A 55,960-nucleotide genomic window follows, 5' to 3' on the forward strand; every position below is an offset into this window, starting at 1 on the left:
CCCAATAGCGATACAGACGCTGTTCGTTCTTCCTTAAAAGCTCATCCTGAGCTGGAGTTAGAAGAAGTCTTTACATCTGAAACCGAACACGGCTATGTCATCTTGTATCGTTCAGGAGATCGTGTAGCTGTTCAGGAGCTTCTAGAAGACCATGGATTCAAAGAATTGGACTATGAAGAAGAGCAGGTCCCGGCCGCCTACTTGGATCGCCTAGAAGGGGAAATCAAAGAGCAAGAAGCTGTAGTTGCAGCAACCCTAGCCGAGTTACAAAACTCCCAGAAGGAGCTGGACCAGCTCAAGTACCAGATGGATTACTTGCTGAGTTCGGGAGCTCGGGAGGAAGCCAAGTCGCTTCTTGCCAGCACGCAAAGCTTGGTAGCTCTAGAGGGGTGGATTGAAACCTCCCAAGTGGCCTCATTACGAGACTTCTTGAAAGAAGGTTTTGGTTCTCGGGTCTTACTAGAGACACGCGATGTGACGGAAAAAGATTGGGATGACGTTCCGATCCAGTTGCGAAATAATGCCTTGGTAGAGCCCTTTGAATTAGTCACAGAGATGTACGCCCTGCCTAAGTATTACGAGAAAGATCCGACACCAATCGTTTCTCTCTTCTACTTTGTTTTCTTTGGCATGATGGTCGCAGATATCGGTTATGGACTGTTGCTAACCTTGGCGACAGGCTTTGCCCTTAAAGCCTTCAAGCTCAAGCCTGGTACAGCCAAGAACCTTCGTTTCTTCAGTCTCCTCGGAATTTCAGTTGCCCTTTGGGGTGTGGTCTATGGCTCTTTCTTTGGATTTGAGATGCCTTTCGCCCTGATCAGTACGACCAGCAACGCCATGACCATCCTGATCCTCTCAGTGGTCTTTGGTTTTATCACCGTCTTAGTGGGCCTCTTCCTAGGAGGAATGAAAAATGTTCGCCTCAAAGACTACACCGAAGCCTATAATGCTGGCTTTGCTTGGGTCTTGATCCTACTTGGCTTAATGCTTCTAGCAGTAGGCAATATCTTGCCAGGGATGAGCGTTCTAGTTCCGATTGGCAAGTGGCTGGCTATTTTGAATGCCATTGGGATCTTGATTGTTTCCATTGTCAGTGCCAAGAAGCTGTCCGGTTTAGCTTCTGGTCTCTTTAACCTCTACAATGTTAGTGGCTATATCGGAGACTTGGTCAGCTTTACCCGTTTGATGGCCTTGGGCTTGTCTGGAGCTAGTATCGGTTCAGCCTTTAACCTCATTGTCAATCTCTTCCCACCGCTTGGACGGTTTACGGTAGGGCTTCTGCTCTTTATCGTCTTACATGCCATTAATATGTTCCTGTCCTTCTTGTCAGGATATGTGCATGGAGCCCGTCTGATCTTTGTCGAGTTCTTCGGTAAGTTCTACGAAGGAGGAGGTAAGCCATTTCGTCCTCTCAAACCTTCTGAACGCTATATTAAAACAAAAAAATAAGTATTATCTTTAATAAATAGGAGTATATTCATGGAATCTTTAGCATCATATTTTTCAGCCCATGGGGGCGCCTTCTTTGCAGCATTTGGTGTGGCGATTGCCGTTGCACTCAGTGGGATGGGATCTGCCCTTGGGGTTGGTAAAACGGGTCAAGCAGCAGCAGCGCTCTTGAAAGAACAACCTGAAAAATTCGCCCAAGCCTTGATTTTGCAATTGTTGCCAGGTACACAAGGTTTGTACGGTTTCGTTATCGGGATCTTGATCTGGTTGCAAATTAAGCCAGATATGCCACTTGAAACAGGGGTTGCTTACTTCTTTACAGCTCTTCCAGTTGCGATCGTTGGTTATTTCTCAGCCAAACACCAAGGAAATGTTGCGACAGCAGGGATGCAAATCTTGGCCAAACGCCCTGAAGACATGATGAAAGGGGTTATCCTTGCGGCCATGGTTGAAACCTACGCCATCTTGGCCTTCGTTGTGTCCTTCCTATTGACCCTACGCGTCGGCTAAGAGCTAGCTTTGATGGATTCGCCTCGCGAGGCGAAAAACACAAGACGCATGCAATAGGAGAAAAAACGATATGGATGAACAAACCCAATTAAAGGATTCGATCTTGGCCCAAGCCCACGAAAAAGGGCGTAAACTCTTAGAAGAGGCCAAGGAAACCATCCTAAAAGAGGAGACTGCACAAGAAGAGCGTTTGATTCAAGATAAACTCAATCAACGCTCCGAGCAGCTCAAGCGGATTCAACGTCAATTGCAACGTGAAACCCAACAAATCGAAAATAAAAAACGCCAATCAACCCTTGTCACCAAGCAACGAGTCTTAAAGGATCTCTTTGCAGATGCTTATGAAGCGATGGCGGCTTGGCCCCTTGAAAAGGAAATGCAGTTTGTGGATGCAGTCTTAGATCGCTATCAGGGACAAGTTGTGACCCTGACCTTCGGGGCGGTGAGCGCTGCTAAATTTGATTCAGCAGCTCTCGAGAGATTGAAGCAGACGCATCAGAATGTGACAGTTGCAGATGCGACGATCCCAGCTCAAGCAGGCTTTGTCTTGTCAGTTGGGAAGATTGATGACAACTATCTCTACCGTGATTTGGTGGATTCCATTTGGGAGCAAGAAAGCTACCAGATGGCAGCCAGCATTTTCACAGATGAAGAGAACTAGGAGGTTGCAATGAGCGAACGGACCTATTCTCAAGTCAATACAGGAATCAGCGTACGTGAGGCTAGTTTTGTCAGTCCCAGTCAGTTCGAGCAGTTGCTTGCAAGTCCCTCCAGTGAGAGTCGAGAAGGCTTGTTGCAAGGGACGCCTTATGCTTTAGACAGCCACGAGATCAAGGATTTATCAGCCCTTGAAGCCCGCCTGATGGCAGCCTTGTTGGCAGAATACCAATGGGCTTTTGAGGTAAGCCCTCAGTCAGATTTGGTTAGCCTGTTTACCTTGAAATACACCTATCACAATCTCAAGGTTTATCTAAAACACAAGGCGACAGAGCGCAAGTTGGGGCACTTATTGATCCCTATCGGTCCTTATTCTCTCGATGTGCTCGAGCATTTGGTGGCGACCTTTTCTGCAGAGCATTGTCCGGCCTTTATGGCGGAAGAAGTGGCTGCAACCTGGCAAGAATTCCAAGACTATCAGGACTTGCGGGTTCTCGAAATCGGGATGGATTTAGCTTATTTTAAACACCTGAGATACTTAGGGGACAGTCTAGATCATCCGATTCTGAAGCAGTTGGTGGACGTGACCATTGACTTTTACAATGCGATTACAGTTAAGCGGGCCTTGGATCAGCAAAAACCGCATAGCTTTATGCACCAATTGCTCTCAGATGAAGGAAGCCTCAGTGCCCATCAGGTGATCGACCTGTTAGAATCCGGTCAGTGGTTGACCTGGTTTTATCAAGTCAATCCGCTGGAGTACGATCTCGCCTTAGAGACTTATGAAGAAAAGATGCGCACCGGTCAACTAAAGACCGTAGAGTTGGAGTATTTAGAGAGTTTGGTGAAATTCAGTCTTCTAGACGCTGGCCGTTTTGAAGTCGATGGACCACTCCCTCTTGTTCGTTATCTTTACGGAAAAGAGTTAGAGGTGACCAACCTTCGTTTGGTCCTCTCTGGTTTGGACAATGGTTTTCCGTTAGCAGAAATCAAAGAAAGGATGAGACCGATTTATGGACAAACAGACCTATAAGATCGCCGTTGTGGGCAATCGGGACGCCATCCTTCCTTTTCGCCTGATTGGCTTTCAAACCTATCCGGTCACAGAGCCACAAGAAGCGATCAATACCTTGCGAAAACTCAGTCGGGAAAACTTCGGGATTATCTACCTAACAGAGGATATTGCTCAAGCCATTCCAGATACAGTAGCTTTTTACGACCAGCAGCTGACGCCGGCTCTGATTCTTATCCCAACCCATAGAGGGACTACAGGACTGGGCCAACAGCGGATTCGTGATAATGTCGAAAAAGCAGTAGGACAGGATATTTTATGAGAACAAATGAATTTGGCCAAGCGATTGGCGATGCACTGCCGGATTTTACACCAGGGCGCTTGCCAGCTATTGAGCGGATCGAAGGTCGCTATACCGTGATCGAGCGCCTCTCAAAAGAAAAACATGGAGCAGATCTTTATCAGGTCTACGGGCCGAACTCTCCAGCAGCGATGTGGACCTTTCTGTTCAAAGGCCCTGCCCGCAATGAAGAGGAGTGGGACCACCTATTAGATGATCTCATGACAGCCCAAGGTCGCTTTTACTATGCGATTGTAGACAAAGATTCAGGCAAGGCTTTAGGGACTTTCTCTCTCATGCGGATCGATCAAGCCAACCGGGTGATCGAAGTCGGAGCAGTGACCTACTCACCAGCGCTCCAAAAGACACGCATGGCCACGGAAGCCCAGTATCTCTTAGCACGCTACGTGTTTGAAGATTTAGGCTACCGCCGCTATGAGTGGAAATGCGATGCCTTAAACCAAGCATCTCGCAAAGCAGCTGAGCGCTTAGGGTTCACCTATGAAGGCTGTTTCCGTCAGGCTGTTGTTTATAAAGGTCGTACCCGTGATACAGACTGGTTGTCCATCATTGACCAAGAATGGCCAGCTATCAAACAGCGCTTCGAAACCTGGTTGGATCCAAGCAATTTCGATGCCAATGGCCAACAAAAGCAAGCTCTAAGAGAGATAGCGCAAAAGTAAAACAAAGAAACAAAGGATTCCCAGGAGGAATACATGACTCAAGGAAAAATTATTAAAGTTTCCGGTCCCTTGGTGGTCGCATCAGGGATGCAGGAGGCCAATATCCAAGACATTTGCCGGGTTGGCGATCTTGGTTTGATTGGCGAAATTATTGAGATGCGGCGGGACGAAGCCTCTATCCAAGTATATGAAGAAACGTCTGGAGTTGGTCCAGGTGAACCAGTGGTCACAACCGGAGCCCCCCTTTCTGTTGAATTGGGACCAGGCTTGATCTCTCAGATGTTTGACGGGATCCAACGCCCCTTGGAACGCTTCCAAGAAGTGACTGCCAGTGACTTTTTGGTTCGTGGGGTGCAAGTTCCAAATCTAGATCGGGACACCAAATGGACCTTCGAACCAAGCGTGGCAGAAGGAACAGAGGTAGTTGCGGGAGACATCGTCGGTACGGTCCAGGAGACCAATATGGTGGAACACCGCATCATGGTACCCTTTGGTGTCAGTGGACGTGTGACCAAGATCGCAGCAGGTTCTTACACAGTGGAAGAGCCTGTTTATGAGATCGAGCAGGCTGATGGCAGTCTCTTTACTGGTACTTTGATGCAAAAATGGCCAGTTCGTCGAGGCCGTCCCTTTGCACAAAAACTGATTCCAGTAGAGCCTTTGGTCACCGGTCAACGGGTCATCGATACCTTTTTCCCTGTGACTAAAGGTGGAGCTGCAGCTGTTCCTGGTCCTTTCGGAGCTGGGAAAACAGTTGTGCAACACCAGGTGGCCAAGTTTGCCAATGTAGACATCGTAATTTACGTGGGTTGTGGGGAACGTGGAAATGAAATGACGGACGTTCTGAATGAATTTCCAGAATTGATCGATCCAACGACCGGTCAATCCATTATGCAACGGACCGTTCTGATCGCCAACACTTCGAACATGCCGGTAGCTGCGCGGGAAGCTTCCATCTACACAGGGATTACCATTGCCGAATACTTCCGTGATATGGGCTATTCCGTTGCTATCATGGCGGACTCTACTTCGCGCTGGGCAGAAGCTCTCCGTGAAATGTCTGGTCGTCTAGAAGAAATGCCAGGGGATGAAGGCTACCCAGCCTACCTTGGTAGTCGGATTGCCGAATACTACGAACGTGCAGGTCGGGTTAAGACACTTGGAACCACTGCGCGTGAAGGTTCGATTACCGCTATCGGTGCCGTTTCCCCTCCAGGTGGAGATATTTCAGAGCCGGTAACGCAAAATACCTTGCGGATTGTTAAGGTCTTCTGGGGCTTAGATGCTCAATTGGCCCAACGCCGCCACTTTCCAGCCATCAACTGGTTGAGTTCTTATTCTCTTTACCAAGATGAAGTTGGTCGCTATATCGATTTACATGAACAAATCAGCTGGTCTGAAAAAGTGACCCGTGCTATGAATTTGCTTCAAAAGGAAAGTGAATTGCAAGAAATCGTCCGCTTGGTTGGTCTAGATTCCTTGTCTGAAAAAGACCGCTTGACCATGAATGCGGCCAAGATGATCCGTGAAGACTACCTGCAACAAAATGCCTTTGATGAGGTCGATACCTATACCTCTTTCAGCAAGCAGGTGGCCTTGTTGACCAACATTTTGACCTTTGATCAAGAAAGTCAAAAAGCACTGGAATTGGGAGCTTACTTCACAGAAATCATGGAAGGAACCGTGGCTCTTCGAGACCGCATTGCCCGGAGCAAGTTCATCCATGAGGACCAGTTGGCAACCATTCAAGCTTTGAAAGAAGAAATCGTAGAAACCCTACACCAAATCGTCGCAAAAGGAGGAGTAGACAATGAGCGTGATTAAAGAATACCGTACTGTCAGCGAAGTTGTTGGTCCCTTGATGATTGTCGATCGGGTCGAAGGGGTTCACTACAATGAACTGGTAGAAATCAAGCTTCATGATGGAACGACCCGTCAGGGACAAGTCCTCGAAGTCCAAGAAGATAAGGCCATGGTCCAGCTCTTTGAAGGATCTAGCGGGATCAATTTGGAAAAAGCCAAGGTCCGCTTTACCGGACGTCCCCTAGAACTTCCTGTGTCTGAAGACATGGTCGGACGCATCTTTAACGGGATGGGGAAACCCATCGATGGCGGTCCAGAGATTATCCCAGAGAAGTACTTGGACATTGATGGACAAGCCATCAACCCTGTTTCGCGGGACTATCCGGATGAATTTATCCAGACAGGGATCTCAGCCATTGACCATTTGAATACCCTAGTTCGGGGCCAAAAACTCCCAGTATTCTCAGGTTCTGGTCTTCCTCACAAGGAGTTGGCGGCTCAGATTGCTCGTCAAGCGACGGTTCTTAATTCGGAAGAAAACTTCGCCGTGGTCTTTGCGGCTATGGGGATTACCTTTGAAGAAGCCGAGTTCTTTATGAACGACCTTCGGGAGACAGGGGCCATTGACCGCTCTGTCCTCTTCATCAACCTAGCCAATGACCCAGCTATCGAACGGATTGCCACGCCTCGGATCGCATTGACAGCCGCAGAATATTTGGCCTATGAAAAAGATATGCACGTCTTGGTTATCATGACGGATATGACCAACTACTGTGAAGCCCTTCGGGAAGTATCTGCTGCCCGCCGGGAAGTTCCAGGTCGTCGGGGCTATCCAGGTTACCTCTATACTAACCTCTCAACCCTCTACGAACGTGCAGGACGCTTGGTTGGAAAGAAAGGATCTGTGACCCAAATTCCGATCCTCTCCATGCCAGAAGATGACATCACCCACCCCATCCCTGACTTGACAGGCTACATCACCGAAGGTCAGATTATCTTGTCCCGTGATCTCTACAATAGTGGTTACCGCCCACCGATCAATGTTCTTCCATCCCTTTCTCGTTTGAAGGACAAGGGTTCTGGTGAAGGCAAGACTCGGGAAGACCATGCGGCGACCATGAACCAGCTCTTTGCGGCCTATGCCCAAGGAAAACAAGCCAAAGAACTGGCTGTAGTGCTTGGGGAGTCTGCCTTGTCAGATACCGACAAGCTCTATGTTAAATTTACGGACCGCTTTGAGCAGGAATACATCAACCAAGGTTTTACCACCAATCGGACGATTGAGGAAAGTTTGGATCTCGGTTGGGAACTCTTATCCATCCTTCCACGAACAGAGCTTAAACGGATCAAGGATGAGATGATTGACAAGTATCTGCCAAACAAAGAGGATTAGCCTATGGCACGATTAAATGTAAAACCAACTCGGATGGAGCTTAATATTCTCAAAGAGCGCCTCAAGACAGCAACCCGAGGGCACAAGTTGCTCAAGGATAAGCGGGATGAACTCATGCGCCGTTTTATTGAAGCTGTGCGTGAGAATAATCGTCTGCGCCAAAAGGTGGAGGCAGCGCTGGTGGGCAATATGCAAGATTTCGTGATGGCCAAGTCCTTAGAGAGTGACCTCATGGTAGAAGAAATCTTTGCTGTTCCCACTCGAGAAGTGATGCTCCATATCGAGGAAGAAAATGTCATGAGTGTGCGCGTGCCCAAGCTCCATGCCCGTATCGATAATCCATACGGAGAGGATGAAGGGGACGTGGTTTATAGCTACCTCGCCTCCAACAGTCAAATGGATAGCACCATTCAAGAAATGGGGGACCTCCTCCCAGATTTGCTCAAGTTAGCGGAAATCGAAAAAAGCTGCCAACTCATGGCAGATGAAATCGAGAAAACCCGCCGTCGAGTGAACGGACTGGAGTATGCGACTATCCCAGACCTCAAAGAGACCATCTACTATATCGAAATGAAACTCGAAGAAGCCGAACGCGCCAACCTCGTCAGAATCATGAAGGTAAAATAAGATGCATCAAGATACAAAGCCGTAAAAAGCTGTGTTCAATTACTTGAAAAATACAAGAACCTCATCGAGGAACCGCTCCTAGATGAGGTTCTTTTGCGCCCTCGAACTCTTCTTCCACCACCCTCTTTTTATGTTACTAGTTTGTAACAATGTGACAAGAAAGACGAAATGTTACAAGAAAAATACAGTTTTGTTAAATAGCCAAAAAGGCCTTTTATTATTTTTAAATTGTGATAAGATAGTATAGTAGTTAATTTGTCCAAGAAAATCTTGAACAAAAAAACAAAGAAAAAAGAGGATAAAAGATGAAATTAAAAGTTAATACGAAAGCCTTGATCGCTTCAACAGTAGCTCTTGCAGTGATTCCATTTACAAAAGCCACTGCAGAAACACTTGAAGATTGGGTAGCTCGCTCAGTAGATGAAATCAAACATGATATCCAACAAAGCGGTGAAAACCAACAAACTTATACCATCAAATATGGTGATACATTGAGTTCGATCGCAGAAGCGCTTGGAATCGATGTTCATGTGTTGGCAAACTTGAACAACATTAGCAACATGGATTTGATCTACCCAGGTACTGTTTTGAAAACAACAGTAAATGATCAAAAAGAAGTAACTTCAGTTGAAATCCAAACTCCTCAAGCAGGTGCGACAGATGCAACCGTTGCAAGTGCTGACTTGACAACAAACCAAGTGACAGTTGATGACCAAACAGTCGCTGTCAACGATTTGTCAAAACCAGTAAACGAAGATAACAAAGCTGTTCCAGTTGCTCCAGCAGCGGAAACTCAAGAAGCCCCAGCGGAAGCTCCAGTGGTTGAAGTACCAGCAGCAGAAACACCAGCACAACCAGCTGTTCCAGAAACACCAAACTATGGTGCTCCAGCTGTCAATGTTGAAGTTCAAAATCAAGAAGTAGCGCCAGCTGCTCCTCAATCTGCTCCAGCAGCGGAAGCAGCTCCAGCGGAAGCTCCTGCTGAAACACCAGCTTCTGCTCCTGAAGCTCCAGCAGCACAACCAGCAGTAGAAACTGCTGCAGCACCTGAAGTGCAACCAGTAGCATCAACTCCAACAAGCGGAAATACTATTCCAACTGATCCAAATCTTCAACCTCAAGCGGAAGCTTTCCGTCAAGAAATTGCAGCGAAATTCGGTATCACAAACATCGGTGGTTACCGTGAAGGGGATCCAGAAGACCATGGTAAAGGACTTGCAGTAGACGTGATGGTTCCAACAAATTCAGAGCTTGGAGATCAAGTTGCACAGTATGCGATTGATAACATGGATCGTGCAGGTATCTCATATATTATCTGGAAACAACAATTCTACATGCCAGTAAATAACATTTACGGACCAGCTAATACATGGAACCAAATGCCGGACCGTGGTGGAGATACAGCAAACCACAACGACCACGTACATATCTCATTTAACGGATAATAAAACTTCGAACTAGGACAAGTGCCTAGTTCTTTTTTTGTATGCACAAAAAAGGCCGGAAGACGAATCTTTCAGCCGGACAATGGTTATAAAATATGATCGACTTTTTCCACCTGATAAAGGGCAATCGCCATGATGATGGTTAAGACCAGTAGCATGAGGATAGCTGGTGTCCAAGAGTGGAAGAGGGATTTGCTGTAGCCGAAGAGGATGGGACCAAAGGCTGCAAAGACGTAACCTCCTGTTTGGGCAAGACCGGAAAGTTGAGCTGTTTTTTCAGGTGTGCTGGATTTCATAGAGAAAGCGACCATGAGGTAAGGGAAAAGCGAACTAACAGAACTGCCAATTAGGGCATTTAATACCAACCAGTAGAAGAAGTTGCTGGTCGGGATTAAGAGCATGGCTACCCCCAGAATCCCTGCTCCGACAACAATCGTAAGCATCAAGCGCCGATTGCGATCGGATAACCGTGTGCTTAAACTTGGGATTGTCAAGGAGAATGGGAGACTGATCAGGGTGAACACGGAGGCCAGTAGTCCAGACTCAACCTTTGAAAGGCCAGCTTGAACAGCCATGGTCGGAAGCCAGGTCATACTTGTGTAGAAAAGCAGTGACTGCAAACCTCCAAAAATCATGATAGCCCAGACATATTTATTGGTATACCACTTGCTACTAGATTCCGTAGTAGCAGCCTTTTTGAGTCGGTGGTTGTAGCGAAGGTTAGGAATCCAGATGACCAAAGCAAGAGCGCACAAGGCTGTCAAGATGTTGACCAAACCTTGCCAAGAAGTGGCTTTGGTGATCGGAACAGCGACAGAAGAGGCGATCGCTGTGGACATCCCCATAGAAGTGATGTACAAAGTGGTCAGAATGCCTAGTTGGCGGGGTCTGTTCGCCTGAATCAGGCTTGGAAGCAGCACATTGAGAAAGGCGATACCAGCTCCAATCAAGATGGTTCCCAGATAGAGGAAGGGGAGGTTGATAATCCGAATGGCAGATCCGATCGTAATCGCAATCAAAACTAGGAAAAAGAGGCGCTCAATCCCCAACTTTTTAGCAAATTGAATCGCAAAAGGAGAGAAAATGGCAAAGGTGAGAAGTGGCAAGCTAGTCAATAGTCCCAGAGAGCTCACATCAACCCCCAAACCAGCTGCGATGTCAGACAAGACCGTCGGAAGCGTAGTAAATGGTGTTCGTAAAACAATCCCAAGCATAATGATGCCCGGGATGAATAGCATAGAATGTGTTTTTTTCATAAATCCTCCTCAGACAAAAATTCTCTTCATTATAACATAGATGGAGCATAAATTGGAGTATTAGTACAAATGAAGGGTAAGGACCGTAGTTCTCACTAGCGTTCGAACTGCATCAACGTACCTAAACTTCGCTGATGCTCGCTAAAGGAATAAGGACCGTAGTTCTCACTAGCGTTCGAACTGCATCAACGTACCTAAGCTCACTAACGTTCACTAAGGTACGTAGAGAAAAAGCCACCGGTTTTGGTGGCTCTTATAGGGAGATTATTATGAAAAAGTTTAGGATTTTCTATCAAACAAAGTTAGGAGGTCTTTATTTGATGGTTTTATTATAAGGCGGTTTGCTTAAAGAAATCTTAAGAAAAGGTTGTGTTTAAAAAATAGGTCTTAAGTCTGACAAAATGCATTAATCATCATTCCAAACAGTAAAATTACTTATTCCATTCTAAGGAACGTAGTTCTCACTGCCGTTCGAACTGCATCCATGTACCTAAGTTCGCTAACGTTTGCTAAAGGACTAAGGAACGTAGTTTTCGCTTCGCTCAAACTGCATCAATATCTCTAAATTCGGTTGAACTCTCTGAGTTCACCTCATTAAGTTTTCTAAAGATCGTAGTTCTCACTGTCGTTCGAACTGCGTCAACGTACCTAAACTCGCTGATGCTCGTAAAGGTACGTAGAAAAAGCCACCGGTTTTGGTGGCTCTTATAGGGAGATTATTATGAAAAAGTTTAGGATTTTCTATCAAACAAAGTTAGGAGGTCTTTATTTGATGGTTTTATTATAAGGTTGATTTCTTAAAGAAAACTTAAGAAAAGACGCTGTTTATAAGAATCGGTCTTAGGTCTGATAAATTTTTACAACAGAAACTATTTAGATTTTTTTCTAAATAGAGTTGACAAACCCATCCGAAAGTACTAGAATCTATTTAGAAAGATTTCTAAATAGATTAGAGGAGACAGAGAATGAATTTTGCGCAAACATTTAAAGCTTTATCGAATCCGATAAGAAGAAGTATCTTAGAACTGCTAAAGGCGGGGAAATTATCCGCGGGCGATATCGCTGGCCACTTTGATGTAGCAGGAGCGACCATTTCCCATCATTTAAGCCTCCTCAAGCAGGCAGATTTAATTCGAGAGGAAAAAGAGAAGAATTTTATCTACTATGAACTCAATACTTCTGTCTTGGAGGATTTAATGGTCTGGCTCGTTGATTTGAAAGGAGACTCTACTGATGAAAACGAATAAAAAACTATTGCTATTAACTTCTATGGTGATCCTTTTCCCCATGCTTTGGGGGCTGATGATTTGGTCGCAATTGCCTAACCAAATCCCGATTCACTTCAATTTTGCTGGCCAGGCCAATAACTTCCAATCGAAACCCCTGGTTGTGTTTGGTCTTCCTATTTTCGATCTCATGGTGCATCTGTTTGTGATCTTTATGATCGGTCGCGATTCTAAGAATAGCGCTATGAATGAAAAAATGATCAGAGCGATTTACTGGTTGACCCCAATCGTTTCCTTAAGTACCTCCTATCTCATCTATAGCAAGGCGCTAGGATCTACTACCAATCCATCAGTTTTTGTTTCGGTTCTGCTGGGTCTCATCTTTGTAATCATGGGCAATTACATGCCTAAGCTAAAAGTGAATCACACGGTTGGAATCCGTCTGCCTTGGACCTTGCAGAGTGAAGATAACTGGCACAAAACCCATCGCTTGGCAGGGAAGTTGTGGGTGCTTGGTGGCTTGATCCTTCTTCTTGAAGCAGGCCTTCAATTCGCTCTTTCTTATGTATTGGTGCTGGTCATCCTCGCCATTGTGTTTATCCCTGTGATGTACTCTTATCAATTAAGTCGGAAAAATCGTTAGTATAAAAAACAACCAGAGAAGAAACCAGTCGGGAACGGTTTCTTTTCCGGTTGTTTTTGCTTATTCATCGTTTCAAATTTAAAACTTTCAGGAAAATATGAATTTTTCGGAAAGCTTATAGTATATTCTTTACACTTTGCTACTATATTCCATTTTAAGATAGAATAGTATCTTTCTGGATAGTTGACTCAGTTTTCTTCCATTATATACTATTATTGAAGGAAAGCCATTGATAAATTATAATTGTAAATTAAATATTTAAAGTAATTCCCCTATTTCGCTTAAACTTATTCAAATTTTATGAAATTAATCAGTAGATATTGTTCTGAAAAGCCTTGTTATTACGCTGTTTTTAGTCCAACTGAAACCCATACTTTCCAAACCAGGTCTTAAGAAAGCTCGTAAAGCATCACAATTATCAAAACGTTAATCAACACGCTTATATCAACGTTTACAGACATTTAAGAAATTTCTCTTGGATGTCTTTTTTTGTCTAGCTAAATTTTACAAATTGGGCAATTTAGGTTACTCAATAATATAAAAAAGATAAAAATTTAAAGTTCGAATTTTAATTTTAAAAAAAGTAATTATTATTGAATATCTGTTCAAACATTTTTTCTTTTCTAAGGTTAATATAAGTATATATACTTTAAAAAAGGAAGTCAAACATCTTGCTCATAGATTTTTGCATTTTTAAAAAATACATTTTGTCATATAATAATGTGGAAAATTGACGGATTCCTTAAATAATCATACAATATGAATATGTAAACCCTTACATACTATTCTACTTATACTTGATAAAATGCAAGTTCTTGAGGATCTATAAATATATAGACACTCTTCTATTTATAAAGTGAAATAAAGAATCACGGAGAAAGTTTATGGATATTAAAGAGACATTCAACCAGCTAGACAATACAAAATTTAATGATTTCAATAATCGCCTTGAAGGTTTTGAGAAACTTTTTAAAGACAAATATTATTTTACCCATCCCGAAGATTTTAGCTCAATCTTTAGCATTTTGGTAAAGTATGGAAAAAGTACAAGTAAATATATTTTATCGAAAGGAGAGATATATGAGTGAAATAGTTATTAATGCTCAGAATTTATCTAAAAATTTTTATAATTTTGATTCAAGACTCCCATTTATCAAGAGATTTTTGAAACGTAATCAAATAACGATTCGAGCTGTTCAAGATATTAGTTTTACGATTAAGAGAGGGAGTATAGTTGGCTTTATTGGGAGTAATGGAGCTGGTAAATCCACAACGATTAAAATGTTGACTGGGACTCTTTATCCTAGTTCCGGAAAATTAGAAGTGAATGGAGAAATTCCATTTAAAAGAAGTATAAATTTTAGAAAAAAAATTTCAATAGTAGTAGGAAATAAATTACAGTTATTTCAAGATGTTTCGGCTATGGATTATTTTCAATTGATTGGTACTTTATATGAGGTAGAACCGGCGATTTTACAAGAACGAATTCAGGAATTAAGCAATTTGTTGAATGTAAAAGATCAGCTTTACCAGCAGGTCCGGACCCTCTCTCTTGGACAAAAAATGAAAATGGAGTTTATCGCGGCATCTTTAACAAGTCCGGAAATATTATTTTTAGACGAGCCTACTATAGGGTTAGATATACAGTCTAAAAAAGATATCAGAACATTTTTAAAGAAAATGAATGAAGAATGTCATACTACTATTATTTTAACGAGTCATGATATGGATGATATTTCGTCTGTTTGTGACGAATTAATCGTCATTGACAAAGGAAAAATTATTTTGCAGGAGTCAATGGATGTTATTTTATCTAAATTTTCTGATTTTAAATATTTAAAGATAAAAATGACATTAGATTTGGTACCAGAGTTATGCTCTGTTAAAGGAGTAGTAGTCATTTCTCAAACAAAATCGGAATGTATACTAAAAATACCTAGAGATTTTGTCTTTGAGACATTAGAATCAATCAATAAGCTTGTAGATATAGAAGATTTTGAAATATCAAATCTTTCTTTAGAAGAAATTATTTTACAAAACTATTTTACAAAAAAGGAGCACAATTGAAAAAAGAAATGTCTATTATTCTGATATCATTTCGATCTATTTTGAACTATAAATCAAGTGTACTATTGTTAATGTTACAGGCAAGTATACAAATTATGATATCAGTATTTTTATGGACGTATATATATCAGAGTAACCAGATAAATATAGCAGGATATGATTTTACCTCAATGGTTCAATACTATTTGGGGACTATAATTTTTTCATATTTTGTTTTTTATCCAGTTGATTGGGAAATCAATGACGATGTTCATTCAGGAAATTTTTTTAGCATATTAATAAAACCTGTTACTTTTTATAAGTATTATTTTTGTAAAATGCTTGGAGATAGGCTTGCTCATTTATTATTTATCATCATTCCTGTCATTTTATTCTCCAGTGTTTATTACAAGAATGAGTTATTAACCATTGAAATTCTTATTTTAGGAAGTATTGCAATTATTCTATCTATGGTTCTATGGTTTTTAATATCATGTTGTGTAGGTATGCTTTCTTTTTGGTTAGAAAATATATTTTTTGTCCTTACTGTTAAAGAAATAGTAATTCAGTTTTTATCAGGAATATTATTGCCTTTAAGTTTTTTTTCAAATAATTTTCGTCTGTTTTTAGATGTATTACCTTTTAAATACTTAGTATATGAACCGCTTCAGATGTTTAGTAATGATACATATAAATTAATAGACTATTTGAGAATTATTTGTATTCAATTGATTTGGTGCATCATTTTTTATATTATATCAAGATTCATATTGAGAAAAGGAGTGGAGCACTTCTCAAATGTGGGAGGATAAAATGTTTAGAATAAAAGTAATTTTTAGGCTACTTCATTTTGGTTTTAAATCTGATATGAATTTTCATTTTGACTTCTTTTGTGGTCTATTTTCGTCGATACTGTGGATTGGTTTACCTATTGTATTTTTTAGATTGATTTTCTTAAACATAGACTCTTTTAATGGTTGGGACTATTATCAAATTTTATTTTTGGTAGGTTCCTACACTATTGTAGATGGAGTTATGATGGGATTGTTAATTAGAAGTATGGGAATTTTAGAATCAGATATTTTGAGTGGTAACTTGGATCAAATTTTATTGAGGCCGTTTGATACTCAGTTGTTCTATATTTTTAGATCATTTAATTTAGTTCAATTCGTGAATACTTTTTTTGGTCTTGCGATCATTTTTATAAGTTATGGAAATTTAAATGTACATTTAAATTCATTAAAAATATTATTTTATATCCTTTCTTTAATGTGTGGTTGTATTATATATTATTCAATTTGGTTTCTAATAACGATTAGTTCATTTTGGTTCCCAACTAAATTTTCAAAAGTAGATGTATTTTTGAATTATATTGGAATTTCTAAGTATCCATATAATATTTTTACAGGTATTAACAGATTGATCACTATGTTATTTGTTCCCAATTTATTAATTGCCAATCCTGCAGTATTAATATTTTTAGGGAAAGATACATTGAACCTATTTTTCTATCAAATAGTTTTTACAGTTTTTTTGATTATTATCAGTCGTACAATTTTTAGAAAAGGATTGAAAAAATATGAAAGTGCAGGAAGATAAACAATGTTGTTCAGTTATATGTTTGACTAAAGGAAGTGATTCGCTGTACTTTGTTTTGTGGTCATTGAAACATCAGATAATTATAAACTATAATTTAAAGAATAGTATTATTAACTTATAGGTGCTAAGAAAAAATTTAAAGAAATTCCCTCATTCAATCAAACTTATTCATATTTTTTAAAATAAGAAAATAGTTGGATTTTGATGATGGTTGATATAAAGCTAAACTGAAAGTACCTGAAATCCAACTGTGTCAAACCAGGTCATACGATCTGTGAGAAAAAGAACACATAACAAAAAGAGGAGCTTCACAATAAAGTTCCTCTTCTTTTATATATCCGAATCATTATTCTTATTTCAAAAAAGGTAGTGAAAAAGGTAGTGATTCGGTTGATTTATATTGCAATGTAGTGAAATTTAGAATTTCAAGAATCGCTTAAAATCAAGGTTTCTAACATCTATTGACGTGTAGTGAACCCCTATTTCACCTCTGTAAACACAACGTGTTTGCGAAGTTTTGGTGAGTATTTCTTCAATTGAAGACGGTCTGGAGTGTTACGTTTGTTTTTAGAAGTAAGGTACAAGCGTTCACCAGATTCTTTGTGTTCAAGTGTAATATTTACGCGCATGGTATCTCCCTTCTATTATTCAGCTGATGCAGCTTTAGCGATCTTACGTCCTTTGTAGTATCCTTTAAGTGATACACGGTGTGAACGTGAGTAATCTCCAGTTGCTTCGTCAAAGTTTACAGATGGAGCTGTAACTTTGTAGTGCGTACGACGTTTGTTTTTCTTCGCTTTTGATGTGCGACGTGCAGGTACTGCCATTTCGTTTTTCTCCTTTTAAGATATAAATTCAATTAGGTTTGATTTTCATCAACTGTAACAGTATAACAAAACTTTTTTGTAAAGTAAAGTTACTTGACAAAAAAATTGAAATTTTTGGGAAAAGTTTCTTCTCCCTAGTTGATCTCAAAGTTTGGATCTGTCTTTGGGCCTTCTTTTATGCTATAATGGTAAAAAATGGAACGAGAGGAATGACATGACAGAATTAGACAAACGCCATCGTAGTAGTGTCTACGATAGCATGGTAAAATCTCCCAACCGTGCCATGCTTCGCGCGACGGGAATGACCGATGAAAGCTTTGAGAAACCGATTGTCGGAGTGATTTCGACATGGGCGGAAAATACCCCTTGTAACATCCACCTCCACGATTTTGGAAAATTGGCCAAAGAAGGTGTGAAAGATGCAGGTGCTTGGCCGGTCCAATTTGGCACCATTACGGTTGCGGACGGGATCGCTATGGGGACGCCTGGGATGCGCTTCTCCCTGACGTCACGTGATATCATTGCGGATTCTATCGAAGCGGCTATGGGCGGTCACAACGTGGATGCCTTTGTGGCCATCGGGGGCTGTGATAAGAACATGCCTGGTTCGATGATTGCCATTGCCAATATGGATATCCCAGCGATCTTTGCTTATGGTGGGACCATTGCTCCAGGGAATCTCGATGGAAAAGATATCGACTTGGTTTCTGTTTTCGAAGGAATCGGGAAATGGAACCACGGTGATATGACCGCTGAAGAAGTGAAGCAACTAGAATGTAACGCCTGCCCTGGCCCTGGTGGCTGTGGTGGGATGTATACGGCCAACACCATGGCGACAGCGATTGAGGTCCTTGGGATGAGTCTTCCTGGTTCCTCTTCTCACCCTGCTGAATCGGCTGATAAAAAAGCCGATATCGAAGAAGCAGGTCGTGCAGTTGTGAAGATGCTGGAGATGGGACTGAAACCATCTGACATCTTGACCCGTGAAGCCTTTGAAGATGCCATTACGGTGACTATGGCGCTGGGTGGTTCAACCAACGCGACCCTTCACTTGCTCGCGATCGCTCACGCAGCCAATGTGGACTTGACCCTTGAAGACTTCAATGATTTCCAAGAGCGCGTGCCTCACTTGGCAGACTTGAAACCTTCAGGGAAATACGTTTTCCAAGACCTTTACAATGTCGGTGGTGTGCCAGCTGTCATGAAATACCTTCTGAAGAATGGTTTCCTTCACGGGGATCGCATCACATGTACCGGTAAAACGGTGGCTGAGAACTTAGAAGCCTTCGCTGACTTGACACCAGGTCAAAAAGTCATCATGCCACTTGAAAATCCAAAACGTGCGGATGGTCCATTGATCATCTTGAAAGGGAACTTGGCTCCTGAAGGAGCGGTTGCCAAAGTATCAGGGGTGAAGGTTCGCAACATCACGGGTCCTGCTAAGGTCTTTGACTCGGAAGAAGCTGCCATTGAAGCCGTTCTTTCAGACGAAATCGTGGATGGCGACGTTGTTGTTGTTCGTTTTGTGGGTCCTAAGGGTGGTCCTGGTATGCCGGAAATGCTGTCCTTGTCATCTATGATCGTTGGGAAAGGCCAAGGAGATAAGGTGGCCCTCTTGACAGACGGACGCTTCTCTGGTGGTACTTACGGTCTTGTTGTTGGACATATCGCGCCTGAAGCTCAGGTCGGCGGTCCAATCGCCTACCTTCACACAGGGGACATGGTGACAGTTGACCAAGATACCAAAGAAATCACCATGCACGTTTCAGACGAAGAGTTAGCGAAACGTAAAGCTGAAACAACCTTGCCACCACTGTATAGCCGTGGGGTTTTGGGTAAATACGCCCACATCGTTTCTTCTGCATCTCGTGGTGCCGTGACCGACTTCTGGAATATGGAACAGTCTGGTAAACAATAATTGCAAGGACGACTTTGTCCAAAGAGAGAGTGGGACAGAAATCGGTCATTCGTTAGAATTCGATTTCGTCGTCCCACCTCCGCACAGTTGAGTAGGGCTGTAAAAACTGATGAAATCAGCGTAGTAGAGCCCACTCAACCACTGCGTCTTGCTCGACAATCCAAAAATAATTGAGAGGCTAGGACTTTTGTCCCAGCCTCTTTTTTGGCTCAAAGTAGCTATTTTCAACCCTGTCGCGGAATCGTATGAATATTACTTTTTTGGGGATTTGGGTGTATCATCTGTCATTTTTCTTGTAAATCAGTCTATAATTTGCTATAATTGTGACTAATCGAATCAATCCTTTAATACTGTCCAGAGAGGCAGGCAAGGAGCTATGGAAATGAAAGGCCTGGGAAGACCAGCCTATATTTTGTGTATCTCCTTGTTGTGGGGGATTTTTTTGTATAGTTGAAAAGTGGTTTGATAAAAAAGAAATCGCCGATGATGGAGCATGAAGCGCTCGCTTACAATTTGCTCATCGAAGGTAGATGTTTTTGTTCAGCCATAGCTTGTCGCATCTTAATTTTAGGAGGTTTTTACGATCGTGAATGACGTTAAATATGATGTGAATGATATGCCAAAACCTGGTTTATTGGTTGGTTTATCTTTCCAGCATTTGTTTGCCATGTTTGGGGCGACAGTGCTGGTGCCGATTTTGGTTGGGATTGATCCTGCCATTGCTCTGTTCTCATCTGGTTTGGGGACCTTGGCTCACTTAACCGTGACCAAGTATAAGATTCCTGCTTATATGGGGTCTAGTTTTGCTTATATTGCTGCTATGCAGATGTTGATGAAGACAGATGGAATCGCAGCAGTTGCCCAGGGTGCCATGGCGGGTGGTTTGGTCTACTTGTTTGTAGCTCTGATTGTTAAGCATGCGGGTAAAGACTGGATTAATAAGGTCCTTCCACCAATCGTGGTTGGTCCCATTATCATGGTAATTGGTTTGAGTCTTGCGAAGAATGCCGTCACTGATGCGACAACCTTAAATAATAGCTACAGCGGCTATGCTCTATTGATTTCGATGGTGACCCTCTTTGCGGTTATCCTCTTTAACATGTATGGCAAGAAGATCGTCGGTGTCGTCCCAATTTTACTTGGATTAATTGTGGGCTATATTTTCTCATTGGCTCTTGGTTTGCTGACAGGACATAGTTTTGTCAATTTCTCAGAGGTAAGTGCGGCGCATTGGATTCAAGTTCCAAACTTTGACATTCCATTTGTGGATTATAGCTTTAAGCTCTATCCAAGTGCGATTTTGACCATGGCTCCGATTGCCTTTGTGACCATGACGGAACATTTTGGCCACCTCATGGTTTTAAATAGTTTGACTGAGCGTGATTACTTCAAGGATCCAGGGCTTGACCATACGCTTACTGGTGATGGCTTAGCACAGATTATTGCTGGATTCTTTGGAGCTCCTCCGGTAACTTCTTATGGGGAAAACATTGGGGTTATGGCCCTTAGTAAGGTCTACTCAGTTTACGTTATTTCAGGCGCAGCAGTGATTGCGGTTGTCATGAGCTTTATTGGGAAGCTATCAGCACTCTTGCACTCTATTCCAACTCCTGTATTGGGAGGTTTGTCTATTGCCCTCTTTGGGGTGATCGCTGCTAGCGGTTTGAAAATCTTAGTTGAACATCAGATTGATTTTGATAATAAAAAGAATCTCTTGATTGCAAGTGTTATCTTGGTATCAGGGATCGGTGGTTTGATGATTGACCTTGGTGGTCTTCAAATCACGGGTGTGGCAACGTCAACGATTCTAGGAATTGTGTTGTATCAAATCCTTCCAGAACCAAAAGCTGATGAGGCTTAGTTTGTTCCGGTATTGAAAAAGTTATAATAGGTTCAATCATCATAAAAAACGAGGAACAAACTCTGATGGCAGAGCTGGTGTTCCTCGTTTTTTATTATGGATCGGATTTCCGAAGGAGCATTCCTTCATTAGTTGACTGCGTTTCTTAAATAATCATGATTGTTATCGTGGTGGAAGACCAAGGGCGATGCGCCCGTATCGGCTGATTCGTGTAATTTTCCAAGCGGGTGACCAAGTCACTTCAACCTTGACATCTTCGATCCCCTCGATTTCTTTTAGGCGAGCGACGATTTCGATCGGAAGGCTCTCAGCACAGCTACAAGCCGTATCGGTAAAGGTCATAACCACCTTGCAAGTGCCGGCTTCATCTAGATGGATCTCGTAGATCAGTCCTAGGTTATAGACATCTAACTCAACATCGGTATCAAATACAAGCTCCAATTTTTCGATTAACGACTTCTCTAGTGTCAGGGCGCGGTCATTGATTTTGATATCCTCTCTCATCGCAAGATCCTTTCAGTGTAGTATGGCTTCCATTTTCTCATAATTCGGCCGATAAGGCAAGAAGAGAAAGATGTTTTGAACGTGTGGGACAAAGGAAATGCGGTCCAGCCTCCATTTCTCTTCGAATTTGTGGTAAAATAGAGGCAAAAGTAAGACAAAGGATGAAGGCTATGAAATTACAAAAACCAAAAGGGACCCAGGATATCCTTCCTGGCGATTCAGCGAAATGGCAATATGTAGAAGGCTTTGCACGCAAGGTCTTTGCGCGATACAATTATGATGAAATTCGCACACCGATCTTCGAACATTATGAAGTCATCAGCCGTTCAGTAGGGGATACGACGGATATCGTTACCAAAGAAATGTATGACTTCTATGACAAGGGAGACCGTCATATCACGCTTCGTCCAGAAGGAACAGCTCCTGTTGTCCGATCGTATGTAGAAAATAAACTCTTTGCGCCTGAGGTACAAAAACCAAGTAAGTTCTATTACATAGGCCCAATGTTCCGCTACGAACGTCCTCAAGCAGGTCGTTTGCGTCAATTCCACCAAATTGGGGTAGAATGCTTTGGTTCGAGCAATCCTGCAACGGATGTCGAAACCATTGCCATGGCAGCGCAATTCCTGAAAGAACTAGGAATTGACAATGTGACCTTGCACTTGAACACCTTGGGAAGCCCTGCTAGTCGTCAGGCTTATCGCCAAGCCTTGATTGATTACCTCTTGCCAATGAAGGATCGATTGTCTAAGGACAGCCAACGTCGCTTAGAAGAAAATCCGCTTCGTGTCTTGGATTCAAAAGAAAAAGAAGACAAGGCGGCGGTTGAACAGGCTCCTTCCATCTTAGACTATCTAGATGAAGAAAGCCAGGCGCATTTTGATGCGGTTCGTCGGATGTTGGAAGACTTGGGAGTATCCTATGTCATTGATACCAACATGGTGCGTGGCTTGGATTACTACAACCACACGATTTTTGAGTTCATTACAGAAATTGAAGGCAATGAATTGACAGTCTGTGCAGGTGGTCGCTATGATGGGTTGGTTGAATACTTCGGTGGCCCTGCGACAGCTGGTTTTGGATTTGGGATCGGTGTGGAACGGATCCTTCTCGTTCTTGAAAAGAAAGGCATTGAATTACCGATCGAAACAGGCCTAGATGCCTATATCGCTGTCCTAGGAGATGAAGTCAATGAAGCAGCGCTTAGCTTGGTTCAGGCCCTTCGAATCCAAGGTTTCAAGGCAGAACGTGATTACCTTGGACGCAAGCTCAAGGCACAATTTAAGTCAGCAGATGTCTTTGCGGCCAAAGCCTTGATTACTTTAGGAAGTAGTGAAGTTGAGAGTGGTCAAGTTACTGTGAAAAACAACCAAACTCGTCAAGAAGTAACGGTAGCTCTTGAAAAATTGAAGAAAGACTTCCCATCTGTTTTAGCAGAGTTGGGATTGGCTTGATCAAGTCTTGCAGACACCTGAAAAACAGATTCGCATGGGAGTAGGAGCAAAGTCGTTGCGCCTGCTCTCTTTTATCTAGCTTCTGTTTGCCAACCTTTGCCAAGATTTGGCGAAAAGCCGTTAAATTTTCTGACATTTATGATATAATGAGAAGACTACTAGTAAAGGAATGAAACAGTCATGACATTAGTTTATCAATCAACACGAGATGAAAAAAATACTGTAACAGCTAGTCAAGCCATCCTTCAAGGATTGGCGACAGATGGCGGTTTGTTTACTCCAGTCTCTTATCCTCAAGTAGAGCTGGATTTTGATACCCTCAAAGACGCTTCTTATCAAGAAGTGGCCAAGCTTGTTTTGTCAGCCTTTTTGGACGATTTTACAGCAGAAGAGTTGGACTACTGTATTTCTCATGCTTATGACAGCAAGTTTGATACCCCGGCTATTGCTCCTCTTGTCAAACTCGATGGTCAATACAACTTGGAGCTCTTCCATGGTTCCACCATTGCCTTTAAAGACATGGCTTTGTCGATCTTGCCTTACTTTATGACAACAGCAGCTAAAAAGCACGGTTTGGAAAATAAAATTGTCATCTTGACGGCGACTTCTGGAGATACTGGTAAAGCTGCCATGGCAGGTTTTGCTGATGTTCCAGGGACAGAGATCATTGTCTTTTATCCAAAAGATGGTGTCAGCAAGGTGCAAGAATTGCAAATGACGACTCAAACTGGGGACAATACCCATGTCATCGCCATCGATGGAAACTTTGACGATGCCCAAACCAATGTCAAACACATGTTCAATGATGTGGCGCTTCGTGAAAAATTAGCAGCCAACAAGATGCAATTCTCATCAGCCAACTCTATGAACATTGGTCGTTTGGTGCCTCAGGTTGTCTATTACGTATACGCCTATGCGCAATTGGTGAAGACAGGCCAAATCACAGCGGGAGAAAAAGTCAATTTCACTGTTCCAACAGGAAACTTTGGAAATATCTTGGCAGCTTTCTATGCCAAACAAATCGGTCTTCCAGTTGGAAAATTGATCTGTGCGTCAAATGAAAACAATGTCTTGACAGACTTCTTCAAAACACATGTCTATGATAAGAAACGTGAGTTCAAGGTGACCACTAGCCCATCAATGGATATTTTGGTCTCTTCAAACTTGGAACGCTTGATTTTCCACTTGGTAGGCAATGATGCCACAAAGACCAAAGAGTTGATGGAAAGCCTCGTTGCAACAGGTCAGTACCAGTTGTCCAACTTTGATGCAGACATCTTAGATTTGTTTGCGGCTGCATACGCAGATGAAGCAGAAACTGCTGCAGAGATCAAGCGGGTCTATGAAGCGTCTGATTACATCGAAGACCCTCATACAGCCGTAGCATCAGCCGTTTATCAAAAATACCGGACTCAAACAGGGGATACTGCTAAAACAGTCATTGCCTCTACAGCAAGTCCTTACAAATTCCCTGTTGTAGCAGTAGAAGCGGTGACAGGCGAGACAGGTCTAGGTGATTTCGAAGCCTTGGCTAAATTACACACACTCTCAGGTGTTCCTGTGCCACCGGCTGTAGACAGCCTTGAAACTGCACCGGTTCGCCATCATACAAGCGTGGCAGCCAAAGACATGCAAGCAGCCGTAGAAGACTACTTGGGACTTTAATTTTCTGTATTAGAAAGATCAAAAGAGCCGTTTGGCTCTTTTATATACTCATGAATTCATACAAAAAAATCTTAAATATCGCCCTTCCTGCCATGGGTGAAAATTTCTTACAAATGCTGATGGGCATGGTGGACTCTTATTTAGTGGCTCACCTGGGCTTGATTGCCATTTCAGGTGTTTCCGTCGCAGGGAATATCATCACCATCTATCAAGCCATCTTTTTGGCACTGGGTGCGGCAGTTGCCAGTGTCATGTCCAAAAGCTTGGGTGAAAAAAATCAAGAAAACATTGCCTACCATGCGACAGAGTCACTGAAGGTGACCTTACTGTTGAGTGCTCTCTTAGGAGGAGCATCGCTGTTATTTGGACGCCAGATGATTTCGCTGTTGGGGACTGAAGCTGCAGTAGCCGAAAGCGGGGGGATTTACCTTTCCTTGGTCGGCGGGACCATTGTTCTCTTAGGCTTGATGACGACCTTGGGCTCCTTGGTTCGGGTGGCCAACAATCCACGTATTCCTATGTATGTAAGCTTGTTGACCAATGTTTTAAATGCTCTATTCTCCTCTGTGGCTATTTTCCTTTTTGGTTGGGGCATTGTTGGAGCAGCTTTGGGGACGGTGCTGGCCCGTCTGGTGGGCGTCATCCTCTTGTGGCAAAAGGTCCAGCTACCCTTTGCCCCCCTTGGTTGGGGATTGGATCGTAAGCTCTTGAACTTAGCACTTCCAGCAGCCGGAGAGCGGCTGATGATGCGGGCTGGAGATGTGGTAATCATTGCGATCGTGGTTGCTTTTGGGACCGAGGCAGTCGCAGGAAATGCTATCGGAGAGACCTTGACCCAGTTTAACTACATGCCTGTGTTTGGGGTGGCCACAGCGACGGTCATGCTCGTAGCACGGAGCCTGGGTGAAGGTGATCTTGAGCAGATTGCCCGCCTTCGAAAGCAGTCTTACTGCTTGTCCTTTGTATTAATGTTACCCATTGCCTTGGGAATCTTTTTTGGGGGCACCCTTCTGACCTATCTCTACACACAAGATGTGAAAGCGGTAGAAGCTAGCCTGTCGGTTGTCCTCTTTTCTTTGTTGGGAACGCCGTTTACAGCAGGAACGGTCATCTATACAGCTGTTTGGCAAGGGTTGGGAAATGGGAAACTTCCACTTTATGCAACGACGATTGGCATGTGGGTCATTCGAATTGGAGCCGGTTATCTGCTTGGAGTAACTCTTGGCTTTGGCCTTCCAGGTGTCTGGACGGGGACACTGCTCGACAATGGTTTTCGTTGGCTATTTTTGAGTCAGCTATATAGACGAAAAGTAGGAGAGAAGAAAAAATGACAAAACGAGCCTTTATTTGGGATTTGGACGGAACCTTGCTGGATTCCTATGATGCTATTCTGGCAGGTCTTGAGGAGACTTATGCATCTTATCAGCTTCCGTTTGACCGAGCGAGAATCAAAGACTACATCTTGAAGCATTCGGTTCAAGATCTTTTAGTAGCCGTGGCGGAGGAGTATCATCTGGATGTGACGGACTTGAATCATCGCCGAGCAGAAAGTCTAGCAGAGAAAAATGCCCAGGTCCTTCTGATGGCTGGGGTGCGTGATGTCCTAGTCTGGGGACAAGAAGCTGGAATTGAGCAGTTTGTCTATACCCATAAGGGAGAGAATGCCTTTGTCATCCTGCGGGACTTGGGCTTGGAATCTTTTTTTACAGAGATTTTGACCAGTCAAAGTGGTTTTGCTCGCAAGCCTGACCCAGAAGCTGCCATGTATCTGATGGAGAAGTACGGGTTGGAACCAGAAAAGACCTACTATATTGGGGATCGGAGCCTGGATATTGACTTTGCAAGAAATAGCCAGATTCAGAGTATCAATTTCTTGACGTCTGACTATGAAGGTAATCATCAGATGAACACCTTACTAGATATTCCAGGTATTTTAAACGCTGAAAAGAATCTGTAAAGAATTTGTTTTCATTTTGAAATAAAGTCGTAAGCTTTCTTTAAGAAATGTCCGCTATAATAGAAGCATAAACAAAGACCTCCTAACTTTGTTTAGAAAAATCCTAAAACTTTTCTTTTTCATAATAATCTCCCTAAGAGTCGCCAAATCAGGTGGCTTTTTTTTGTGCGAAAAAACAGTGCAAGCTCTTTTCCTTGCAAGAGGATATAAAATATTTTATAATTGACTAGTCAATTATTGATTTATCAAAAATAAATAGAGGAAGGGACATGGCAGAAATAAATGATTTACTCTACCAACTACGCTTGGCAGATCAATCAACTACACAGTTATTTGAAAAGCGACTAGGGATTAGCTTAACGCGTTACCAAATTTTGCAGGATTTATTAGAACAATCACCTTGCAATCAGATCGCGGTTCAGGAACGTTTGCAAATTGATCCAGCGGCTTTAACCCGGCATTTCAAAATATTGGAAAAGGAAGGATTTGTCCATCGGAGTCGAAATCCAAAAAACCAGCGGGAAATCTTAATTCATTTGACGGATACGGCCTATAATCGTTTGGTCAAACATCCTCCTCGCCATCATGTGGCGGTGAAAGAACAGATGAGTCGGATTTTGACCACTCAAGAACAAGAGCAATTTTCTTACCTGCTGGACAAATTAGTATCTGGCATTGAACAAATAACAGTTGAATAAAAAGGAGAATCTACGATGTCATTACTGACGATTATTTTAGCGAGTCTTGCTGCACTGGAGCATTTATATATTTTTTATTTGGAGAGCATCAGAACCAGATCTGATACCACAAGTCGGGTTTTCAACATGGATAAAGAAGAACTCGCTCGCCCATCAGTGACCTCTTTATTTAAGAATCAAGGGATATACAATGCCTTGATTGGTGTGTTTCTCTTGTATGGATTGTTTGTCTCTAAAAATAGTGAAGTTGTTACGATTTTTGTGCTTTTTATTATTGGAGCTGCGGCCTACGGTGCGATGACAGCCAATAAAAAGATTATCTTGACCCAAGGTGGTCCTGCAATTTTAGCTTTATTGAGTATCCTATGTTTTGGATGAAAAGGACGTGCCGCTAGGAATCTTTGAGCTGATTTTATTAAATTAGTGTAGAAAAAAGTATAAAAAAAGACTAAAAATTTTATTGACTTTCGAAGAAAAAGGGTTATAATGGTAGCAACAGAAAAGTAATGAGTCGGCTATTTTCAGGGAGCTTGTGGGAATTGTGAACAAGCAATAGCGACTGATGAAAATTGGACTGTTATGATCAATGAATTCTAACCCATGTGAATTCGGTTGGCACCCCTTACCGTGCAACTCCTTGATAGAGGAGATAGAGATGTAGGGAAAGACCAGCTATTTTTCCCTATAAAAGAGGTGGCACCGCGGACACTACGCCCTCACACAGTTTTTGTGTGAGGGCTTTTCTATATGCCTTAGCAAGCGAAGCGAGCTTAGGCACATTGATCCCAAAACGAGAATTGAGCGATGGGATACCCTTGATCGCCTTAGCAAGCGAAGTAGGGTACGGTTGAATTCCTTAGAATAAAAGAGTTCTAGAAGAGAGGTTTCTGATATGAAAAAAGTTTTATCTGCTGATGTGTTGAGTCCAATTTTGGCTTATATGCGTTTGGATGCGCCCCATAAAATGATCTTAGAGTCAATTCCTCGTGAAAAAGAGAATGCGCGTTTTTCAATTGTAGCCTATCGGCCAGTCAGTGAAGTCAAGTTTGAAAATGGCGTCCTCTATAACAATGATCAAATTGTTAAAGAAGATCCTTTAGACTTTTTGAATCGCATCACGGTCAAAAGGAAAACTTCAGAGGAACTCCCTTTTAACGGTGGGGCGATTGGATTTGTCGGCTATGACTTGATTGGTCTCTATGAGAACATTGGTTCCATTCCTGAAGATACGATCGGCACACCAGATCTTCACTTTTTCTTATATGAAAGCTATGTGATTTTTGATCACAAAAAGGAAAAGGTCTATGTGGTGGAAGAGAACCTCTATAGTGGACGAGGTGAAGCAGAGCAAGCGTCGAGCTTGGAGCAAGTATTAGCACAGTTGGCAAGACCTGCAAAAGAAGAGTTTCAGGACAAGGACCTGCATGCGCTTCATTTCCACAATCATTTGGAGCAAAAAGAGTTTGAGGAAATGGTGGCCCTAGCGCGGGACTATATTCGAAAAGGAGATATGTTCCAATGCGTGCTTAGTCAACGTTTTTCAGCTGATTTTTCAGGTAAACCATTGGATTATTACCGCAATTTGCGCGTGACCAACCCTTCGAATTATCTCTACTTTTATGATTTTGGGGAGTACCAAATTATCGGTGCCAGTCCAGAAAGTCTGGTGTCAGTCAAGGATCGAGTGGTGACGACCAATCCCATTGCTGGCACACGTCCCAGAGGGATCGATGAAGAGGCTGATCGGCAATTGGCAGCTGATTTGGCAGGGGATCCAAAAGAAGTCGCAGAACACCGGATGTTGGTGGATCTAGGGCGAAACGATATTGGTCGTATCGCTCAAAATGGGTCGGTTGAAGTGACCAAATATATGGAAGTGGAGTTCTTCCGTTATGTGATGCACCTGACGAGTGTGGTCAAGGGTCAATTACTTCCTGGACTAGCCTCTATTGAGGCACTGAAGGCAACTCTTCCAGCTGGGACCGTTTCGGGTGCTCCCAAGATTCGAGCCATGAAGCGAATCTATGAGGCAGAAAAAGAGAAACGAGGAGTCTACGCAGGTGCTATTGGCTATCTCTCTGTGACGGGGGATCTCGATTTTGCTATTGCGATTCGAACCATGATCCTCAAAAATAAGAAGGCTTATGTGCAGGCTGGAGCAGGAATCGTTTATGATTCGATCGCTGAAAATGAATACCAAGAAACCGTCAATAAGGCAAAATCAATGACTAGGATTGGAGAAGAAGGATGATTTTATTAGTCGATAATTACGATTCATTTACCTACAATTTAGCACAGTATATCGGAAAATTTGATGAGGTCCAGGTGCTTCGAAATGATGATCCGGATTTGTACCAAGTTGCCCAAGAAGCAGATGCCTTGGTCTTTTCTCCAGGTCCAGGTTGGCCAAAGGATGCGGGTAAGATGGAGGAGATGATCCGAGATTTCGCGGGGGTCAAACCAATCTTGGGGATTTGCTTGGGGCATCAAGCGATTGCGGAAGTTTTTGGAGGGCGCTTGGGATTGGCGCCACAGGTCATGCATGGAAAACAAAGCCAGATCCAGCTAGAAGCTCCCTCTCCGCTATACGCGGGTGTCGCAAAAGAAGTCCCAGTCATGCGCTACCATTCGCTGACGATTGAAGACATGCCAGAGGATTTTGTCATTACCTCTCGGACGACGGATGATCAAGCGATTATGGGAATTCAACACCGTAGCTTACCAATTTATGGTTTTCAATACCATCCAGAAAGTATCGGGACGCCAGATGGGCTCAAGACCATCGAAAATTTTGTCAAACTAGTCAAGGAGCGGAAGATGAAACAAGTGCTTGCAAAAATAGCGGAAGGAATGGATCTAACCAGTGCAGAGTTAGAAGCTGCTATGGAGGAAGTTGTTGCTGGTCGTGCTTCAGAAGCACAGGTGACGGCCCTTCTTCTAGGTCTCAAAATGAAGGGCGAAACGGTTGAAGAGCGGACGGCTATTGCAAAAGTGATGCAGGCCTATGCAGTCGCTATTCCTACAGAAGTTCAAGGAGCGATGGACAATTGTGGAACGGGGGGCGATCGTTCGTATAGTTTCAATATTTCAACAACAGCTGCCTTCGTCCTTGCTGGTGGTGGCATCAAGATGGCGAAACACGGAAATCGTTCAATCTCTTCTAAATCCGGTTCTGCGGATGTGCTAGAAGCTCTAGGGATTAACCTTGATTTGGGTCCAAAAGACTTGGGACGAGTGTTTGAAAAGGCGGGAATTGTCTTCCTATTTGCCAAAAATCTACATCCTGGCATGCGCTATATTATGCCCGCTCGCTTGGCATTAGGGGTTCCAACGGTGATGAACTTAACTGGTCCTCTTATCAATCCGATTCCTCTAGAAACCCAGCTATTGGGAACCAGTCGTCCTGACATGCTAGAAAGTACGGCAGAGATTCTAAAGAATTTGGGTCGAAAACGCGCAGTGGTGGTGAGTGGCCCACAAGGCTTGGACGAGGCAGGCCTCGATGGGGAAACCCAGCTCGCTATTCTGGAAGATGGACAGGTTACCTTATCCAGCTTTCAACCAGAAGATATAGGAATGGAGCGCATTGAAATTGATCAAGTACGAGGTGGAGACGCCAAACGCAATGCGGAAATATTGCTCAGTGTCTTGAAGAATGAAGCGAGTCCCTTCTTAGAGGTGACGGTCTTAAATGCAGGCCTTGGTTTTTATGCCAACGGCAAGGTAGATTCTATCAAGGAAGGAATTGCCTTGGCACGTGAAGTGATTGCCAGTGGGGCTGCCCTTGAGAAATTGAGATTATTACAGGAGTATCAAAAATGAGTCAAGAATTCTTGCCAAAGATTCTAAAGGAAAAGGCGCGTGAAGTGGCTGCGATGAAAGAAGAGGAACTCCAACCGTTGCGTGAGACCTACCGCTTGTATGATTACCTAAAGAGTCATCCAGAAAAGCTTCAGGTCATTGCGGAAGTGAAAAAGGCTAGCCCGAGTCTGGGAGATATTCATGTCGATGTGGATATCGTCGCGCAGGCTAAGACTTACGAAGAAAATGGGGCCGTGATGATTTCTGTCTTGACTGATGAAGTGTTTTTCAAGGGCAGTATCGAGTATCTCCGGGAAATATCTAGTCAGGTGCGTATCCCCACCCTCAACAAAGATTTCATTGTGGATGAAAAGCAACTGATTCGGGCGCGAAACGCAGGGGCGACCGTGATCTTGTTGATAGTTGCAGCCTTATCAGAGGCTCGTCTGAAAGAACTCTTCGATTTTGCGACCCATCTTGGCCTGGAGGTCTTGGTGGAGACCCATAATCTGACAGAACTAGAGGTCGCTCACCGGATTGGAGCTCAGATCATCGGGATCAATAATCGCAACTTGGTGACCTTTGAGACAGATCTCCATACTAGCCTTGAATTAGCGACAAGCTTTGAACAAGAACCGGTCTATATCTCTGAGTCTGCTATTTTCACAGCAGCAGACGCGCGCATACTGGCTCCTTATTTTAGTGGCATTCTCGTTGGGACAGCCCTCATGAAGGCAGACAATGTGGCTGAAAAAGTAAAGGAGTTACAGATTGACAAAGGTTAAAATTTGCGGACTATCCACTCCGGAAGCTGTCCAGACAGCTGTTGAAGCCGGTACGGACTACATTGGTTTTGTCTTTGCACCAAGCAAACGTCAAGTGACGCTGGAGCAAGCTCGGGAGTTGGCTACAGGGATTCCAAAGGGGGTTCAAAAAGTTGGTGTTTTTGTATCGCCACAAAGAGAAGAAGTGGAGCAAGCTTGCCAAGTTGTGGGCTTGGACCTGATACAAGTGCATGGACCGATAGATGATACCATCTTGCAAGACCTTCCCCAACAGACGATTCGCGCTGTTCAAGTGGGGAAAGATGCAACTCTTCCTGAGACCAGTGCCAATTATCTGCTCTTTGATGCTCCTGTAGCAGGAAGTGGGCAGACCTTTGACTGGCAAAAGCTCGAAAGTCAAAACTTTACAAAGCCCTTCTTTATTGCAGGAGGCTTGACGGAAGACAATGTAGCAGATGCCATTCGCTTCTTTCATCCTTATGCGGTGGATGTATCCAGTGGGGTCGAGACAAATGGAATAAAAGATCAAGAAAAGATAAAACGATTTATAGAAAGGGTCAAGCATGGCATATAAACAACCAGATCAAAACGGATTTTACGGGCGGTTCGGGGGACGATTTGTCCCTGAAACCTTGATGACAGCAGTTTTAGAATTAGAAGAAGCCTATAGAGAAAGTCAAGCAGATCCTTCTTTTCAAGCAGAATTGGATCAGCTTCTGAAACAATATGTCGGTCGGGAAACACCGCTCTATTACGCTAAAAATCTTACCAAGTATGTCGGTGGAGCCAAGATTTTTCTTAAAAGAGAAGACCTCAACCACACAGGGGCTCATAAAATTAATAATGCCCTAGGACAAGTTTTATTGGCACACCGGATGGGCAAAAAGAAGATCATCGCAGAAACAGGAGCTGGTCAGCACGGTGTTGCAACGGCAACGGCTGCTGCTTTATTTGGTATGGAATGCACCATCTACATGGGGGAAGAAGATGTCAAACGCCAAGCCCTCAATGTCTTTCGGATGGAATTGTTGGGCGCCAAGGTTCAATCAGTAACAGATGGGTCACGTGTCCTCAAGGATGCGGTCAATGCTGCCCTCAGAGCCTGGGTAGCAAATGTGGAGGATACCCACTATATCATGGGTTCTGCTCTAGGACCTCACCCATTCCCAGAAATTGTCCGTGATTTTCAAAGTGTCATCGGTCGAGAAGCCAAACGCCAATTTGCAGAGCAAAATGACGGGGCTCTGCCAGATGCAGTCCTAGCCTGTGTAGGAGGCGGATCGAACGCTATTGGCCTCTTTTATCCTTTTGTTGAGGATACGTCTGTCGCCATGTATGGGGCAGAAGCTGCTGGCCTTGGAGTGGATACAGACCAGCATGCAGCAACCTTGACCAAGGGGCGTCCGGGAGTCCTTCACGGTGCCTTGATGGATGTGTTACAGGATGCCCATGGACAGATTTTAGAAGCTTTCTCGATTTCAGCAGGTCTCGATTACCCAGGGATTGGGCCAGAGCATTCTTATTTCCATGACATCAAGCGGGCAACCTATGTGCCTGTGACAGACCAAGAAGCCCTAGAAGCCTTTCAATTGCTTTCGAAAGTAGAAGGAATCATTCCAGCTCTGGAATCGAGCCATGTTATCGCCTATGCGGTGAAGTTGGCTAAGGAGATGGGACCTGAAAAATCTATGATTGTTTGCTTATCAGGTCGTGGGGATAAAGATGTGGTACAAGTCAAAGACCGCCTAGAAAAAGAGAGAGGAGAGTAAGATGGGAAAGACCTTAACAGAGCATTTACAAAAGCTGAAAGACCAGCAGCAAGGGATCTTTGTTCCTTATATTATGGCAGGAGATCATGAAAAAGGCTTGGCAGGTTTGCAGGAAACCATCCAATTTTTGGAGGAACTTGGTGTCTCAGCTATTGAGGTTGGTATTCCTTTTTCGGATCCGGTGGCAGATGGTCCTGTGATTGAAGAGGCGGGACTACGAAGTTTAGCCCATGGGACGACGACAGAGGAACTGGTGCAAACGATCCAGCACTTAGAGACAAGTGTTCCTTTGGTCATCATGACCTATTTCAACCCCTTGTTCCAATATGGTCTAGAAAACTTTTTTAGAGATGTAGAAGGAACAGCAGTCAAGGGAGTGATTATTCCGGACCTCCCCCATGAGCATGCGGATCTGGTAGAACCTCTCTTAGTGGATAAAGACATCGCTTTGGTGCCGCTAGTGAGCTTAACCACAGGAATCAAGCGCCAGAAGAAATTGATCCAAGATGCAGAAGGATTTATCTATGCCGTTGCCGTCAATGGAGTGACGGGGAAAGCTGGTAGCTATCGAGATGATTTGGATCACCATTTGGCCCAATTACATGAAATAGCGTCTATTCCTGTTTTAACAGGTTTTGGAGTTTCCAGCATGGAGGATGTTCACCGTTTCAACAAGGTCTCAGATGGGGTTATTGTGGGGTCCAAAATCGTTAAGGCTCTCCACCAAGGGGAGACAGACGCCATTGCTCGTTTTATTTCTCAAGCAGTGAAGGGTTAGAAGCTTCATTCCATTCATCATCAGCTTGATTCTCCTAGATCAAGCTCTTTGTCTACTATTTTAAACATTCCCCTCGTTGGTCTTTACAAACGAGGCTTTCTCGTTACAATAGAGGTAGTAACAAGAAAAGAGGAGAAGAGAATGATAAGCCTTGAAGAGATTGATCAAGTCATCCAGTCAGGTCCTTTTGAACCCACCTGGGACTCTCTTAGCCATCAAGTCTGTCCGGATTGGTATCGGGATGCCAAATTTGGAATGTTTATCCACTGGGGCGTCTACAGTGTACCTGCCTTTGGTTCAGAATGGTATTCGCGAAATATGTATATCCAAGGGAATCCTTGTTGTGACTATCATCGAGAGCATTTTGGAGACCAGGCCGGCTTTGGCTACAAGGATCTCATTCCTCTTTTTACAGCCGATCGCTTTGATCCGGCATCTTGGCTAGATCTCTTTCAAAAAGCGGGAGCCCAGTATCTTTTTCCAGTTGCGGAGCACCACGATGGTTTTCAGATGTATGCCTCTACTCTCTCGCCTTATAATAGCTTAGAAATGGGGCCGAGACGAGATGTCTTAGGAGAGCTGAGGGAGGAAGCAGAAAAACGTGGTCTGCACTTTTGTACGTCTTCTCACCGGGCAGAACACCAGTTTTTCTTTTCACATGGCAAGGAATTCACTAGTGACATTCCGCAAGAAGTCCCAAGAGACAGCCTTTATTGGCCAGCGGAGCCAGAGCCCAAGGATCATTTTGATCTGACTTCTAAGCCTTATCCAAGTAAAGAATTCTTGGAAGATTGGCTGTTGCGAACCTGTGAACTGGTGCGGGACTACCAACCAGAGCTCCTATATTTTGACTGGTGGATCCAGCATGAGAGTTTCCGTCCCTACTTGATGCGCTTTTTGGCTTATTATTACAATCTAGCAGCACAAGAGGATCGCAAGGTGGCTGTTTGTTACAAACAGGACGCCCTCCCTTTCGGTTCAGGAATCGTTGAGATGGAGCGGGGAGGATACGGAGAGACGCAAGCCTTTCCGTGGCAAATGGATACCGCGATCGCCCGTAATTCTTGGTGTTATACCCAGGATCTAGCCTACAAGACCAGTAAGGAATTGCTACAAAATTTAGTTGATGTTGTGGCCAAAAATGGCAATCTTCTGCTCAATATTGGACCCAAGGCAGATGGCACTATACCTGAGCAAGACCAAGACATCCTCACAGAGATCGGGGACTGGCTGGCGGTAAATGGAGAAGCCATTTATCAGAGTCGGCCTTGGCGGGTGTCATCGGACGGACCGACCGAGGCCCAGGAAGGTTCCTTCTCAGACGGGCAAGCGCCACTCTATACCAGCCAAGATTTCCGCTATACCATGCGTGATGGCTTTCTTTATGCCATCCAGCTGGAACCAAGTGGAAGGACGGAAGAGTTGACCTTGCCGTCTCTCGCCTATGATCTCAAGCAACCGAGAATTCTTCATGCGCGCATTCAAAAGCTAGAACTCCTTGGAGAAAGTCAGCTTCTTTCTTGGAGCCAAGATGAGACAGGGCTCCATCTTCAGTTACCAGCTTGTAGGAAAAAACAACCGCGTGTTTTGCGCCTCAGCTTTTAGTTTTCTTGAAGCTTTCTATAAGGAATCGTTTAGGTTTCTCTTGTATACTGTACTCATCCAATAAGAAATGAGGTACAGAAAATGAAAATCTCAGTTAATTATCCAAAACGCTTTAAGAAATTGCCACAACAAGGTTCTTGTTACGGCGAATAAACACTTCTCTTCATTTTTCATAAGAAACTCCTAAAGAAGGCTCTACCCGAAAGGGTAGAGTTTTTATGTACCAGAGACCTTGTGATTCGTGGTATAATAGGCCTATGGAAAAAAAGAATAAATTACTACTCATCGACGGGTCTTCCGTCGCTTTTCGTGCCTTTTTTGCACTCTATAATCAAATTGACCGTTTCAAAAATGCTAATGGTCTGCATACCAATGCGGTTTATGGCTTTAACCTCATGTTGAGCCATCTCTTAGAGCGCATCCAACCGACCCATGTCCTCGTTGCTTTTGATGCAGGAAAGACGACTTTTCGGACGGAGATGTATGCCGACTACAAAGGGGGCCGTGCAAAAACTCCAGATGAGTTCCGCGAGCAGTTTCCTTTCATTCGTGAGCAACTGGATCATTTGGGAATCCGCCATTATGAGCTGGCCCAGTATGAAGCGGATGATATTATTGGAACACTAGATAAGATGGCAGAATCAACTTCTGTTCCTTTTGATGTGACTATTGTCTCAGGGGACAAGGACTTGATTCAGCTAACGGATGACAACACAGTGGTTGAAATCTCAAAAAAAGGAGTGGCAGAGTTTGAAGAATTCACTCCAGCCTATTTGAAAGAAAAGATGGGACTGACACCGGAGCAATTTATCGATCTCAAGGCCTTGATGGGAGATAAGTCGGATAATATCCCAGGTGTCACTAAGATTGGAGAAAAGACCGGGATCAAACTGCTCCTTGAGTATGGCTCCCTCGATGGTATTTATGAGCATATCGATGAGATGAAGGCTTCTAAGATGAAGGAAAACCTCATCAACGACAAGGAGCAGGCCTACCTATCCAAGACCCTGGCGACCATCGACACCAATGCGCCTATCGAGATTGGTCTGGATGACATCACCTATACGGGTCCTCATCTAGAAAATCTTGCCAAGTTTTATGAGGAGATGGGCTTCAAGCAACTCCGTCAGGCCTTGGATCTCAGTGGAGAAGAAGCAGCTCCTGTAGCTATTGACTATACAGAAGTCGAGCAGGTCACTTCAGATATGCTCACGGAAGATAGTTTCTTCCATTTTGAGATTTTTGGGGACAATTACCATACGGAACCCATCATCGGTTTCGCATGGGGGACCAAAGGTCAGCTCTACGCGAGTACAGATACTGGTCTTTTACAAACACCGATTTTCAAAGAATTTCTCGAAAAAACGCCCCTCAAGGTCTATGACTTCAAACGGGCCAAGGTCTTGCTCAGCCACTTGGGCATTACCCTTCAAAATCCCGCGTTTGACAGTCGATTGGCCAAGTATCTCTTGTCGACCGTAGAGGACAATGAAATTTCAACCATTGCGAGTCTCTATAGTCAGATTGCGCTGCCGCTGGACGAAGTCGTTTATGGCAAGGGAGTCAAAAAAGCTATCCCAGAGAAGGCGGTCCTATTGGAGCATTTGGCACGGAAAGTCGCTGTTCTACTGGATACCGAAGAGCCTATGATGGAGCAGTTGCAAGCCCATGACCAACTAGATTTACTCTATGATATGGAGCAACCGCTAGCAGCTGTTTTGGCCAAGATGGAAATCGCGGGGATCAAGGTAGAGCGTCAGACCCTAGAAGACATGCAGGTGGAAAACGAAGTGGTCTTGGAACGCTTGACTCAAGAAATTTACGAGCTGGCAGGCGAAGAGTTTAACATCAATTCTCCAAAACAATTGGGGGTCATCCTCTTTGAAAAATTGGAACTTCCTCTTGAATACACCAAAAAGACCAAAACCGGCTATTCAACAGCCGTTGATGTCTTGGAACGCCTGGCTCCAATTGCCCCGATTGTGTCTAAGATTCTTGAATACCGCCAAATTGCTAAGATCCAGTCGACCTATGTCATCGGTCTTCAAGATTGGATTTTGGAAGATGGGAAGATCCATACCCGCTATGTACAGGATTTGACGCAGACAGGACGCTTGTCCAGCGTGGATCCCAACTTGCAAAACATTCCTGTCCGTTTGGGACAAGGTCGTCTTATTCGCAAGGCCTTTGTCCCAGAAGAGGAAAACAGTGTCTTGCTGAGTTCGGATTATTCACAGATCGAACTGCGCGTCTTGGCTCATATTTCGGGAGATGAGCATTTGATTGATGCCTTTAAACATGGGGCAGATATCCATACATCGACTGCTATGCGAGTTTTCAATATTGAAAAACCAGAAGATGTGACGCCGAATGACCGGCGTAATGCAAAAGCGGTAAACTTCGGTGTGGTTTATGGAATTTCCGACTTTGGACTGTCTAACAACCTAGGGATCAGTCGAAAAGAAGCCAAGGCCTACATTGAGACTTACTTCGAACGCTACCCTGGTATCAAGGACTATATGGAGAGAGTGGTACGGGAAGCGCGTGACAAAGGCTATGTAGAAACCCTCTTCAAGCGTCGTCGGGAGATTCCAGATATCAATTCTCGCAACTTCAATGTTCGAGGCTTTGCGGAGCGAACGGCTATCAACTCACCCATCCAAGGATCGGCAGCCGACATCTTGAAAATTGCCATGATCCACTTGGACCAAGCGCTAGAAAGAGGAGCATACAAGACCAAGATGCTTCTTCAAGTGCACGATGAAATCGTTCTGCAAGTGCCAAGTGATGAACTGGCAGCGATTAAAGAACTCGTCAAAGAGACTATGGAATCCGCTATCGAACTTGCAGTTCCACTGGAAGCTGATGAGAATGAAGGCAAAACATGGTATGAAGCCAAATAAGATTGAGTTTGTTTAAAACAGAAAGCGGTAGGAGACTTTTCAGTTTCCTACCGTTTTTAACGACAAACACTTGCAATGCCCTTCGTATTGTTATACTATGTTAAAGAAAGGAAACGCATACAAAAAGGAGATTCATATGGCCTATTCATTTTGCAATCCTAGTGATGGTATTATCAAACATTACCTAGAAACCAGCAAGATCATCGCTGTAGTTGGATTATCTGATCGTGAAGACACAACCAGTCATCGTGTCAGCAAGGAGATGCAAGAGCGGGGCTATCGAATTATTCCCGTTAATCCTCGTGCAGCCGGTGGCCAAATCCTTGGAGAAACGGTGTACGCTAGCTTGCAGGAGATCCCTTTCCCAGTAGATATCGTCGATGTATATCGTCGCAGTGAGTTTTTACCAGATGTGGCACGTGATTTTATTGAGACGGATGCGAAAATTTTCTGGGCACAATTGGAGCTGGAAAATCAAGAAGCAGAAGAAATCCTTCGTGGAGCTGGACGAGAAGATATTGTCATGAACCGCTGTATCAAACGGGAACACACCCGACTGCTCTTAGGAGACTCCCTATACGGTTTATAAATGATAAACAATTGACATAGAAGAAAACCCCAGCAAGCTGGGGTTTTCTTCTTACTCTTATTCAGTTTCATGGCTTGGATGGCCTGTAAAATGGCGCGGCCCTTGTTTAATCTGCTTGATTTGATCATAAAAGGCAATTTGGCAGTTGATAAAGTAAGGCATGGTATAAAAGCCGATGACATCGCGCGTGAAGTAATTCAAGAAGTACCAACCAATCAAGGTTAGATCGAGCACCAAGCGATTGCTGCGGAACCCTTTCATGGTTTCACGACTTTGGCGAAGCACTCCAAAGGCTCCCTTGTAGTCGCCGTCTCGTAATTGCTCGTAGAGGATCAATTCAACCAAACTGAGACTGTAGTATTGTGGCAGGTAAAAGAAGAGGCCGAGTAGGCCCAGTACGACACCGGCCGTCATCAGAGGCATTTGTTGCATGAGAGATTGAAATTCAGGACTGGAAGCACTCAAAGTACTAGGGTTGCTTACCTTGTCGTAGATCGCCAAAAATCGAATGCTAGCGTAGGTGCTGATGAGGCTCCCTACATAGAGGATGAGTCCCCATAAAAAGAGGACGGCTTGCTTCAAGATCAAGGTGGCAAATACAGAGGTAAAGCGATCTTGTTTAAAGATATCTAAGACGCGTGTTCGGTGTTCAATCTTGGGATTAATCGCATCTAAATAGCTAAAAGTTGCACCGACCACTAAAATGGAGATGACAAAGGAGACAACAGAAGGAAAGAGCTGCCGCTGGATCATGTAAACACTTGCTTGCTGCAAGGTCATATCCGGTAGTAGATCGATCAGATCTTGCCCGCTTAAGAGAAAGTTAGCAAGAATGGTCAGCAGGGCCGGAAGAGCAAAAAGGATAGCTAAGCCCGGTTGCTGGATTTGCATGGTGCGTGCCCGGAGGCGAATCAATTTAAGGTTCATAGATGACACTCTCTTCATAGTAGTACTTTTTATTATAACATAAGTCCGTGACAGAGCCGGTAAAATTTGGTACAATCGTACAGGTGCTCACAGGAAAACTGTGACAGGAATAAGAAGGCTGGGACTGTCTTTCCCAGTACGGAGGTAACCATGACAGATTCACCGATTCAATATCGATTAATCAAAAAAGAAAAGCATACAGGTGCTCGTCTGGGAGAAATTATCACCCCTCACGGGACCTTCCCGACCCCAATGTTTATGCCTGTAGGAACTCAGGCAACTGTTAAGACTCAATCACCAGAAGAACTCAAGGAAATGGGCTCCGGAATTATCTTGGCTAACACCTACCATCTTTGGCTTCGTCCGGGGGATGATCTAGTCGCAAAAGCAGGAGGATTGCACCAGTTCATGAACTGGGATCAGCCCATTTTGACAGATAGTGGAGGTTTCCAAGTCTATTCACTAGCGGATAGCCGCAATATCACCGAAGAAGGGGTGACCTTTAAAAACCACCTCAACGGCTCGAAGATGTTCCTTTCTCCAGAAAAGGCTATTTCCATCCAAAACAATCTAGGGAGCGACATCATGATGTCCTTTGACGAATGTCCTCAGTTCTATCAGCCCTATGATTATGTGAAAAAATCGATCGAACGGACCAGTCGTTGGGCAGAACGTGGACTGAAGGCTCACCGTCGCCCTCATGATCAAGGTCTTTTCGGGATTGTCCAAGGGGCTGGATTTGAAGACTTGCGCCGTCAGTCTGCTCAAGATCTGGTCAGTATGGACTTCCCAGGCTATTCCATTGGTGGCTTAGCTGTTGGGGAAAGCCATGAAGAGATGAATGCCGTGTTGGATTTCACAACTCCACTCTTACCAGAAAACAAGCCGCGCTATCTCATGGGAGTGGGGGCTCCAGACAGTCTGATCGATGGGGTTATTCGTGGAGTGGACATGTTTGACTGTGTCTTGCCGACGCGGATTGCGCGAAACGGGACCTGTATGACTAGCCAAGGACGCCTGGTAGTGAAAAATGCGCAATTTGCAGAAGACTTTACACCGCTGGATCCCGAATGTGATTGCTACACTTGTAAAAATTACACCCGAGCTTATCTTCGCCACCTCCTCAAGGCAGATGAGACCTTCGGCATTCGCTTGACCAGCTACCACAACTTGTATTTCTTGATCAACCTCATGAAGCAGGTCCGTCAAGCCATCATGGATGACAATCTCTTAGAATTCCGTGAGCATTTCGTTGAAAAATATGGCTATAACAAATCAGGACGGAATTTCTAGAAATAGATAAATAGGAAGAAAAAAGACTACAGCCATCTGAGAATAATAGGAATAACTGCTAGACGCAGTGGTTGATTGGTATCTTTGTTCGCTTGTTAAGCTCCAAAGATAACCTAATCAACTGTGCGGGGGCGAGACGACGAACAAATTGGATATAAATTTGTTCTGTCTCGCTCCCTTTTTCCTATATAATAGCAACTTTTTTAGCACGCTTTTTCTTTCGAAAACACTTTCATCAAAAAAACGAAAAAAATCTTCTCAAATCCCTTGCATTGGGCCTTTGTTTGTGTTAAACTACTATGGTGCTGTGAAAAACAGCTATTAGCTTTGATGCAAGAGGTTGCGACACGCTCGGTTGCATTGCCACGCAACGCGCGTCGGTTTTCTTGTGGAGCTAGCCTATTATCTTAAATAGACGAAAAGGAGAAAAAGATGGCAAACAAAAAAATCCGCATCCGTTTGAAAGCGTACGAACACCGTACACTCGACACAGCGGCTGCAAAAATCGTAGAATCAGCTACTCGTACAGGTGCACAAGTTGCGGGTCCAATCCCACTTCCAACTGAGCGTAGCCTCTACACAATCATTCGTGCGACTCACAAATACAAAGATTCTCGCGAACAATTCGAAATGCGTACACACAAACGTTTGATCGACATCATCAACCCAACTCAAAAAACAGTTGACGCTTTGATGAAATTGGATCTTCCAAGTGGTGTAAACGTAGAAATCAAACTTTAATCTAAAGCTTGATCAAGAGCATAAAAAACGCTCGTTAAAAACTTTTTGAATAAAAAACTATAGAAAAGGAACTATTTTCTCATGACAAAAGGAATCTTAGGGAAAAAAGTGGGAATGACTCAAATCTTCACTGAAGCTGGCGAATTGATCCCTGTAACAGTTATCGAAGCAACTCCAAACGTTGTTCTTCAAGTTAAAACTGTTGAAACAGATGGTTACAACGCTATCCAAGTTGGTTTCGATGACAAACGCGAAGTATTGAGCAACAAACCTGCTAAAGGACATGTAGCAAAAGCTAACACGGCTCCTAAGCGCTTCATTCGTGAATTCAAAAACGTTGAAGGCTTGGAAGTTGGTGCTGAAATCACAGTTGACACTTTCGAAGCTGGAGACATTGTTGATGTAACTGGTACTTCTAAAGGTAAAGGTTTCCAAGGTGTTATCAAACGCCACGGGCAATCACGTGGACCTATGGCTCACGGTTCTCGTTACCACCGTCGTCCAGGTTCTATGGGACCTGTTGCACCTAACCGCGTATTCAAAGGTAAAAACCTTGCAGGACGCATGGGTGGCGATCGTGTAACGATTCAAAACCTTGAAGTTGTACAAGTTGTTCCAGAAAAGAACGTTATCCTTATTAAAGGTAACGTACCAGGTGCTAAGAAATCTCTTATCACTATCAAGTCAGCAGTTAAAGCTGGTAAATAATAAGGAAAGGGGAATACAGTCAAAATGGCAAATGTAACATTATTCGACCAAACTGGTAAACAAGCGGGCGAAGTTGTTCTTAACGATGCGATCTTTGGTATCGAACCAAACCAAGCAGTTGTATTTGATGTAATCATCAGCCAACGTGCTAGCCTTCGTCAAGGGACTCACGCAGTTAAAAACCGTTCAGCCGTTTCAGGTGGCGGACGCAAACCATGGCGTCAAAAAGGAACTGGACGTGCTCGTCAAGGTTCTATCCGCTCTCCACAATGGCGTGGTGGTGGAATCGTCTTCGGACCAACTCCACGTAGCTATGCGTACAAACTTCCTCAAAAAGTTCGTCGCCTTGCACTTAAATCTGTTTACTCAGAAAAAGTTGCTGAAAACAAATTTGTAGCCGTTGATTCTCTTGAATTTACAGCTCCAAAAACTGCTGAATTTGCAAAAGTTCTTGCAGCTTTGAGCATCGATTCTAAAGTCCTTGTTATTCTTGAAGAAGGAAATGAATTCGCAGCTCTTTCAGCTCGTAACCTTCCAAACGTGAAAGTTGCGACTGCTACAACTGCAAGTGTTCTTGACATCGCAAATAGTGACAAACTTCTTGTTACTCAAGCAGCTATCTCTAAAATCGAGGAGGTTCTTGCATAATGAATTTGTATGATGTTATCAAAAAACCTGTTATCACTGAAAAGTCAATGGCTCAACTTGAAGCAGGCAAATATGTATTCGAAGTTGACACTCGCGCTCACAAACTTTTGATCAAACAAGCTGTTGAAGCTGCGTTTGAAGGTGTAAAAGTTGCGAATGTGAACACTGTAAACGTAAAACCTAAAGCAAAACGCGTTGGACGTTACACTGGTTTTACTTCAAAAACTAAAAAAGCTATCATCACGCTTGCAGCTGATTCTAAAGCAATCGAGTTGTTTGCTACTGAAGCTGAATAATCTAAGGAGGAAATATCGTGGGAATTCGTGTTTATAAACCAACAACAAACGGTCGCCGTAATATGACTTCTTTGGATTTCGCTGAAATCACAACAAACACACCTGAGAAAACTTTGCTTGTTTCTCTTAAAAACAAAGCAGGTCGTAACAACAACGGTCGTATCACTGTTCGTCACCAAGGTGGTGGACACAAACGTCATTACCGTTTGATCGATTTCAAACGTAACAAAGATGGAGTTGAAGCAGTCGTTAAAACGATCGAATACGATCCAAACCGCTCAGCTAACATCGCGCTTGTATACTACACTGACGGTGTGAAAGCTTACATCATCGCCCCTAAAGGCCTTGAAGTAGGTCAACGCATTGTATCAGGACCAGAAGCAGATATCAAAGTCGGAAATGCTCTTCCGCTTGCTAACATCCCAGTTGGTACTTTGATCCACAACATCGAATTGAAACCTGGTAAAGGTGGAGAATTGGTACGTGCTGCTGGAGCTTCTGCTCAAGTATTGGGTTCTGAAGGTAAATATGTACTTGTTCGTCTTCAATCAGGCGAAGTTCGTATGATTCTTGGAACTTGCCGTGCTACAGTTGGTGTTGTCGGAAACGAACAACATGGACTTGTAAACCTTGGTAAAGCGGGACGTAACCGCTGGAAAGGTGTTCGCCCTACAGTTCGTGGTTCTGTAATGAACCCGAATGATCACCCACACGGTGGTGGTGAAGGTAAAGCACCAGTTGGACGTAAAGCGCCATCTACTCCTTGGGGTAAACCTGCGCTTGGTCTTAAAACTCGTAACAAGAAAGCGAAATCTGACAAACTTATCGTTCGTCGTCGCAACCAAAAATAATCATAAGCAACTAGCTTACACTTTCCGCCAGCTCGGTAGCGCTGCATAGCAGCGCAAGCCGCTGTGGTACTAAATTTTAAAGGAGAAAATTACAAAATGGGACGTAGTCTTAAAAAAGGACCTTTCGTCGATGAGCATTTGATGAAAAAAGTTGAAGCTCAAGCAAACGACGAAAAGAAAAAAGTAATTAAAACTTGGTCACGTCGTTCAACGATCTTCCCAAGTTTCATCGGATACACTATCGCAGTTTATGATGGACGTAAACATGTACCTGTTTACATCCAAGAAGACATGGTAGGTCACAAGCTTGGTGAATTTGCACCAACTCGTACTTACAAAGGTCACGCGGCAGACGACAAGAAGACACGTAGAAAATAAGGAGAACATAAATGGCAGAAATTACTTCAGCTAAAGCAATGGCTCGTACAGTGCGTGTTTCACCTCGTAAATCACGTCTTGTTCTTGACAACATCCGTGGTAAAAGCGTAGCCGATGCCATCGCTATTTTGACATTCACACCAAACAAAGCTGCAGGGATCATCCTTAAAGTGTTGAACTCAGCAGTAGCAAACGCTGAAAACAACTTTGGTTTGGAAAAAGCTAACTTGGTAGTATCTGAAGCATTCGCAAACGAAGGACCAACAATGAAACGTTTCCGTCCACGTGCGAAAGGTTCAGCATCACCAATCAACAAACGTACAGCTCACATCACAGTAGCTGTTGCAGAAAAATAAGGAGGTAAACTCGTGGGTCAAAAAGTACATCCAATTGGTATGCGTGTTGGTATCATCCGTGATTGGGATGCCAAATGGTATGCTGAAAAAGAATACGCGGATTACCTTCATGAAGATCTTGCAATCCGTAAATTCATTCAAAAAGAATTGGCTGACGCAGCCGTTTCAACTATTGAAATCGAACGCGCAGTAAACAAAGTTAACGTTTCACTTCACACTGCTAAACCAGGTATGGTTATCGGTAAAGGTGGAGCAAACGTTGATGCACTTCGTGCAGCTCTTAACAAATTGACTGGTAAACAAGTCCACATCAACATCATTGAGATCAAACGTCCTGATTTGGATGCTCACCTTGTTGGTGAAGGAATTGCTCGTCAATTGGAACAACGTGTTGCTTTCCGTCGTGCACAAAAACAAGCGATCCAACGTGCTATGCGTGCTGGAGCTAAAGGAATCAAAACTCAAGTATCAGGTCGTTTGAACGGTGCAGATATTGCCCGTGCAGAAGGATACTCTGAAGGAACTGTTCCACTCCACACACTTCGCGCTGATATCGATTACGCTTGGGAAGAAGCAGACACTACTTACGGTAAACTTGGTGTTAAAGTATGGATCTACCGTGGTGAAGTTCTTCCAGCTCGTAAAGACGCTAAAGGAGGTAAATAACCAATGTTAGTACCTAAACGTGTAAAACACCGTCGCGAATTCCGTGGTAAAATGCGCGGTGAAGCAAAAGGTGGAAAAGAAGTAGCATTCGGTGAATACGGTCTTCAAGCTACAACTAGCCACTGGATCACAAACCGTCAAATCGAGGCTGCTCGTATCGCCATGACTCGTTACATGAAACGTGGTGGTAAAGTTTGGATTAAGATTTTCCCACACAAATCATACACCGCTAAAGCTATCGGGGTACGTATGGGATCTGGTAAAGGGGCTCCTGAAGGTTGGGTAGCACCAGTTAAACGTGGTAAAGTGATGTTCGAAATTGCTGGTGTATCTGAAGAGATCGCACGCGAAGCGCTTCGTCTTGCTAGCCACAAATTGCCAGTTAAAACTAAATTTGTGAAACGTGAAGCAGAATAAGGAGAGGTCATGAAACTTACAGAAGTAAAAGAATTTGTTAAAGAACTTCGTGGTCTTTCTCAAGAAGAACTCGCGAAGCGTGAAAATGAATTGAAGAAAGAATTGTTTGAACTTCGTTTCCAAGCGGCTGCTGGTCAATTGGAACAAACTGGACGTTTGAAAGAAGTGAAAAAACAAATCGCTCGTATCAAAACTGTTCAATCAGAAGCTAAATAATAGACTAGGGAAGGAGAATTTCAATGGAACGCAATAATCGTAAAGTTCTTGTTGGACGCGTTGTGTCTGACAAAATGGACAAAACAATCACAGTTGTAGTTGAAACTAAACGTAACCACCCAGTCTATGGTAAACGTATCAACTATTCTAAAAAATACAAAGCTCATGATGAAAACAATGTTGCTAAAGAAGGCGATATCGTTCGTATCATGGAAACTCGTCCGCTTTCAGCTACAAAACGCTTCCGTCTTGTAGAAGTCGTTGAAGAAGCGGTCATCATCTAATCATACCTGAAAGGAGAAAACGTAAATGATTCAAACAGAAACTCGTTTGAAAGTCGCTGACAACAGTGGCGCACGCGAAATCTTGACAATCAAAGTTCTTGGTGGTTCAAAACGTAAATTCGCGAGCATCGGTGATGTAATCGTTGCATCAGTAAAACAAGCTACTCCTGGTGGTGCGGTTAAGAAAGGTGACGTTGTAAAAGCTGTTATCGTTCGTACTAAATCAGGTGCTCGTCGTAAAGATGGTTCATACATCAAATTCGACGAAAATGCAGCAGTAATCATCCGTGACGACAAAACTCCTCGCGGAACTCGTATCTTTGGCCCAGTTGCACGTGAATTGCGTGACGGTGGTTTCATGAAGATCGTGTCACTTGCTCCAGAAGTACTTTAATCAATAAAAAAACAAACACAGTCCCCTGGCATAAGCCAGGGTGCCCATCGGGCGTAAGAATAAAAGGAGAATAAAATGTTTGTAAAAAAAGGCGACAAAGTTCGCGTAATCGCTGGTAAAGACAAAGGCGTAGAAGCTGTTGTTCTTACTGCTCTTCCAAAAGTAAATAAAGTTGTTGTAGAAGGTGTAAACATCATCAAGAAACACCAACGTCCAAATAACGAAAACCCTCAAGGTGCAATCGTTGAAAAAGAAGCTCCAATCCATGCTTCTAACGTTCAAGTTTTGGACAAAAACGGTGTTGCTGGACGTGTTGGCTACAAATTTGTAGACGGCAAAAAAGTTCGCTACAACAAAAAATCAGGCGAAGTGCTTGACTAATCACGAAGGAAAGGAGAAGTATAATGGCTAATCGTTTAAAAGAAAAATACCTTAATGAAGTAGTACCATCATTGACTGAACAGTTCAACTATTCATCAGTTATGGCTGTGCCAAAAGTTGATAAAATCGTTTTGAACATGGGTGTTGGTGATGCAGTATCAAATGCTAAAAACCTTGAAAAAGCTGCTGAAGAGCTTGCTTTGATCTCAGGTCAAAAACCATTGATCACTAAGGCTAAAAAATCAATCGCCGGCTTCCGTCTTCGTGAAGGTGTTGCGATCGGTGCAAAAGTTACCCTTCGTGGTGAACGTATGTACGAATTCTTGGATAAATTGGTAACAGTTTCACTTCCACGTGTACGTGACTTCCATGGTGTTCCAACTAAATCATTTGATGGACGCGGAAACTACACACTTGGTGTGAAAGAACAATTGATCTTCCCAGAAATCAACTTTGATGATGTTGATAAAACTCGTGGTTTGGATATCGTAATCGTAACTACAGCGAACACAGACGAAGAATCACGTGCATTGCTTACTGGCCTCGGAATGCCGTTTGCAAAATAATATAGGAGGTAAAACTAATGGCTAAAAAATCTATGATTGCTAAGAACAAACGCCCAGCGAAGTTCTCTACTCAAGCATACACTCGCTGTGAACGTTGTGGACGTCCACACTCAGTTTACCGCAAGTTTAAACTTTGCCGTGTTTGCTTCCGTGAATTGGCATACAAAGGTCAAATCCCAGGTGTCACAAAAGCATCTTGGTAATTTAAGATATCAAGGGCGTTAAAACTCCAAGTGAAAATAGGAAACTTGACGAAGAAACTTTAGTTTCTAGGAAAGTTTATCTTTTTCACACAGAGTTTAGCCCGGGTTCAGTTGGGCTTGCCAATTTGAACACGAGCTACAGCTTTGGCAAAAAAGACCAATTTTCTTTGGAGCATCGCTCCTGCATCAAATTGCCTATTTTTGCTCTCGCTGTTACGCTCACTGTATCATGTATTAACTAGCAAGTGCAACTTGCAAACTACTAGTAAGAGGAGAAATTATAATGGTTATGACTGACCCAATCGCAGACTTCCTTACACGTATTCGTAACGCTAACCAAGCAAAACACGAAGTACTTGAAGTACCTGCATCAAACATCAAAAAAGGGATTGCTGAAATCCTTAAACGCGAAGGTTTTGTAAAAAACGTTGAATTCATCGAAGATGACAAACAAGGCATCATCCGTGTATTCTTGAAATACGGACAAAACGGTGAAAAAGTTATCACAAACTTGAAACGTGTATCTAAACCAGGTTTGCGTGTTTACAAAAAACGTGAAGATCTTCCAAAAGTTCTTAACGGACTTGGAATTGCTATCCTTTCAACTTCTGAAGGTTTGCTTACTGATAAAGAAGCACGCCAAAAGAACGTTGGTGGGGAAGTTATCGCTTACGTTTGGTAATATTTAGTTCCCGATTTCGTTGTGACTCTTCGTTATTGTCTCTTGCCTAACCCAAAGTTATGTCTGCGAGACAATGCCTTGATTCACTTAGAAAATGAGACCTAAACATTAACTTTTAAATCAAAAAGATTTAAACCCCGTGAAAACTGGCCCGCAAAGGTCTGACAATTTAACAGGAGAATAAAAAACATGTCACGTATTGGTAATAAAGTTATCGTGTTGCCTGCTGGTGTTGAAATCACTAACAATGACAACGTTGTAACTGTAAAAGGACCTAAAGGAGAACTTACTCGTGAGTTCTCAAAAGATATTGAAATCCGTGTGGAAGGTACTGAAGTAACACTTCACCGTCCAAACGATTCAAAAGAAATGAAAACAATCCACGGAACAACTCGTGCCCTTTTGAACAACATGGTTACTGGTGTATCAGAAGGATTCAAGAAAGAACTTGAAATGCGCGGGGTTGGATACCGTGCACAACTTCAAGGATCAAAACTTGTTTTGGCTGTTGGTAAATCACACCCAGACGAAGTTGAAGCTCCAGAAGGAATTACTTTTGAACTTCCAAACCCAACAACAATCGTTGTTAGCGGAATTTCAAAAGAAGTAGTTGGTCAAACAGCTGCTTATGTACGTAGCCTTCGTTCACCTGAACCATACAAAGGTAAAGGGATCCGTTATGTTGGTGAATACGTTCGCCGCAAAGAAGGTAAAACAGGTAAATAATGTAGTTTGGTTGTTTTTCAACCAACCTTCATCTTACCAACTCAGTGCTTAGCACATGATTTTAAAATTAAGAGGTGAAAATTGTGATTTCGAAACCAGATAAAAACAAAATCCGTCAAAAACGCCACCGTCGCGTTCGCGGAAAACTCTCTGGAACTGCTGATCGCCCACGTTTGAACGTATTCCGTTCTAATACAGGCATCTACGCTCAAGTAATTGATGACGTAGCGGGTGTAACGCTCGCAAGCGCTTCAACTCTTGACAAAGAAGTTTCAAAAGGAACTAAAACTGAACAAGCCGTTGTTGTCGGCAAACTTGTTGCTGAACGTGCAGTTGCTAAAGGTATTTCTGAAGTGGTGTTCGACCGCGGTGGATATCTATATCACGGACGTGTTAAAGCTTTGGCTGATGCAGCTCGTGAAAACGGATTGAAATTCTAATAGGAGGACACTAGAAAATGGCATTTAAAGATAATGCAGTTGAACTTGAAGAACGCGTAGTTGCCATCAACCGTGTAACAAAAGTTGTTAAAGGTGGACGTCGTCTTCGTTTTGCAGCTCTTGTAGTTGTTGGTGACCGTAATGGCCGTGTTGGATTTGGTACTGGTAAAGCTCAAGAAGTTCCAGAAGCAATCCGTAAGGCTGTTGAAGATGCTAAGAAAAACTTGATCGAAGTTCCTATGGTTGGAACAACAATTCCACATGAAGTAACATCAGTATTTGGTGGAGCTCGTGTATTGTTGAAACCAGCTATCGAAGGGGCTGGGGTTGCTGCAGGTGGAGCAGTTCGTGCCGTTGTCGAATTGGCAGGTATTGCAGATGTTACATCTAAATCACTTGGATCAAACACTCCAATCAACATCGTTCGTGCAACTGTTAACGGTTTGGCACAATTGAAACGCGCTGATGAAGTTGCTGCCCTTCGTGGTATTTCAGTTTCTGACTTGGCTTAAGAAAGGAGATTCAAATGGCTCAAATTAAAATTACTTTGACTAAGTCTCCAATCGGACGCATCCCGTCACAACGTAAAACTGTTGTAGCACTTGGACTTGGCAAATTGAACAGCTCTGTTATTAAAGAAGATAACCCAGCAGTACGTGGTATGATCACTGCTGTATCTCACTTGGTAACAGTTGAAGAAGTAAAATAATCTATTTAAAATAGAAACAAAGTTTTCAGGGGTATGAGAAGTTCTCATCCCCTAAAACTAAATATAAGTATAGGCGAGTTTGTAGTTAGGACACCTTTTCCTGATTACATGCGTTAGCAATTTACAAAAGAGGAGAAAATAAATAATGAAACTTCATGAATTACAACCTGCTACAGGTTCACGTAAAGTCCGCAACCGTGTTGGTCGTGGTACTTCATCTGGTAATGGTAAAACTTCTGGCCGTGGTCAAAAAGGTCAAAAAGCTCGTAGCGGTGGCGGTGTACGTCTTGGTTTTGAAGGTGGACAAACTCCATTGTTCCGTCGTCTTCCAAAACGTGGATTTACAAACATCAACGCTAAAGAATATGCTATTGTGAACCTTGATCAATTGAACGCCTTTGAAGATGGTGCTGAAGTAACTCCAGTAGTACTTGTAGAATCAGGAATTGTAAAAGCTGAAAAATCAGGTATCAAAATTCTTGGTAACGGAGAATTGACTAAGAAGTTGACTGTTAAAGCAGCTAAATTCTCTAAATCAGCTGAAGAAGCTATCACTGCTAAAGGTGGTTCAGTTGAAGTCATCTAAGTGAGGTGACCTATGTTTTTTAAATTATTAAAAGATGCATTTAAGGTGAAACAAGTACGGTCGAAGATTTTATTTACGATCTTCATCATTCTTGTTTTCCGCATTGGGACCACGATTACAGTGCCTGGTGTAAATGCGAAAATTCTGAACAACCTTCAAGATGTGTCCTTCTTGAACATGCTCAGTTTGGTTTCTGGGAATGCCATGAGGAACTTCTCAGTTTTCGCATTAGGGGTTAGCCCATACATTACAGCTTCGATCGTCGTGCAACTTTTGCAAATGGATCTGTTGCCTAAGTTTGTTGAATGGGGCAAACAAGGGGAAGTTGGTCGAAGAAAGCTCAACCAAGCAACACGCTATATTTCTTTGGTTCTAGCCTTTGTTCAATCCATCGGGATTACAGCCACCTTCCACACTTTGTCTCAGGCGAAATTAGTCGCAACTCCAAATACCAAGACCTATCTATTAATCGGTGCGATTCTGACGACCGGTTCCATGATTGTGACTTGGCTTGGAGAACAAATCACAGATAAAGGGTACGGTAATGGTGTTTCAATGATTATCTTTGCAGGGATTGTGTCATCAATTCCTGAGATGATTAAAGAAATCTATGAAAATGCATTTGTGAATGTTCGTTCTGGTCAAATGACCAATTCCCTCATTTTTGTTGGGGTATTAATCCTTGCTGTCTTGGTTATTGTTTACTTTACAACCTTTGTGGAGCAAGCACAATACAAGATTCCAATCCAATATACAAAGATTGCACAAGGAGCTCCATCAAGTTCTTACCTACCTTTGAAAGTAAACCCAGCAGGAGTTATTCCTGTCATCTTCGCTAGTTCGATTACAGCAGCGCCTGCTGCAATTTTCCAAGTGATTAGCGCTATGGGTTACAATGCAGGATGGGTGAAAACAGCTCAAGCCATGTTGGCTACAAACACACCAACTGGTGTGGCAATGTATGCCTTATTGATCATTCTCTTCACCTTCTTCTACACGTTTGTTCAGATCAATCCTGAAAAAACGGCAGAAAACCTTCAAAAGAGTGGTGCCTATATCCCAGGCGTCCGCCCTGGTAAGGGGACAGAAGAGTTTATGTCTCGTTTGCTACGTCGTTTAGCAAGCGTCGGATCAGTATTCCTTGGCTTTATTACCATCATTCCAATCCTGGCTCGAGATTTATTTGGTTTGACAGATGCAGTTGCTCTTGGAGGAACTAGTTTGTTAATCATTATTTCAACAGGTATTGAGGGAATGAAACAATTAGAAGGCTACTTATTAAAACGTAAGTATGTCGGATTTATGGACACAACAACAGAATAGAATAAGGTTGACTTTGTCAGCCTTCTATTTTGTTTTTAAATGGAAATAGGAATTCGCTCCTGCTTCCATTTAAAAACAAAATAAGGAGAATTCATCATGAATCTTTTAATTATGGGGTTGCCTGGAGCAGGTAAAGGAACTCAAGCAGCTAAAATCGTTGAAGAGTTTCACGTAGCGCATATCTCCACTGGAGATATGTTCCGCGCAGCGATGGCTAACCAAACTGAAATGGGTGTGCTTGCAAAATCATACATTGATAAAGGTGAGTTGGTACCAGATGAAGTAACCAATGGAATTGTAAAAGAACGCCTTGCTCAAGATGATATTAAAGAAACAGGTTTCTTGTTAGACGGATATCCACGTACCATTGAGCAAGCTCATGCTTTAGATAAAACATTGGCTGAACTTGGTATTGAGCTTGAAGGTGTTATCAACATCGAAGTAAATCCAGACAGTCTTTTAGAGCGTTTGAGCGGACGTATCATTCATCGTCAAACTGGAGAAACTTTCCATAAAGTATTCAATCCACCAGTTGATTACAAAGAGGAAGATTACTACCAACGTGAAGATGATAAACCTGAGACAGTAAAACGTCGTTTGGATGTTAATATTGCCCAAGGTGAACCAATCATTGAATTTTATCGTTCAAAAGGACTCGTACATGACATCCAAGGGAACCAAGATATCAATGATGTATTTTCAGACATTGAAAAAGTCTTGTCAAATTTGAAATAAAAGCGTTTTTCATGCTTGCAATATTGGACAACTAGTGTTACAATTAGTTAGTCTGACTTATAATTGTTACCTCTGTGCTCAGAGGAATGAATCGAAATTTATGGAGGTACTTTTGCGTGGCAAAAGACGATGTGATTGAAGTAGAAGGCAAAGTAGTCGATACAATGCCGAATGCTATGTTTACGGTTGAACTTGAAAATGGACATCAGATTTTAGCAACAGTTTCTGGTAAAATTCGTAAAAACTATATTCGTATTTTAGCGGGAGATCGTGTTACAGTGGAGATGAGTCCGTACGATTTGACACGTGGACGTATCACATACCGCTTTAAATAATCGAAAAACTTGGAGGGATAAAAATGAAAGTAAGACCATCGGTCAAACCAATTTGCGAATACTGTAAAGTAATTCGTCGTAATGGTCGTGTTATGGTAATTTGCCCAGCAAATCCAAAACACAAACAACGTCAAGGATAAGATAGAAAGGAGAAAACATGGCTCGTATTGCTGGAGTTGACATTCCAAATGACAAACGTGTAGTAATTTCATTGACTTATGTGTACGGTATCGGACTTCCAACATCTAAGAAAATCCTTGCTGCTGCAGGCGTTTCTGAAGATATTCGTGTTCGCGATCTTACACCAGATCAAGAAGATGCTATCCGTCGTGAAGTTGACGCAATCAAAGTTGAAGGTGACCTTCGTCGTGAAGTAAACTTGAACATCAAACGCTTGATGGAAATCGGTTCATACCGTGGTATCCGTCACCGTCGTGGACTTCCAGTTCGTGGACAAAACACTAAAAACAATGCTCGCACTCGTAAAGGTAAAGCTGTTGCGATTGCAGGTAAGAAAAAATAAAATAAAATAAGGAGGTAAAAATCTTGGCTAAACCAACACGTAAACGTCGTGTGAAAAAGAATATCGAATCTGGTATTGCTCATATTCACGCTACATTTAACAACACAATTGTTATGATTACTGATGTGCATGGTAACGCAATCGCTTGGTCATCTGCAGGTGCACTTGGATTTAAAGGTTCTCGTAAATCTACACCATTTGCTGCTCAAATGGCATCAGAAGCTGCTGCAAAAGCTGCTCAAGAACACGGACTTAAATCTGTTGAAGTAACTGTTAAAGGTCCTGGTTCAGGTCGTGAGTCTGCTATTCGTGCACTTGCTGCTGCTGGTCTTGAAGTAACTGCAATCCGCGATGTAACTCCTGTACCACACAATGGTGCTCGTCCTCCAAAACGTCGCCGTGTATAATCATCAACAATTACACAGCTTTTCGTTTAAGAGGGAGTATAGCAAATGATTGAGTTTGAAAAACCAAATATAACAAAAATTGATGAAAACAAAGATTATGGCGTGTTTGTCGTAGAACCACTTGAACGTGGCTATGGTACAACACTTGGAAACTCACTTCGTCGTGTACTTCTGGCTTCACTTCCAGGTGCAGCTGTCACTTCAATCAACATTGAAGGTGTACTCCACGAATTTGATACCGTTCCAGGAGTCCGTGAAGACGTTATGCAAATTATTCTTAACGTTAAAGGAATCGCCGTTAAATCTTACGTCCAAGACGAAAAGATTATTGAACTTGATGTAGAAGGACCTGCAGAAGTAACTGCT

At 43.1% G+C, this 55,960-nt stretch carries 67 protein-coding genes and 1 pseudogene (2 of these 68 only partly in view); 63 read left to right on the top strand and 5 right to left on the bottom strand.

Annotation, left to right across the window (positions count from 1 at the left end):
• From QM870_RS07280 to QM870_RS07325, 10 genes are all read left to right on the top strand, one after another.
• A protein-coding gene (locus QM870_RS07280; protein ID WP_414369207.1) for a V-type ATP synthase subunit I crosses the window boundary here: on the top strand, positions 1-1,449 show its 3' portion. Its footprint begins 513 nt before the window's first position; 1,449 of the gene's 1,962 nt are visible here — the last part of the coding sequence; its start codon lies beyond the left edge, outside the window; the stop codon is at positions 1,447-1,449.
• Positions 1,450-1,479: 30 nt separating this feature from the next.
• Positions 1,480-1,959 (top strand): V-type ATP synthase subunit K, encoded by a 480-nt coding sequence (locus tag QM870_RS07285; protein WP_003009435.1) that lies wholly within the window; start codon positions 1,480-1,482, stop codon positions 1,957-1,959.
• 70 nt (positions 1,960-2,029) lie between these two features.
• A complete protein-coding gene (locus QM870_RS07290; protein ID WP_414369209.1) occupies positions 2,030-2,620 on the top strand; it encodes a hypothetical protein in 591 nt (196 codons plus the stop codon).
• Between the two features lie 9 nt (positions 2,621-2,629).
• Positions 2,630-3,649 carry a V-type ATPase subunit gene (locus QM870_RS07295; RefSeq protein ID WP_414346532.1) on the top strand — a complete coding sequence of 340 codons (1,020 nt, stop codon included), beginning with the start codon at positions 2,630-2,632 and terminating at the stop codon, positions 3,647-3,649.
• Complete coding sequence (locus QM870_RS07300; RefSeq protein WP_003009443.1) at positions 3,630-3,950, top strand: V-type ATP synthase subunit F; 321 nt, start codon at positions 3,630-3,632, stop codon at positions 3,948-3,950. Before QM870_RS07295 ends, QM870_RS07300 begins: the two co-directional genes overlap by 20 nt.
• The gene (locus tag QM870_RS07305; protein ID WP_414369212.1) at positions 3,947-4,651 is read left to right on the top strand and encodes a GNAT family N-acetyltransferase; all 705 of its coding nucleotides are present in this window, start codon (positions 3,947-3,949) and stop codon (positions 4,649-4,651) included. The genes QM870_RS07300 and QM870_RS07305 overlap by 4 nt, the downstream gene beginning before the upstream one ends.
• A gap of 33 nt (positions 4,652-4,684) precedes the next feature.
• A complete protein-coding gene (locus tag QM870_RS07310; RefSeq protein ID WP_414369214.1) occupies positions 4,685-6,475 on the top strand; it encodes a V-type ATP synthase subunit A in 1,791 nt (596 codons plus the stop codon).
• The gene (locus QM870_RS07315; protein WP_414369216.1) at positions 6,462-7,847 is read left to right on the top strand and encodes a V-type ATP synthase subunit B; all 1,386 of its coding nucleotides are present in this window, start codon (positions 6,462-6,464) and stop codon (positions 7,845-7,847) included. Before QM870_RS07310 ends, QM870_RS07315 begins: the two co-directional genes overlap by 14 nt.
• A gap of 3 nt (positions 7,848-7,850) precedes the next feature.
• Positions 7,851-8,474, top strand: a complete 624-nt coding sequence (locus QM870_RS07320; RefSeq protein WP_003009455.1) for a V-type ATP synthase subunit D — start codon at positions 7,851-7,853, stop codon at positions 8,472-8,474.
• A gap of 305 nt (positions 8,475-8,779) precedes the next feature.
• Complete coding sequence (locus QM870_RS07325) at positions 8,780-9,919, top strand: LysM peptidoglycan-binding domain-containing protein (protein WP_049523820.1); 1,140 nt, start codon at positions 8,780-8,782, stop codon at positions 9,917-9,919.
• An 86-nt stretch (positions 9,920-10,005) separates the two neighbouring features.
• Here QM870_RS07325 and QM870_RS07330 read toward each other — a convergent pair whose 3' ends face one another.
• Complete coding sequence (locus QM870_RS07330) at positions 10,006-11,175, bottom strand: CynX/NimT family MFS transporter (protein ID WP_414369219.1); 1,170 nt, start codon at positions 11,173-11,175, stop codon at positions 10,006-10,008.
• A 965-nt stretch (positions 11,176-12,140) separates the two neighbouring features.
• Between QM870_RS07330 and QM870_RS07335 the strand changes: the two genes are divergently transcribed.
• The 6 genes from QM870_RS07335 to QM870_RS07360 all read left to right on the top strand — a co-directional run bounded on the left by QM870_RS07335 (position 12,141) and on the right by QM870_RS07360 (position 16,689).
• Positions 12,141-12,422 carry an autorepressor SdpR family transcription factor gene (locus QM870_RS07335; protein WP_003009465.1) on the top strand — a complete coding sequence of 94 codons (282 nt, stop codon included), beginning with the start codon at positions 12,141-12,143 and terminating at the stop codon, positions 12,420-12,422.
• On the top strand, positions 12,409-13,044 hold the full coding sequence (locus QM870_RS07340) for an SdpI family protein (protein WP_414369221.1): 636 nt from the start codon (positions 12,409-12,411) through the stop codon (positions 13,042-13,044). The genes QM870_RS07335 and QM870_RS07340 overlap by 14 nt, the downstream gene beginning before the upstream one ends.
• A gap of 884 nt (positions 13,045-13,928) precedes the next feature.
• On the top strand, positions 13,929-14,132 hold the full coding sequence (locus tag QM870_RS07345) for a hypothetical protein (RefSeq protein ID WP_003010127.1): 204 nt from the start codon (positions 13,929-13,931) through the stop codon (positions 14,130-14,132).
• Positions 14,125-15,111 carry an ABC transporter ATP-binding protein gene (locus tag QM870_RS07350; RefSeq protein ID WP_003010129.1) on the top strand — a complete coding sequence of 329 codons (987 nt, stop codon included), beginning with the start codon at positions 14,125-14,127 and terminating at the stop codon, positions 15,109-15,111. Before QM870_RS07345 ends, QM870_RS07350 begins: the two co-directional genes overlap by 8 nt.
• A complete protein-coding gene (locus tag QM870_RS07355) occupies positions 15,108-15,902 on the top strand; it encodes an ABC transporter permease (protein ID WP_003013825.1) in 795 nt (264 codons plus the stop codon). The genes QM870_RS07350 and QM870_RS07355 overlap by 4 nt, the downstream gene beginning before the upstream one ends.
• A gap of 1 nt (position 15,903) precedes the next feature.
• Entirely contained in the window at positions 15,904-16,689 is a 786-nt protein-coding gene (locus QM870_RS07360) for an ABC transporter permease (protein ID WP_003013947.1), read from the top strand.
• A 479-nt stretch (positions 16,690-17,168) separates the two neighbouring features.
• Here the strand turns inward: QM870_RS07360 and rpmG are convergent, their stop codons facing one another.
• Both rpmG and rpmF read right to left on the bottom strand, forming a co-directional pair.
• The gene (gene rpmG / locus QM870_RS07365) at positions 17,169-17,318 is read right to left on the bottom strand and encodes a 50S ribosomal protein L33 (RefSeq protein WP_001265622.1); all 150 of its coding nucleotides are present in this window, start codon (positions 17,316-17,318) and stop codon (positions 17,169-17,171) included.
• Between the two features lie 15 nt (positions 17,319-17,333).
• On the bottom strand, positions 17,334-17,516 hold the full coding sequence (rpmF, locus tag QM870_RS07370) for a 50S ribosomal protein L32 (RefSeq protein WP_003009516.1): 183 nt from the start codon (positions 17,514-17,516) through the stop codon (positions 17,334-17,336).
• 214 nt (positions 17,517-17,730) lie between these two features.
• Between rpmF and ilvD the strand changes: the two genes are divergently transcribed.
• Entirely contained in the window at positions 17,731-19,434 is a 1,704-nt protein-coding gene (gene ilvD, locus QM870_RS07375) for a dihydroxy-acid dehydratase (RefSeq protein ID WP_003009522.1), read from the top strand.
• Positions 19,435-20,020: 586 nt separating this feature from the next.
• Positions 20,021-21,295 (top strand): uracil-xanthine permease family protein, encoded by a 1,275-nt coding sequence (locus QM870_RS07380; RefSeq protein WP_414369223.1) that lies wholly within the window; start codon positions 20,021-20,023, stop codon positions 21,293-21,295.
• Positions 21,296-21,457: 162 nt separating this feature from the next.
• Here the strand turns inward: QM870_RS07380 and QM870_RS07385 are convergent, their stop codons facing one another.
• A complete protein-coding gene (locus QM870_RS07385; protein ID WP_414369225.1) occupies positions 21,458-21,799 on the bottom strand; it encodes a metal-sulfur cluster assembly factor in 342 nt (113 codons plus the stop codon).
• Between the two features lie 170 nt (positions 21,800-21,969).
• Between QM870_RS07385 and hisS the strand changes: the two genes are divergently transcribed.
• From hisS to QM870_RS07465, 16 genes and pseudogenes are all read left to right on the top strand, one after another.
• Positions 21,970-23,253 carry a histidine--tRNA ligase gene (hisS, locus tag QM870_RS07390; RefSeq protein ID WP_414369227.1) on the top strand — a complete coding sequence of 428 codons (1,284 nt, stop codon included), beginning with the start codon at positions 21,970-21,972 and terminating at the stop codon, positions 23,251-23,253.
• A 180-nt stretch (positions 23,254-23,433) separates the two neighbouring features.
• Positions 23,434-24,918, top strand: coding sequence for a threonine synthase (gene thrC, locus QM870_RS07395; protein ID WP_414369229.1), 1,485 nt, complete (start codon positions 23,434-23,436; stop codon positions 24,916-24,918).
• A 50-nt stretch (positions 24,919-24,968) separates the two neighbouring features.
• Positions 24,969-26,249 carry an MATE family efflux transporter gene (locus tag QM870_RS07400; protein ID WP_414369231.1) on the top strand — a complete coding sequence of 427 codons (1,281 nt, stop codon included), beginning with the start codon at positions 24,969-24,971 and terminating at the stop codon, positions 26,247-26,249.
• Positions 26,246-26,875, top strand: a complete 630-nt coding sequence (locus QM870_RS07405) for an HAD-IA family hydrolase (protein WP_414369232.1) — start codon at positions 26,246-26,248, stop codon at positions 26,873-26,875. The genes QM870_RS07400 and QM870_RS07405 overlap by 4 nt, the downstream gene beginning before the upstream one ends.
• Positions 26,876-27,144: 269 nt before the next feature.
• On the top strand, positions 27,145-27,573 hold the full coding sequence (locus QM870_RS07410; RefSeq protein ID WP_414369234.1) for a MarR family winged helix-turn-helix transcriptional regulator: 429 nt from the start codon (positions 27,145-27,147) through the stop codon (positions 27,571-27,573).
• Positions 27,574-27,588: 15 nt separating this feature from the next.
• The gene (locus tag QM870_RS07415) at positions 27,589-27,951 is read left to right on the top strand and encodes a DUF1304 domain-containing protein (protein WP_414369236.1); all 363 of its coding nucleotides are present in this window, start codon (positions 27,589-27,591) and stop codon (positions 27,949-27,951) included.
• 514 nt (positions 27,952-28,465) lie between these two features.
• Positions 28,466-29,824: an anthranilate synthase component I gene (gene trpE, locus QM870_RS07420; RefSeq protein ID WP_155169841.1), complete on the top strand. Its 1,359-nt coding sequence runs from the start codon at positions 28,466-28,468 to the stop codon at positions 29,822-29,824.
• A pseudogene (locus QM870_RS07425) lies at positions 29,821-30,381 on the top strand (aminodeoxychorismate/anthranilate synthase component II); the annotation flags it as partial. The gene trpE and the pseudogene QM870_RS07425, both read left to right, overlap by 4 nt.
• Positions 30,382-30,390: 9 nt before the next feature.
• A complete protein-coding gene (trpD, locus tag QM870_RS07430; protein ID WP_414369252.1) occupies positions 30,391-31,395 on the top strand; it encodes an anthranilate phosphoribosyltransferase in 1,005 nt (334 codons plus the stop codon).
• Positions 31,392-32,159, top strand: a complete 768-nt coding sequence (trpC, locus tag QM870_RS07435) for an indole-3-glycerol phosphate synthase TrpC (protein ID WP_414369238.1) — start codon at positions 31,392-31,394, stop codon at positions 32,157-32,159. The genes trpD and trpC overlap by 4 nt, the downstream gene beginning before the upstream one ends.
• Entirely contained in the window at positions 32,146-32,733 is a 588-nt protein-coding gene (locus tag QM870_RS07440; protein WP_414369240.1) for a phosphoribosylanthranilate isomerase, read from the top strand. Before trpC ends, QM870_RS07440 begins: the two co-directional genes overlap by 14 nt.
• Positions 32,723-33,928, top strand: a complete 1,206-nt coding sequence (gene trpB, locus QM870_RS07445; RefSeq protein ID WP_414369242.1) for a tryptophan synthase subunit beta — start codon at positions 32,723-32,725, stop codon at positions 33,926-33,928. Before QM870_RS07440 ends, trpB begins: the two co-directional genes overlap by 11 nt.
• Before the next feature lies 1 nt (position 33,929).
• A complete protein-coding gene (trpA, locus tag QM870_RS07450; RefSeq protein ID WP_023920174.1) occupies positions 33,930-34,706 on the top strand; it encodes a tryptophan synthase subunit alpha in 777 nt (258 codons plus the stop codon).
• Between the two features lie 141 nt (positions 34,707-34,847).
• Positions 34,848-36,311, top strand: a complete 1,464-nt coding sequence (locus QM870_RS07455; protein ID WP_340281865.1) for an alpha-L-fucosidase — start codon at positions 34,848-34,850, stop codon at positions 36,309-36,311.
• Positions 36,312-36,568: 257 nt separating this feature from the next.
• Positions 36,569-39,214, top strand: a complete 2,646-nt coding sequence (gene polA / locus QM870_RS07460) for a DNA polymerase I (protein ID WP_414369245.1) — start codon at positions 36,569-36,571, stop codon at positions 39,212-39,214.
• A 136-nt stretch (positions 39,215-39,350) separates the two neighbouring features.
• Complete coding sequence (locus QM870_RS07465; protein WP_414369247.1) at positions 39,351-39,803, top strand: CoA-binding protein; 453 nt, start codon at positions 39,351-39,353, stop codon at positions 39,801-39,803.
• 57 nt (positions 39,804-39,860) lie between these two features.
• Here the strand turns inward: QM870_RS07465 and QM870_RS07470 are convergent, their stop codons facing one another.
• Complete coding sequence (locus QM870_RS07470; RefSeq protein WP_414369249.1) at positions 39,861-40,730, bottom strand: DUF975 family protein; 870 nt, start codon at positions 40,728-40,730, stop codon at positions 39,861-39,863.
• Positions 40,731-40,880: 150 nt separating this feature from the next.
• On the opposite strand from QM870_RS07470, the gene tgt reads away from it, so the two are divergent.
• The 29 genes from tgt to QM870_RS07615 form a co-directional block, all read left to right on the top strand.
• Positions 40,881-42,023, top strand: a complete 1,143-nt coding sequence (tgt, locus tag QM870_RS07475; RefSeq protein WP_129299720.1) for a tRNA guanosine(34) transglycosylase Tgt — start codon at positions 40,881-40,883, stop codon at positions 42,021-42,023.
• A 432-nt stretch (positions 42,024-42,455) separates the two neighbouring features.
• On the top strand, positions 42,456-42,764 hold the full coding sequence (gene rpsJ, locus QM870_RS07480; protein ID WP_003009585.1) for a 30S ribosomal protein S10: 309 nt from the start codon (positions 42,456-42,458) through the stop codon (positions 42,762-42,764).
• Between the two features lie 81 nt (positions 42,765-42,845).
• Positions 42,846-43,472, top strand: coding sequence for a 50S ribosomal protein L3 (gene rplC, locus QM870_RS07485; protein WP_003010846.1), 627 nt, complete (start codon positions 42,846-42,848; stop codon positions 43,470-43,472).
• A gap of 24 nt (positions 43,473-43,496) precedes the next feature.
• Positions 43,497-44,120: a 50S ribosomal protein L4 gene (gene rplD / locus QM870_RS07490; protein WP_003009591.1), complete on the top strand. Its 624-nt coding sequence runs from the start codon at positions 43,497-43,499 to the stop codon at positions 44,118-44,120.
• Positions 44,120-44,416, top strand: coding sequence for a 50S ribosomal protein L23 (locus tag QM870_RS07495; RefSeq protein ID WP_003009593.1), 297 nt, complete (start codon positions 44,120-44,122; stop codon positions 44,414-44,416). The genes rplD and QM870_RS07495 overlap by 1 nt, the downstream gene beginning before the upstream one ends.
• Before the next feature lie 17 nt (positions 44,417-44,433).
• A complete protein-coding gene (gene rplB, locus QM870_RS07500) occupies positions 44,434-45,267 on the top strand; it encodes a 50S ribosomal protein L2 (RefSeq protein WP_414369251.1) in 834 nt (277 codons plus the stop codon).
• Between the two features lie 96 nt (positions 45,268-45,363).
• Positions 45,364-45,645, top strand: coding sequence for a 30S ribosomal protein S19 (gene rpsS / locus QM870_RS07505; protein WP_000533766.1), 282 nt, complete (start codon positions 45,364-45,366; stop codon positions 45,643-45,645).
• Between the two features lie 11 nt (positions 45,646-45,656).
• Entirely contained in the window at positions 45,657-46,001 is a 345-nt protein-coding gene (gene rplV, locus QM870_RS07510) for a 50S ribosomal protein L22 (protein ID WP_000818139.1), read from the top strand.
• A gap of 12 nt (positions 46,002-46,013) precedes the next feature.
• A complete protein-coding gene (gene rpsC / locus QM870_RS07515) occupies positions 46,014-46,667 on the top strand; it encodes a 30S ribosomal protein S3 (RefSeq protein ID WP_003002336.1) in 654 nt (217 codons plus the stop codon).
• A gap of 3 nt (positions 46,668-46,670) precedes the next feature.
• Positions 46,671-47,084 (top strand): 50S ribosomal protein L16, encoded by a 414-nt coding sequence (rplP, locus tag QM870_RS07520; RefSeq protein WP_000960947.1) that lies wholly within the window; start codon positions 46,671-46,673, stop codon positions 47,082-47,084.
• 9 nt (positions 47,085-47,093) lie between these two features.
• Positions 47,094-47,300, top strand: coding sequence for a 50S ribosomal protein L29 (gene rpmC / locus QM870_RS07525; RefSeq protein ID WP_003002350.1), 207 nt, complete (start codon positions 47,094-47,096; stop codon positions 47,298-47,300).
• A 23-nt stretch (positions 47,301-47,323) separates the two neighbouring features.
• The gene (rpsQ, locus tag QM870_RS07530; RefSeq protein ID WP_000440801.1) at positions 47,324-47,584 is read left to right on the top strand and encodes a 30S ribosomal protein S17; all 261 of its coding nucleotides are present in this window, start codon (positions 47,324-47,326) and stop codon (positions 47,582-47,584) included.
• 25 nt (positions 47,585-47,609) lie between these two features.
• Positions 47,610-47,978 (top strand): 50S ribosomal protein L14, encoded by a 369-nt coding sequence (gene rplN / locus QM870_RS07535; protein ID WP_003002384.1) that lies wholly within the window; start codon positions 47,610-47,612, stop codon positions 47,976-47,978.
• 75 nt (positions 47,979-48,053) lie between these two features.
• Positions 48,054-48,359 carry a 50S ribosomal protein L24 gene (gene rplX, locus QM870_RS07540; RefSeq protein ID WP_003002315.1) on the top strand — a complete coding sequence of 102 codons (306 nt, stop codon included), beginning with the start codon at positions 48,054-48,056 and terminating at the stop codon, positions 48,357-48,359.
• 23 nt (positions 48,360-48,382) lie between these two features.
• The gene (gene rplE / locus QM870_RS07545) at positions 48,383-48,925 is read left to right on the top strand and encodes a 50S ribosomal protein L5 (protein ID WP_003009606.1); all 543 of its coding nucleotides are present in this window, start codon (positions 48,383-48,385) and stop codon (positions 48,923-48,925) included.
• 17 nt (positions 48,926-48,942) lie between these two features.
• Positions 48,943-49,128, top strand: coding sequence for a type Z 30S ribosomal protein S14 (locus QM870_RS07550; protein WP_001085699.1), 186 nt, complete (start codon positions 48,943-48,945; stop codon positions 49,126-49,128).
• Between the two features lie 283 nt (positions 49,129-49,411).
• The gene (rpsH, locus tag QM870_RS07555; protein ID WP_003010897.1) at positions 49,412-49,810 is read left to right on the top strand and encodes a 30S ribosomal protein S8; all 399 of its coding nucleotides are present in this window, start codon (positions 49,412-49,414) and stop codon (positions 49,808-49,810) included.
• 189 nt (positions 49,811-49,999) lie between these two features.
• Positions 50,000-50,536, top strand: coding sequence for a 50S ribosomal protein L6 (gene rplF, locus QM870_RS07560; protein ID WP_003009612.1), 537 nt, complete (start codon positions 50,000-50,002; stop codon positions 50,534-50,536).
• Between the two features lie 83 nt (positions 50,537-50,619).
• Positions 50,620-50,976: a 50S ribosomal protein L18 gene (gene rplR / locus QM870_RS07565; protein ID WP_003010871.1), complete on the top strand. Its 357-nt coding sequence runs from the start codon at positions 50,620-50,622 to the stop codon at positions 50,974-50,976.
• A 17-nt stretch (positions 50,977-50,993) separates the two neighbouring features.
• A complete protein-coding gene (gene rpsE, locus QM870_RS07570) occupies positions 50,994-51,488 on the top strand; it encodes a 30S ribosomal protein S5 (protein WP_003009617.1) in 495 nt (164 codons plus the stop codon).
• 14 nt (positions 51,489-51,502) lie between these two features.
• The gene (rpmD, locus tag QM870_RS07575) at positions 51,503-51,685 is read left to right on the top strand and encodes a 50S ribosomal protein L30 (RefSeq protein ID WP_002894509.1); all 183 of its coding nucleotides are present in this window, start codon (positions 51,503-51,505) and stop codon (positions 51,683-51,685) included.
• A gap of 145 nt (positions 51,686-51,830) precedes the next feature.
• Positions 51,831-52,271, top strand: coding sequence for a 50S ribosomal protein L15 (rplO, locus tag QM870_RS07580; RefSeq protein ID WP_003002405.1), 441 nt, complete (start codon positions 51,831-51,833; stop codon positions 52,269-52,271).
• A 12-nt stretch (positions 52,272-52,283) separates the two neighbouring features.
• The gene (gene secY, locus QM870_RS07585) at positions 52,284-53,594 is read left to right on the top strand and encodes a preprotein translocase subunit SecY (RefSeq protein ID WP_023920186.1); all 1,311 of its coding nucleotides are present in this window, start codon (positions 52,284-52,286) and stop codon (positions 53,592-53,594) included.
• A gap of 96 nt (positions 53,595-53,690) precedes the next feature.
• A complete protein-coding gene (locus tag QM870_RS07590) occupies positions 53,691-54,329 on the top strand; it encodes an adenylate kinase (protein ID WP_021154254.1) in 639 nt (212 codons plus the stop codon).
• 116 nt (positions 54,330-54,445) lie between these two features.
• The gene (gene infA / locus QM870_RS07595) at positions 54,446-54,664 is read left to right on the top strand and encodes a translation initiation factor IF-1 (RefSeq protein ID WP_001029883.1); all 219 of its coding nucleotides are present in this window, start codon (positions 54,446-54,448) and stop codon (positions 54,662-54,664) included.
• Between the two features lie 23 nt (positions 54,665-54,687).
• Positions 54,688-54,804: a 50S ribosomal protein L36 gene (gene rpmJ / locus QM870_RS07600; RefSeq protein ID WP_001808836.1), complete on the top strand. Its 117-nt coding sequence runs from the start codon at positions 54,688-54,690 to the stop codon at positions 54,802-54,804.
• A 17-nt stretch (positions 54,805-54,821) separates the two neighbouring features.
• Complete coding sequence (gene rpsM / locus QM870_RS07605; RefSeq protein ID WP_003009631.1) at positions 54,822-55,187, top strand: 30S ribosomal protein S13; 366 nt, start codon at positions 54,822-54,824, stop codon at positions 55,185-55,187.
• A gap of 23 nt (positions 55,188-55,210) precedes the next feature.
• Positions 55,211-55,594, top strand: a complete 384-nt coding sequence (gene rpsK / locus QM870_RS07610) for a 30S ribosomal protein S11 (RefSeq protein WP_003002390.1) — start codon at positions 55,211-55,213, stop codon at positions 55,592-55,594.
• A gap of 45 nt (positions 55,595-55,639) precedes the next feature.
• Positions 55,640-55,960, top strand: partial view of a DNA-directed RNA polymerase subunit alpha gene (locus QM870_RS07615; RefSeq protein WP_003009635.1) — the 5' end (the start) only. Its footprint extends 618 nt past the window's final position; the window shows 321 of its 939 coding nt (coding positions 1-321); the start codon lies at positions 55,640-55,642; its stop codon lies beyond the right edge, outside the window.

The sequence above is a fragment of the Streptococcus parasanguinis genome (assembly GCF_047463195.1).
Lineage (GTDB): Bacteria > Bacillota > Bacilli > Lactobacillales > Streptococcaceae > Streptococcus > Streptococcus parasanguinis_R.

Excerpts from the sequence above, each read along its gene's own strand:
- QM870_RS07285 (WP_003009435.1), top strand. The coding sequence starts at position 1,480 with ATGGAATCTTTAGCATCATATTTTTCAGCCCATGGGGGCGCCTTCTTT.
- QM870_RS07290 (WP_414369209.1), top strand. The coding sequence starts at position 2,030 with ATGGATGAACAAACCCAATTAAAGGATTCGATCTTGGCCCAAGCCCAC.
- QM870_RS07295 (WP_414346532.1), top strand. The coding sequence starts at position 2,630 with ATGAGCGAACGGACCTATTCTCAAGTCAATACAGGAATCAGCGTACGT.
- QM870_RS07300 (WP_003009443.1), top strand. The coding sequence starts at position 3,630 with ATGGACAAACAGACCTATAAGATCGCCGTTGTGGGCAATCGGGACGCC.
- QM870_RS07305 (WP_414369212.1), top strand. The coding sequence starts at position 3,947 with ATGAGAACAAATGAATTTGGCCAAGCGATTGGCGATGCACTGCCGGAT.
- QM870_RS07310 (WP_414369214.1), top strand. The coding sequence starts at position 4,685 with ATGACTCAAGGAAAAATTATTAAAGTTTCCGGTCCCTTGGTGGTCGCA.
- QM870_RS07315 (WP_414369216.1), top strand. The coding sequence starts at position 6,462 with ATGAGCGTGATTAAAGAATACCGTACTGTCAGCGAAGTTGTTGGTCCC.
- QM870_RS07320 (WP_003009455.1), top strand. The coding sequence starts at position 7,851 with ATGGCACGATTAAATGTAAAACCAACTCGGATGGAGCTTAATATTCTC.
- QM870_RS07325 (WP_049523820.1), top strand. The coding sequence starts at position 8,780 with ATGAAATTAAAAGTTAATACGAAAGCCTTGATCGCTTCAACAGTAGCT.
- QM870_RS07330 (WP_414369219.1), bottom strand. The coding sequence starts at position 11,175 with ATGAAAAAAACACATTCTATGCTATTCATCCCGGGCATCATTATGCTT.
- QM870_RS07335 (WP_003009465.1), top strand. The coding sequence starts at position 12,141 with ATGAATTTTGCGCAAACATTTAAAGCTTTATCGAATCCGATAAGAAGA.
- QM870_RS07340 (WP_414369221.1), top strand. The coding sequence starts at position 12,409 with ATGAAAACGAATAAAAAACTATTGCTATTAACTTCTATGGTGATCCTT.
- QM870_RS07345 (WP_003010127.1), top strand. The coding sequence starts at position 13,929 with ATGGATATTAAAGAGACATTCAACCAGCTAGACAATACAAAATTTAAT.
- QM870_RS07350 (WP_003010129.1), top strand. The coding sequence starts at position 14,125 with ATGAGTGAAATAGTTATTAATGCTCAGAATTTATCTAAAAATTTTTAT.
- QM870_RS07360 (WP_003013947.1), top strand. The coding sequence starts at position 15,904 with ATGTTTAGAATAAAAGTAATTTTTAGGCTACTTCATTTTGGTTTTAAA.
- rpmG (WP_001265622.1), bottom strand. The coding sequence starts at position 17,318 with ATGCGCGTAAATATTACACTTGAACACAAAGAATCTGGTGAACGCTTG.
- rpmF (WP_003009516.1), bottom strand. The coding sequence starts at position 17,516 with ATGGCAGTACCTGCACGTCGCACATCAAAAGCGAAGAAAAACAAACGT.
- ilvD (WP_003009522.1), top strand. The coding sequence starts at position 17,731 with ATGACAGAATTAGACAAACGCCATCGTAGTAGTGTCTACGATAGCATG.
- QM870_RS07385 (WP_414369225.1), bottom strand. The coding sequence starts at position 21,799 with ATGAGAGAGGATATCAAAATCAATGACCGCGCCCTGACACTAGAGAAG.
- hisS (WP_414369227.1), top strand. The coding sequence starts at position 21,970 with ATGAAATTACAAAAACCAAAAGGGACCCAGGATATCCTTCCTGGCGAT.
- thrC (WP_414369229.1), top strand. The coding sequence starts at position 23,434 with ATGACATTAGTTTATCAATCAACACGAGATGAAAAAAATACTGTAACA.
- QM870_RS07400 (WP_414369231.1), top strand. The coding sequence starts at position 24,969 with ATGAATTCATACAAAAAAATCTTAAATATCGCCCTTCCTGCCATGGGT.
- QM870_RS07405 (WP_414369232.1), top strand. The coding sequence starts at position 26,246 with ATGACAAAACGAGCCTTTATTTGGGATTTGGACGGAACCTTGCTGGAT.
- QM870_RS07410 (WP_414369234.1), top strand. The coding sequence starts at position 27,145 with ATGGCAGAAATAAATGATTTACTCTACCAACTACGCTTGGCAGATCAA.
- QM870_RS07415 (WP_414369236.1), top strand. The coding sequence starts at position 27,589 with ATGTCATTACTGACGATTATTTTAGCGAGTCTTGCTGCACTGGAGCAT.
- trpE (WP_155169841.1), top strand. The coding sequence starts at position 28,466 with ATGAAAAAAGTTTTATCTGCTGATGTGTTGAGTCCAATTTTGGCTTAT.
- trpD (WP_414369252.1), top strand. The coding sequence starts at position 30,391 with ATGAAACAAGTGCTTGCAAAAATAGCGGAAGGAATGGATCTAACCAGT.
- trpC (WP_414369238.1), top strand. The coding sequence starts at position 31,392 with ATGAGTCAAGAATTCTTGCCAAAGATTCTAAAGGAAAAGGCGCGTGAA.
- trpB (WP_414369242.1), top strand. The coding sequence starts at position 32,723 with ATGGCATATAAACAACCAGATCAAAACGGATTTTACGGGCGGTTCGGG.
- trpA (WP_023920174.1), top strand. The coding sequence starts at position 33,930 with ATGGGAAAGACCTTAACAGAGCATTTACAAAAGCTGAAAGACCAGCAG.
- QM870_RS07455 (WP_340281865.1), top strand. The coding sequence starts at position 34,848 with ATGATAAGCCTTGAAGAGATTGATCAAGTCATCCAGTCAGGTCCTTTT.
- polA (WP_414369245.1), top strand. The coding sequence starts at position 36,569 with ATGGAAAAAAAGAATAAATTACTACTCATCGACGGGTCTTCCGTCGCT.
- QM870_RS07465 (WP_414369247.1), top strand. The coding sequence starts at position 39,351 with ATGGCCTATTCATTTTGCAATCCTAGTGATGGTATTATCAAACATTAC.
- QM870_RS07470 (WP_414369249.1), bottom strand. The coding sequence starts at position 40,730 with ATGAACCTTAAATTGATTCGCCTCCGGGCACGCACCATGCAAATCCAG.
- tgt (WP_129299720.1), top strand. The coding sequence starts at position 40,881 with ATGACAGATTCACCGATTCAATATCGATTAATCAAAAAAGAAAAGCAT.
- rpsJ (WP_003009585.1), top strand. The coding sequence starts at position 42,456 with ATGGCAAACAAAAAAATCCGCATCCGTTTGAAAGCGTACGAACACCGT.
- rplC (WP_003010846.1), top strand. The coding sequence starts at position 42,846 with ATGACAAAAGGAATCTTAGGGAAAAAAGTGGGAATGACTCAAATCTTC.
- rplD (WP_003009591.1), top strand. The coding sequence starts at position 43,497 with ATGGCAAATGTAACATTATTCGACCAAACTGGTAAACAAGCGGGCGAA.
- QM870_RS07495 (WP_003009593.1), top strand. The coding sequence starts at position 44,120 with ATGAATTTGTATGATGTTATCAAAAAACCTGTTATCACTGAAAAGTCA.
- rpsS (WP_000533766.1), top strand. The coding sequence starts at position 45,364 with ATGGGACGTAGTCTTAAAAAAGGACCTTTCGTCGATGAGCATTTGATG.
- rplV (WP_000818139.1), top strand. The coding sequence starts at position 45,657 with ATGGCAGAAATTACTTCAGCTAAAGCAATGGCTCGTACAGTGCGTGTT.
- rplP (WP_000960947.1), top strand. The coding sequence starts at position 46,671 with ATGTTAGTACCTAAACGTGTAAAACACCGTCGCGAATTCCGTGGTAAA.
- rpmC (WP_003002350.1), top strand. The coding sequence starts at position 47,094 with ATGAAACTTACAGAAGTAAAAGAATTTGTTAAAGAACTTCGTGGTCTT.
- rpsQ (WP_000440801.1), top strand. The coding sequence starts at position 47,324 with ATGGAACGCAATAATCGTAAAGTTCTTGTTGGACGCGTTGTGTCTGAC.
- rplN (WP_003002384.1), top strand. The coding sequence starts at position 47,610 with ATGATTCAAACAGAAACTCGTTTGAAAGTCGCTGACAACAGTGGCGCA.
- rplX (WP_003002315.1), top strand. The coding sequence starts at position 48,054 with ATGTTTGTAAAAAAAGGCGACAAAGTTCGCGTAATCGCTGGTAAAGAC.
- rplE (WP_003009606.1), top strand. The coding sequence starts at position 48,383 with ATGGCTAATCGTTTAAAAGAAAAATACCTTAATGAAGTAGTACCATCA.
- QM870_RS07550 (WP_001085699.1), top strand. The coding sequence starts at position 48,943 with ATGGCTAAAAAATCTATGATTGCTAAGAACAAACGCCCAGCGAAGTTC.
- rpsH (WP_003010897.1), top strand. The coding sequence starts at position 49,412 with ATGGTTATGACTGACCCAATCGCAGACTTCCTTACACGTATTCGTAAC.
- rplF (WP_003009612.1), top strand. The coding sequence starts at position 50,000 with ATGTCACGTATTGGTAATAAAGTTATCGTGTTGCCTGCTGGTGTTGAA.
- rpsE (WP_003009617.1), top strand. The coding sequence starts at position 50,994 with ATGGCATTTAAAGATAATGCAGTTGAACTTGAAGAACGCGTAGTTGCC.
- rpmD (WP_002894509.1), top strand. The coding sequence starts at position 51,503 with ATGGCTCAAATTAAAATTACTTTGACTAAGTCTCCAATCGGACGCATC.
- rplO (WP_003002405.1), top strand. The coding sequence starts at position 51,831 with ATGAAACTTCATGAATTACAACCTGCTACAGGTTCACGTAAAGTCCGC.
- secY (WP_023920186.1), top strand. The coding sequence starts at position 52,284 with ATGTTTTTTAAATTATTAAAAGATGCATTTAAGGTGAAACAAGTACGG.
- QM870_RS07590 (WP_021154254.1), top strand. The coding sequence starts at position 53,691 with ATGAATCTTTTAATTATGGGGTTGCCTGGAGCAGGTAAAGGAACTCAA.
- rpmJ (WP_001808836.1), top strand. The coding sequence starts at position 54,688 with ATGAAAGTAAGACCATCGGTCAAACCAATTTGCGAATACTGTAAAGTA.
- rpsM (WP_003009631.1), top strand. The coding sequence starts at position 54,822 with ATGGCTCGTATTGCTGGAGTTGACATTCCAAATGACAAACGTGTAGTA.